The following is a 47,450-nucleotide window of genomic DNA, read 5'->3' as shown; positions in this document are numbered from 1 at the left end:
CGTGAAGGTAGCCTGGCCTTGGGCGCAACCAAAGCTGAAACACTCTGGCGTGTCGTACTACCTATGGCAAGCCCTGCAATGATGACCGGTGTTATTCTTGCGATTGCTCGTGCAGCGGGTGAAGTTGCGCCATTGATGCTGGTAGGTGTGGTTAAGCTAGCGCCTTCATTACCGCTAGATGGCAACTACCCTTATCTGCATTTGGACCAGAAGTTTATGCACTTAGGCTTCCATATCTACGATGTTGGCTTCCAGAGCCCTAACGTCGAAGCGGCACGACCACTTGTTTACGCAACCTCGCTATTATTGGTTATCGTTATTGCAATGCTAAACCTAAGCGCAGTCGCGATTCGTAACAAGCTACGTGAGAAGTACAAAGCATTAGAAGTTTAACTAGCGCCTGAAATGGTTTGAGTTTTAATAATTATTGAGTTAACTGGATAGACACCAGAAAGAGATATGACTATGCAAAATGATACAAATGATTCGACGACACAAGCAGGCGCACAAACCGAAACTAAGACGCACGCTATCGATATCAGTTCACTACAGCGTAAGTCTGCAGCTCTAAAGCTGGAAGACGAAAAAATTGCACTAACCGTTGACGATTTACGCTTATGCTACGGTGAAAAAGAGGCCCTTCACGGCGTAAATATGCAGATCCCACAGAACCGAGTAACGGCTTTTATCGGCCCATCGGGTTGTGGTAAATCGACATTATTGCGTTGCTTCAATCGCATGAACGATTTGGTTGATGGCTGTAGCATCACCGGTAAAATCATGCACGAAGGTAAAGATATCTACCAACGTAAAGTCGAAGTGGCTGAACTTCGTCGCCGCATTGGTATGGTATTCCAGAAGCCAAACCCTTTCCCAAAGAGCATCTATGAAAACGTCGCTTATGGCCTGCGTATTCAAGGAATCAACAAAAAGCGTATTCTAGATGAAACAGTAGAATGGTCTCTACGTTCTGCAGCACTTTGGGATGAAGTTAAAGATCGTCTTGATGATAGCGCATTGGGTCTATCCGGTGGTCAGCAACAACGTTTGGTGATCGCACGAACCGTTGCTGTTAAACCAGATGTATTACTGCTTGATGAACCCGCTTCAGCCTTGGACCCATTGTCTACGCTGAAAATTGAAGAACTGATTCACCAGCTAAAAGATGACTATACTATCGTTATCGTAACCCACAATATGCAGCAGGCTGCTCGTGTATCTGACTACACGGCGTTTATGTATATGGGCGACTTGATCGAATTTGGCAACACTGATGAGCTGTTTACCAACCCACGTAACAAGCAGACTGAAGACTATATAACCGGTCGTTACGGTTAGGTTTAGGACTATATCAACTCGCTACATGACACTATGCTGCATTAACGGATAAAAGAGGCAAATATGAGTATTACAACAAACGACGGCCACACTCAGCACATTTCCCAGCAATTCAATCAGGATTTATCTGAGTTGCGTAACCAGTTGCTAAATATGGGCGGTATCGTACAGCGTCAAGTATCTGATGCAGTAGAAGCTCTTATCACCAACAATAGCGAACTCGCCGATACGGTCCGTAACAAAGACCAAGAAGTTGACGCAATGGAGTTACTGATCGACGAAGACTGTACCCAGTTGATTGCACGACGTCAGCCGGCAGCGAGTGACCTTCGCTTAGTCATTTCTATCATCAAAATGGTTGCAGATATCGAACGCATTGGTGATGAAGCCAGTAAGATTGCCAAAATGGCAATCCGCCTGACTGAAGAGGGCAAAGCACCTCGCGGCTACGTCGAAATTCGCCACATCAGCGATCATGTTGGTCAAATGGTCAATGGTGCACTCGATGCCTTTGCACGTTTCGATATCGATATGGCACTGGATATTATGAAAGAAGACCATGCTGTCGATGCCGAGTACAAGTCAGCGGTTCGCTCACTGATGACCTTCATGATGGAAGACCCTCGCAGTATCTCCCAGATTCACAGCGTTATGTGGGTACTACGTGCCTTGGAACGTATCGGTGACCATGCGTGTAATCTGGCTGAGCACGTGATCTACATCGTAAAAGGTAAAGATGTGCGTCATATGCCGATTAAGCAAGCTGAGCAGCTTGTTGAGTCTTCCAAGTAGTTAGTTCAAAAGAGTGCCCTAGGCTTTGCCTTGGCACTCTCTGTTTTTGCAAGTAGCGCTCTACTCTACATTCTGTACTTGCTCGCGCATCTGCTCGATCAAAACTTTCAACTCTACCGCCGCTTTTGTGGTGTCTGTTACGATAGACTTAGATGACAAGGTATTGGCTTCTCGGTTTAACTCCTGCATAAGGAAATCAAGACGTCGCCCCACCGGCTCCTTTTTCTTCAGTACACTTCGTACTTCAACTACATGAGCATCTAAACGATCAAGCTCTTCAGCCACATCAGTTTTCTGCGCTAGCAAAACCATCTCTTGTTCAAGGCGTTCATTGTCCATTTGTACAGAAGCTTCTTCGAAGCGCTTCTTCACTAATTCGCTTTGCTTTTTAAGAATATCTGGCAACCAGGCGCGCACTTCTTTAACGATATTTTCAATAGCGACTAAACGCTCTTCAAACAGAGGCTCTAGCTGAGTGCCTTCACGTTGACGGTTTTCCAATAATATTTTTAAGCAGGCCTCAAAGGACTCATTGGCTTGTGCCAACAGTTGCTGGCGGTCACCTGACTCATTATCAATCACGCCAGGCCATTGAAGCACCGAGATCGCATCAACCGGTGCGACGTCATCAAATAACTCATTTACCGAACGGCAGGCTTCACTTAACTGAGCGAGCACTTCAGCATTCACCTTCAAGCCATCAGCTTTACGGTTACTGGGCTGCCACTTTAAGGAACAGTCTAGCTTGCCCCGAGATAAGTACTTACGCATCAAGGATCTGAGTTTAGGTTCCGCTTCACGAAACATATCCGGTATTTTTAAGTGAGGCTCGAGATAACGATGATTGACCGTTCTTAGCTCCCACGTTAATACACCTTGTTCACTTTCAAGTTCTAAACGTGCAAATCCTGTCATGCTTTTCAGCATTGGTACTTCCCCACTTAGCTCAGTTACGTATGTTCAAATTGATTTACGAATTCTACTCGCTAGGCACTTAGAAACCCACCTTTAAAGTGATAAACTTGCCGGCAAATTTTCCCGGTACCCCTTTATTTAATTCCCCAATAGGAAGAACTTTATGAGACCAAGCGAACGCCAACCAGATCAAGCACGCGAGATTAAAATCACCCGAAACTACACAAAACATGCTGAAGGCTCTGTCCTGGTTGAGTTTGGCGACACCAAAGTTATCTGTACTGCCTCAATAGACGAAAAGGTACCCCGCTTCCTAAAAGGTGAAGGACAAGGTTGGTTAACCGCTGAATATGGCATGCTGCCTCGCTCTACCGGTTCACGTATGATCCGTGAAGCAGCAAAGGGTAAACAAACAGGTCGTACCGTCGAAATTCAGCGTCTAATCGGTCGCTCATTACGCGCCGCTGTTGATATGAAAGCACTCGGCGAACGCACCATTCAAATCGATTGCGATGTTATCCAGGCAGATGGAGGTACTCGTACAGCGTCTATCTCTGGGGGCTGCGTGGCACTCATGGACGCTCTTCAAGGCTTGGTAGATGCAGGAAAACTGAAAGAAATCCCGCTAAAGCAAAAGATTGCGGCGATTTCTGTAGGCATCTACAAAGGTACACCCGTTCTCGACTTGGACTACCCGGAAGACTCAGAAGCAGAAACTGATATGAACGTGATCATGACTGACAAAGGCGGCTTTATCGAAATTCAGGGCACTGCTGAAGGTGAAGCGTTTGAAGAGTCCGAATTTAATGCCATGTTAGCACTAGCGAAGAAAGGCATTAACGAGATATTTGAGTTGCAGGAAGCAGCGCGAAACTCGTAAAGAAAGCCTAGAATAAAAAAAGGGATGGTAGCAACCATCCCTTTTTTATTTCTAATCACCGAAACTACATAATCACGTCGTAGTCGATAATAACAGGTGCGTGATCCGAGAAGCGCGTGTCCATATCAATAAAACCATCTTCGATAACATTACGCATCATCTGGGTCGTGATCTGATAATCTGTTCGCCAGCCTGCATTCTTTCGCCAACCCTTGGCCCACTCTGGCCACCAGGTATATTGATTTCTTTCAACATTCACATGGCGGAACGCATCAACATAACCAAAGTCATCGAAAACCGTATCGAACCAGTCTCGCTCATGCGCTTTAAAGCCACTCACGTCCATCTCATGGTATTTTTTGCTCGCATCTGTCACCAAATGCGCGGAATTGAAACTGCCCGCAAAAATGAACTGACGACGCTTACGGAGAGTTTTTTCCAGATGGCTTTGAAACGCGTCCTGGAATTTATCCTTTGCTTCCTGGTTCTCAGGTTTGCCTAATGCATTGGGTACAAGCATTGAAGCAACACTAACATTTTCAAAGTCAGCCTGAATAAAGCGCCCTTCACGATCTGCTGGCTCATAAGCAAAGCCATACATAATTGCCTTGGGGAAGTGGCGAGTATAAATACCCACGCCGCCATCTTCAGGGTTTTCAGCATCTATAAAATAAGCCTGATAACCTTCGGGGTGGAAGATTTCGTCATCGAAATCATAAACTTTGCCTTGCAGATCCTGGACACATACCACATCGGCATCGATCTCACGCATCCAATCAAAAAAACCATTTTCTGCAGCTCTCTTCAATCCATTTACGTTAATTGATACTACTCGCATAACTGCCTCATAATTAATTTGCGTGGTATGATACTTAATTCACATTTTTTGAAAAGAAAAACACTGTAATATCTTTCAATTTAGGCGCAATTAATGCGAGAAAATACAAATATGAAGCCCCACCAGCGCGAATTCATTGAATTTGCTATCCAAAAGAACGTTTTGAAGTTCGGCGAATTCACCCTTAAGTCTGGCCGTGTTAGCCCTTATTTTTTTAATGCGGGTCTTTTCGACGATGGTTTATCACTTGCCAAGCTTGGGTCATTTTATGCCCAAACACTGGTTGACTCGGATATTCCCTTCGATGTTCTATTTGGTCCTGCCTATAAAGGCATTCCTTTAGGCTCTGCTACAGCAGTCTGTCTTTCTTCATTGCATAACATTAACACGCCCTTTGCATTCAACCGTAAAGAAGCAAAAGCTCACGGTGAAGGTGGCACGCTCGTTGGCGCACCACTTAAAGGCAAGATAATGATTATCGACGATGTGATTACGGCAGGTACGGCAATTCGCGAAGTGATCAAAATCATTGAGGCCGCAGGTGCGGAGCCAGCAGGTGTTCTGATTGCACTTGACCGCCAGGAAAAGGGTCAGGGCGAGTTGTCTGCCATTCAAGAGGTCGAAAGAGACTTTAATATCCCAGTCGCCAGTATCGTCAACTTAACTCAAGTATTAGACTACATTCAGGATGATGCAAGTTTATCGCAGTACGCGGATGCCGTTTCTGCATATAGATCACAGTTTGGGATTGCTTGATTGATCATAACCTCTGTGCAGCGAAGTTCTCGGTGGTTCAAGTGTTTGATCTCTTAAAGAACTAAACCCAAAAAACCATTAACCACAGAGGGTACAGAGAGGCCTTCGGCCTACACAGAGAAGAGATAAAAACTAAAAATGTTTTTCTCCATGTCTTCTCTGTGCAGCGAAGCGCTCGGTGTTCTCTGTGGTTCAAGTGTTTGATCTCTTAAAGAACGAAACCCAGATAAGCACTCACCACAGAGGTCACGGAGCGGCCTGCGACCTAGACAAGTTTGTTTGCTGGCAGATGAGTATCTGTCTCTAAACCAGCAAAGACACCCCAACCAAAATGGTCACTACTTCAAAACAGCGCTTAACAATTTTATTTCCTTTGGCGATCGATAGATGCGCTCCAAGGTAGCCTCCAGCTAAAGCCCCCAAAACCAAAGGAAGTACCCACGACCACTTAACCTCGGTCTGTAAGGCCAGCGTAAGCGCCCCCACACCATTCCAAAACAATCCCACCAAAATCAAGGTATAGGCAACCGCTCGCTGGTACTCCAAGCCATACCAAAGCACCAGCCACAAGGTAACGAACAGGCCTGTTCCTGAGGTAATCGAGCCGTTCAAAACACCGATTAAAAACAGTACCAAGCCGCCAATCAGCCAATGAATACGCTTAAATACCTTGGTCGTCGTCGTCATCCCCAGCTCCGGTTTAAATACAGAGTACAAACCCAAAGCTATCGTTAAGACCCCTAAAGCTTGCTTGGCTAGTTCATCGGGAACAGAGAGAATCAATAAGGCACCGAGTATCACGCCTGGCAACCCGAAAAGCAGAATATGACTAGCAAAAGCCAAGCTCAACTGTTTCTCTCTAATATGGCGTAAAGTCGCCCCAACGCCTAAAGCAACGCTGGCGACTTTATGCGTAGCCAAGGCGACAGTAAAACCCAAACCAAGAAAGAGCAAAGCAGGAAACTGTAACAAGCCAGCGCCTCCACCAGCCATCGCACTCAAGCCGTTTGCAATAATCGATACGCAAAACAGCACAACTTGTTCAATTAGAAATTCCATATAAAAACTCTTTTATCAGTGCTCAACAGAGAAAATGCCACTCTTTGCATATTGCTGAACAAACACTCAATAAATTAAATTTCTTGCAACACAAAAGCATAAAAAAATCAGATATACTTTGGATATCCGAAAAATATTTAGATATTAGAATGATTCATACTTCACAACGACCTTATATCTTCAAGCATACTGGCAAGCGGCTAGCCGTGGTTGCCCTGCTACTGCTATGCAGTCTTTCTTTGGTGGCTACGCATGCATCTGCGGCGCAACTATACCGGTATAAAGACAATCAGGGAACCTATGTGCTCAATCAGACTATTCCTCCTGAATATGTCAAAAAAGGCTACGATATTTTGAATAGACAGGGCAGAGTTATCCAAGTTGTCGCGCCAGAACTAACAGCCGAGCAAATTGCTGCCCGAGACGCCGCCCTAGAACAAGAGCGCCTACAGAAAATTGAAGCTGAAAAACAAGCCCTCATCGACGGCGAACTTAAACAACTTTACAGTCATCCAAATGATGCCGTGCGAGTCCTGTCTCGCCGAGTTCAAGATATCAAAGGGCTTATTCTGGTAAAACGTACTAAGATTGATGCCAGTAAAAATGGCATTATTGAGGAAGAAGCACAAGCAGCCAATCGCCAACGACAGGGCTTGAAGGTTTTCGAGACGACCTTGAAAAAGCTCGAAAAGTATAAGTCCGATATCGATAACAATGAACACGACATTGTTGAATTGCATAACGAGTTAAAAAAAGTTAAAGATGAGTTCGACAAGAAAATTCGTCGCCTTGAAGTGATTACCGGTAAGACTGCCAGTGATTATGCCAAGCTTCTGCAAGATTTAAGTGACGACAATAAAGACAAACCCCAGACTCCCTCTGAAGAAGCACAAACAAACGATAACAATCCTTAGCCTAAACTATTACCCTAAAAGCGGACGTCTGCTTCATTAAGTATTTAATCTAACCTTAACAAAGCAAACGTGATCGTGTTATGAGTAATACTTAGGCTCAGTTCTGAGCCCCATCAACAAACTAACGCACATCGCAAGCAACACAAAGGTAAATGGCAACCCTGAAGAGATAGCACCTGCTTGCAGCGCTTGTATTGCTTCGGTCCCTCCTATCCATAACAAGGCAGCCGCGATTGCGCCTTCAATAGTTGCCCAGTAGATACGTTGGGGTACGGGCGCATCAATTTTGCCACCTGCTGTAATGCTATCAATGACCAAAGACCCTGAATCGGAAGAAGTAATAAAGAATACCAATACAAGGAGAATAGCGATCATCGATAGAAGCTGACTCATGGGCAGCTCATCGAACATCTGAAACATGGCAAGCGGGACATCCGTTAGACCATTTGCTCCAAGCTCACCGACACCGTTCACAACTTGATCGATGGCAATACCACCATAGACCGACATCCATATTACAGTCACTGCGGTTGGCACGAGTAGCACGGCACAGAGGAATTCGCGGATAGTTCTGCCTTTAGATATACGCGCAATATACATTCCGACAAAAGGCGACCATGATATCCACCAGGCCCAATAGAACACCGTCCAACCTTGAAACCAGGCTTCGTCATCTCGATTGTGCGGATTACTAAGCGGTATTATATTCTCAAGGTACGCACCAATCGTAGTGGGAACATTCCCCAGCGCTACAGCTAAGCCTACCATTGCAACAAAAATCAATAATACAAAGGCGATCACCATATTCACGTTACTTAGTAACTTCACACCACCTTCCAAGCCTCTAACGACCGAGATGATAGCTAAGGCAGTCACACCCACGATAACTAAAATCTGTAAGCCGATACCGCCATCAGTGCCAAACACGTGATTAATACCGCTCGCCGCTTGCTGCGCCCCTAGCCCTAAAGATGTGGCTAGACCAAAGAGTGTCGCAAGTACTGCAAGAATATCGATAATGTGGCCAGGCCATCCCCACGTACGCTCTCCTAGCAGCGGGTAAAAAACGGATCGAATAGAGAGTGGAAGCCCTTTGTTGTAGGTAAAAAAAGCTAAGGAAAGCGCAACGACGCCATAGATCGCCCAGGGGTGAATTCCCCAGTGATACATCGTCGCGCCCATGGCCATACTCGCCGCTTCGGGCGTGTTTGCTGCCACATTGAGAGGCGTTTTGTACCAGCCGGTATAATAGGAAACAGGTTCGGCTACTCCCCAGAACATCAGCCCGATGCCCATGCCTGCAGCAAACAACATCGCTAGCCATGTTAGCGTAGAATGCTCTGCTTTTGCCTCATTGCCTCCTAAGCGAACCTTGCCGAAAGGAGAAACAATAAGCGCCAGGCAGAACAACACAAAAATATTGCCTGCCCAAATAAACAAACCATCGAAAGCACCAATAATATCCCATTTAAGACCATCTAATGCAGCTTTTGCGGTCGCTGAATCAGTTAGCAGTGTGGCTACTAAAAATAACAATATCAGCCCGGAACTCACAGCAAATACCGGGTTATGAATATCAAAACCCCAGCGTTGAACATTGTGCTGCCCAACGCTGTAGTCAGTACTGTGAATGCCATATTTATCGTTAGGGTTAGGTACGCTCATCAGCAAAGCCCTTTCATTTATTGTTATCAATTGGGATAGAACTAGGTACTCAATATATATTATTCAATAGTATCCGCTTCTAATTCGTAGGCACCTTCCTTGTTGTGTACTTCCTTGCCATTAAGCGGAGGGTTGAAGACGCATGCCATCTTCATTTCTTTAAATGCTCTTAGGATATGCTTGTCATGCTTATCCAGAACATAGATCGTGCCTGCAGAGATCGGGTGCACTTTTCCATCTTCCAAATTCTCTATCTCACCCTCACCTGACATGCAGTAAACCGACTCCAAATGATTTTGATAGTGCATCTGAAAATCTGCGCCTTCATAGATAGTCGTGATGTGAAACGAAAACCCCATCTGGTCATCTTTTAATAGCATACGCGTACTTTCCCAATTGCCATCAGGAGAGACAATGCGTCTTGATGAATTTTCCGCTTCACTCAGTTTTCTTACGATCATTTTTTTACCTTGTTTCTCTTTATCCAGTTAAATAACGTGACGCCTAAAATAGCATGATGACTAAGCCATTAAATACTGACGATTAGCCTGCCATCTTCGCATCATCAAAATAGTCGCTATCTTCAGGGATTTGGTCTTCTTTAGCACAAACCTCTTTGATCGCTTGCTCAACAATATCAATACCCTTTTTGAGAGAGTCTTGACTGATTACGAGAGGACATAAAAATTTAACCACCTGATCATCAGCACCGCTTGTCTCAATGATAAGCCCCTGCTGAAAAGCATTGCGTGTAATGTTGCCAGCGATCTCACCGTTTACACAGTTAATCCCTTGAAACATGCCGCGTCCACAGGTCGTGAAATTTCCGTCGCCATACAAGTCGACAATCTTTTCCAGGCGCGATTTAATATATTCGCCTTTTTGCTTAATCTCATTAGAGAACTTGTCGTCAGACCAGTAATGATCAATGGCGGCTTTCGCGGTTACAAATGCAAAATTGTTGCCTCTAAACGTACCGTTATGCTCTCCTGGTTTCCATTGGTCCAGCTCTGGCTTAAATCAAACAACAGCAAAAGGTAAGCCGTATCCGCCAAGTGATTTCGATAAGGTCACCATATCGGGCTTAATGCCTGCTTCTTCAAAGCTAAAGAAGGTGCCAGTACGACCGCAACCCGCCTGTATATCATCGATGATAAGCAGTACATCATGCTTTCGGCAGACTTTTTCTAAGTTACGCAACCATTCAAAACTAGCCGCATTGATACCGCCTTCACCTTGCACAGTTTCAACAATCACTGCAGCGGGCTTGTCGATGCCACTGCTGGAATCTGAAAGCACTTTATCAAGATAAGCTGTGGTATCAATCTCGTCACCTAAGTAGCCGTCATAAGGCACGCGGCTTACGCCGCCTAAGCTGACACCCGCCGCGCCACGATGATGAGAGTTACCCGTCGCAGCCAGAGAGCCAAGGCTAACGCCATGAAAACCATTGGTGAAAGAAATAATGTTCTGACGGCCTTTAATATTACGCGCTAGCTTTAAAGCCGCTTCAACTGCGTTGGTACCAGTCGGACCAGTAAACTGCATAACATAATCGAGATCCCGAGGCTTTAGAATCTTCTCATTAAAAGCCTCTAGAAATTCACCTTTCGCCTTGGTATGCATATCCAGGCCATGCGTAATACCATCATTCTCAATGTAGTCCATTAAGAGAGGCTTAAATAGCGGATTGTTATGCCCGTAGTTAATTGTTCCCGCACCCGCCAGAAAGTCTAGATACTCATTTTCCTCCTCATCGTAGAGGTGTTCCATCTTAGCGCGATTAAAAACACGAGGGAAAGAACGAGCATAGCTCTGAACTTCAGATTCAATTTCATCAAATATTTTCATTAGCATCCTCCATAGGATGTTTGGTGCGAGTCTTATTTAGTGTGCGAGGTTAGGAACTAAATGGACCGATTCGGACCAGAAATTCCGTGTCATGCAAGCCAGCAAAATGCGTATCTTTGCTAAACATTTCAGATTTGGCTAAGGGAGCAGAAAAATCCTTTGCGAAGCTTTCAAATAAAGTCCATGAGGCTTTATTGTCAGCTGTAATGGTCGTTTCCAAGTGAGTGACCTGAGCGCATTCTTGCCGCGTCACAATATCTTTGAGCATTCGCTTAGCAAGACCTTGACCGCGAGCACGCTCATCAACGGCGACCTGCCAAATAAATAAAGTGTCTTGCCGGTCGGGAATGACATAGCCGGATATAAAGCCAAGTGTCTTGTCATCGTCTATCGCTATCACTGAGGTGCTAGCGAAATGACTGCACTGCAGCAAGTTGCAGTACGCTGAGTTAGTGTCCAGAGGTGGGCATCGGTCTATGAGCGCAAATACTGATCGGCCATCAGTATCTAGCGGTCTTCTAAGTGTGGTTTGATTCATAATTTATTATTTTAGATGTCTAAACATTTATTTTTAGACATCTATGTATAACTTGCCTGTATTTATGCTACTTTTTACTAGCTGTTACAATTTTATGCGCCTTAAAGCCTTATATTTTCACTAATATGAGCGATTTAATGCAAAAAGTATTTTGAGATCTAAATATAGTACACTAAATATAATAATACTAAAACCTGCGAAAGAATTTGGAAGGAATATGCCAGCTGATTCAGCCATACAATATGTAAGCTTCTCTCTTGCTGAAGAAACGTATGCATATGAGGTTAAGCTGGTCAGAGAGATAATTACCTATCGAGAACCAACCCCTGTTCCTGGGTCAAACCCCGAAATAGCAGGCATCTTAAATGTTCGCGGTGAAATCGTTCCGGTACTTTCTGCTGAGAAACATATACAGGTAAGCACTGCAGAAGCCCATCAAAGAATTCTCATTCTAGACTCAAGCCGTGGCGCCGCTGGAATAGCCGTCGAGCACGTGGGCGAAATCTTTCTAGTTGAGCCAAGCAAAATCAATATCGAAGCAGATTCCTCAAAAAATGTTGTAGGAACAGTCTTGCATAGGGATAATCTAGTTATCTTATTAGAGGGGCTTTGAGAGACCTCTGCTACTTAATACCAAGTTTATGAGGACTGTCCATTGGATCATATCGAAGAAGTTTTGGTTTCCCTTCGTCGCGTTATTCGGGCGACAGACCTCCACTCCAAACATTTAGCCAAAACAACCGGGCTAACAGCACCACAGATTCTCTTGCTGCAAACGATAAGAAATAAGGGCGAAGTGAGCATTGGTGAACTGGCACATGACATGAGCTTGAGCCAAGCTACCGTCACAACCATTCTTGACCGCTTGGAAAAGCGCGAATTTGTCTATCGAGAAAGGTCCAAGGAAGATAAGCGTAAGGTCCACGCCTACTTAACCGATGCGGGCTTAGAAGTTTTAAAGGATGCCCCCACCCCTCTCCAGGACCAATTTGCCAAACAATTTAATGACCTTCAGGAGTGGGAGCAAACGATGATTATTTCAAGTCTGCAACGCGTTGCCCAAATGATGGATGCACAGCATATTGATGCGTCTCCTGTCTTGGATGTCGGCGTGCTCGATAGGCAGGACATGGCTGGAAACTCGCCTGATGCCTATGAAGGAAAGTGATCACCTAAACGCATGTTTGGCTATGTCATGCCCTGCATTGTAATCTGTAGCGTCTATGAACTTACCGTCCAGCTACTTCGCCGACTTAACGGGAACGATTACCTACAATCATACCCGGTGCATATTTCTCAAGCCAATAACGAATTCGTCGAACCAAATTTTTCTGTGGCCCTTCAGATAAATTAAACGCATAGTCCACTTGCATATAGTTAATTGCGCCAGCCACGTTTGCCGATGCCAAGCGCGCTTTGACAGAACTTTCATCTTCCACCGAATTAACCATCTCCAAGACGGGTGGCTGGAAGTTTTGCCCTAAATGCTCTGCCAGATCGACTTGTAAAGGTTCATCAAACTCAGGGTCAACCAGTACCAGAGCAAAGCCTTTATTACTAAATGTCCCCTGCTTTTGCTTGAGATACTCAAAGGCAATGTTGGCTGAAGCGCGATAGGCTAACAAAACAATATTCTGATAGCCTTGCTGCTGTAAGTACGAAATACCAGCGTTCACGTGCGCAAGCGCTTTGTCTTGGTAGGGAATTGCTTTTAGCTGCTTTTCTTTATCGGCAAGGTCTATATCAACAGGTTTATCTGGATCAGAACTGTCTTCGGTAACTGCATCGTCTTTGTCTGCCGCTTGCTCACTTTTTTCCGCCTCACCATCTGACTTATCTTTTCCACTATCCTCGTTTTTGGCTGTCTTGTTGTTTAATGCTTCTGCCAAAGCAGGGCTTAGTTCAAGCTCATCAAATTTCTTTACTGGTAAAGCTCGCTCTGGGACTTTGTCTATGGAAGCGCCTGGTAATGAGAGCGCCAAGGTATACCAACCCGCCTCTGGAAGCCCACTGCGTACAGGCCTTATTACTTGAGGCCAGTCCGCATGCTGGCCGATACCAGGAACCAATAAAACAGCACCATGTTGTTGCGGCTTTTGAGAAGGTCTTTGTAAAGCCAGAACCTGAACACTTCCAGCAGAAGAACCACCTTCAGGTATGGGGTACTCAACATCCAGCCAAACTACTTCTTTTTGCCTCAATTCCGATATCAGGGCTTGCTGAGTCACCTTATCTAGATCTATATGTCCAACTCTAAGCGCCTCACTCTTGGTTTCACTTTCTTCTTTGCCTTCAGAGGCGTCAGGTGCATCTTCCGCCAGCACCATGCTAGAACTGAATATAAGAGTAACAAGAGCAAGGCAAAACCATTTCATATAAAAACTCATCTTAGTGACACTCGGAGGCACAAACCTATCATCAATAGGCTTAACACTTTACTTATCGGCAACTAAACTATTCGCACCAGCGCTTCTACGTTAGAATAGCGCAAATTATTAATTCCGAGGAAACCATGAGCCAATTTTTGATCGCCCCCTCTATTCTTTCTGCCGACTTTGCACGCCTAGGTGAAGAAGTCGAGAATGTTCTCGAAGCCGGTGCTGATATCGTTCACTTCGATGTGATGGATAATCATTATGTCCCTAACCTGACAATTGGCCCAATGGTTTGTGAGGCGCTTCGAAAGCACGGCGTGACAGCTCCAATTGATGCTCACCTAATGGTGAAGCCAGTCGATGATATGATCAAAAGCTTTATCGATGCTGGTGCGACCTATATCACCTTTCATCCAGAGGCTTCTGAGCATATTGATCGCTCATTACAACTCATCAAAGATGGTGGCTGCAAGGCGGGCTTAGTTTTTAACCCGGCTACCCCCTTACACTACCTTGACCATACCCTTGACCAGCTCGATATGGTTTTGCTCATGTCCGTTAACCCCGGATTTGGCGGCCAAAAGTTTATTCCTGGTACACTCGATAAACTTCGACAAGCACGCAAGTTGATTAATGATTCAGGTAAAGATATCCGATTGGAAATTGACGGTGGCGTCAATATCAACAATATAGCCGAGATAGCACAAGCTGGTGCCGACACTTTTGTTGCCGGCTCAGCCATATTCAATACCGATGACTATCAGGCAACCATCGCAGCAATGAGAGCCAAGTTAGCTGGCATTTCCTAGCCCAAACGTCATCCAAGGCGCTCAGCTTGTTGCAAAACCGAGCGCCTACTTCCCCTAACTTCGCATTTTAGCGCCCCGGCGTATTTGACCAAGTAAGAGTAACCCCAAGCCCAGCAGGCTTAAGCTGGCAGGTTCTGGTACCGATACCACATCAGGGTTTGAACCCGGCTCAGTGAATGTCGGAATATCTGGTACGACAGGACCAGAAACAATAGGCGCCTGATAAAGTTGATCGGTATTAAAAGCCCCTTGGGAAGCTTGCCCCAAGACCCAAGCAAACGCTTCAGAGCTTTCTCCTGTGCCACTTAACTGTATTGAGCTACCCAAAGCCGTAGACGGTGACTCTACAACGCCAACATCGATACTTGTGGCGCCCAAAGCTGAACCATTTGTTGCGACAAGGGAGCCTTCGTAGCTAATAAACTGTACTAAGTCGCCCAGATTATTTACCAAGGCAATACCATCATTGCCACCATTTTGCAGACCACCAGAGCCGGTAAAGGCTAACACACCATAGCCTGCCTGCTGATCGGAAAAACTACCAGATAAGTCCCATGACATATAACGTCGGCCATTATTGCCATTATAAAACTCGAGTTGCCAACCAAGTAAGTCTGTACCACTTAAGCCTGCTATTTCAACAAACTCATTTTGATCAGCCCCCTGATTATCATAGTGAAACTCATTGATATAAACAGGTAAAGCTTGAAGTGATGAGGAAGCCAATAACACAGATAGCGCCATCGTTGGGCGCTTAAGAAAGTTCTTCATTTTTAAGTCCTTTTAAAAAGTATAGAAATAGATTCTGCAAACATCCTGTTCGCATTGAGCTAAGTATTCCTAGCCCTCAATTAATATACCTGTCTTAGCAAAAAAATGTAGTCTTTTTTAGCTTAAGCAGCTGCCTTGGCTAAAATTGCTATATTTAAAGCTATGAGAGTCTCAAATAGCGAGCTAGCATGCACCCTGAGCTATTGATTCACTCACAGGCCTGAGGTAATCTGTAGGCCGTTTTATACCTATTAATTGATTAGAGTAGAGAGACTGTTCAGTGTCTACATCCGTTCATAATTTCGCAGCCCTTCGTGCGCTGCTTCCCTGCCGCTGGCGAAGCTAGCTAATTGAGCACGCGCTCGTTCAATATTTGCAGCTCCTGCGCTGTATACCGCTTCGTTTTAATTAATAGATTATGAATTTAGTTAGGAACACCCTATGACACCTGAGCATTTTTCACAACTAGCGGCTCAAGGCTACAATCGCATTCCTGTCACGCGTGAAGTCTTGGCTGACCTCGATACGCCCTTAAGTACTTATCTTAAACTCGCTAACGGCACCTATTCTTATTTACTAGAGTCTGTTCATGGTGGCGAGAAATGGGGCCGATACTCCATCATCGGTTTGCCTTGTACGCAAGTACTTAGAATTTCTGGCTCCACAGCCACACTCGAGCAAGATGGCGAAATCATCGAGCGACACGAGTGCAGTGACCCTTTAGCTTTTGTTGAGGAATTCCAAACGCGTTTCAAGGTGCCCGAAATAGAAGGCTTACCACGCTTCAATGGCGGTTTGGTTGGCTACTTTGGTTATGACACCGTTCGATACATTGAACCAAAGCTTGCTGACAGCTGTCCTGAAGATCCTTTGGGTACACCTGATATCTTGCTTATGGTGTCTGACCAGCTGGTTGTATTCGATAACCTAAGTGGCAAGTTGATACTTATTCATCATGCAGACCCTGCCACTGAAGATGCTTATCAAATAGCTCAGTCGGTACTGGATTTATTGGTTCATCGTTTACGGAATAATACCTGCGCGGAGCCGGCTCAAGAAGCCACACAAACTGACATAAAAGAAAGCGACTTTATATCTGGATTTTCTGAAGACAAGTTTAAAGACGCTGTCGATACCATTAAGGAATACGTACTCTCTGGTGACGTGATGCAAACGGTGATTTCACAGCGCATGTCGATTCCGTTTACTGCTGAGCCTTTGAATCTGTATCGCTCCTTACGCTGTTTGAATCCTTCTCCCTATATGTACTTTTTGAACTTGGGCGAGTTTCATATTGTCGGCTCATCACCTGAAATACTTGCGCGCGTAGAAGAGGGTGAAGTTACTGTTCGGCCGATTGCTGGTACTCGCAAGCGCGGCATGAATGAAGAAGAAGACTTAGCCTTAGAGAAAGACCTACTCGCAGATCCTAAAGAATGCGCCGAGCATTTGATGCTAATCGATTTAGGACGAAATGATGCTGGCCGCGTTAGTGAAATTGGCAGTGTAGAGCTCACCGATAAAATGGTGATAGAGCGCTACTCTCATGTTATGCACATTGTCTCGAACGTGACCGGCAAGCTAAAACCCGATACCAGTCCGATTGATGTATTACGCGCGACTTTCCCTGCCGGTACTCTAAGTGGTGCCCCGAAAATTCGTGCGATGGAAATCATCGATGAGCTTGAGCCGGTTAAGCGGGGCGTTTATGGCGGCGCTGTTGGTTACCTCTCATGGAATGGCAATATGGACACGGCGATTGCCATTCGCACCGCGGTCATAAAAGACCAGGTATTGCATATTCAAGCCGGTGCGGGAGTCGTTGCAGACTCGGTACCGCAAAGTGAGTGGGATGAAACCATGAATAAAGGGCGCGCTGTATTCAGAGCGGTGGCAATGGCAACTCAAGGCTTAGACGGGTAAGGAGAAAAACAATGCTATTAATGATTGATAACTACGACTCGTTTACCTACAACGTTGTTCAGTACTTGGGCGAACTCGGTGCCGATGTTCATGTTTACCGTAACGATGAAATTACCATCGAAGAAATTGAAGCGCTAAAACCTAGTAAAATTGTGATTTCACCTGGCCCCTGTACGCCAAACGAAGCCGGTGTATCACTGGCTGCCATTGAGCACTTTAAAGGCAAGCTTCCAATTCTTGGTATTTGTTTGGGTCACCAAAGTATTGGCCAGGCTTTTGGCGGAAATATCATTCGTGCCGGGCAGGTGATGCACGGTAAGACTTCAGCCATGCATCATAACGATAGGGGCGTATTTAAGGGATTGACTAACCCTTTCACCGCAACCCGTTACCACTCACTGGTTATTTGTAAAGATACGCTACCTGATTGCCTGGAAATCACGGCATGGACTGAAAACGAAGACGGTAGTGTCGAAGAGATCATGGGTGTTCGCCACAAGGAACTTGATATTGAAGGGGTTCAATTCCACCCTGAGTCAATTCTAAGTGAACACGGTCATGACTTACTTAAGAATTTCTTAGACCGATAAGATAAAACGATAAGCGAATAAAAATAGGTATACGCATGGATATTACTCAAGCTCTGGCAAAAGTCGTTGAAAACACCGACCTAGCAACCGATGAAATGCAGTCTGTCATGCAACAGATTATGACAGGCCAAGCGACAGAAGCTCAAATTGGCGGTTTCCTAGTTGCTTTGCGCATGAAAGGCGAAAGCATTGATGAAATTACCGGCGCTGCTCAGGTGATGCGAGAGCTCTCTACTAAAGTAGATATCAGCGGCGAACACTTGGTAGATACCTGTGGCACCGGCGGCGATGGTGCTAACTTGTTTAACGTCTCGACAGCCAGTGCATTTGTGGTAGCTGCAGCGGGTGGCAAGGTAGCAAAGCATGGTAACCGTAGCGTTTCTAGCAGCACTGGCAGTGCTGATGTACTCGAAGCTGCAGGCATTAATTTGTCTTTAAGCCCCGAGCAAGTACAGCGTTGTATTGAGGAAATTGGTGTTGGTTTTATGTTTGCACCAGCTCACCATAGCGCTATGAAGCATGCTATTGGCCCCCGGAAGCAGATGGCTATTCGTACCATCTTCAATATGCTTGGCCCCATGACTAACCCTGCTAACGTTGGTAAGCAAGTGATCGGCGTATTCAATAGTGCTTTGTGTAAGCCTATGGCTGAAGTATTAAAACGTCTGGGTAGCGAGCATGTACTCATCGTCCACGCGAGTGACGGCCTCGATGAGATCACTATTTCCGGCGACAGCCATGTCGCTGAACTCAAGGATGGCGTAGTCAGTGAATACACCATCAAACCAGAAGACTTTGACCTGGCGCGAGCTTCACTTGATGGCTTGGGTGTCGATAGTGCAGAACAAAGCCTAAACTTGATAAAAGCAGCTTTAGGAAAGGAACAAAGCGAGGCTGCGCAAAAAGCACGCTCAATTATTACTTTAAATGCCGGTGCAGCGATCTATGCTTCTGACCTGGCTAGTAGTTTGGCTGAAGGCGTTGAGCTGGCATCCGATGCCATTGGTTCTGGCGTAGCTTTAGCTAAATTAAATGACTTGGCGAGCTTTACGCGCGTATTTGCAGAATAACTTTATATACCGGATTCATTATGTCAGACGTTTCTTTTGGCCCAGATTCAGCCAGCGATAAAACTCCAACCATTCTGCGAAAGATTGTCGCACGCAAGTGGCAGGAAATTGAGGAAAGACAAAGCACGCTAAAGCTAGCCGACTGCAAGGCACAAGCCTTCGATCGGGATGAGACCCGCGGCTTTGTGCGGGCGATAGAATCCAAGAACGCGAACAATTTGCCTGCCATTATTGCCGAGATCAAGAAGGCATCACCAAGCAAAGGAATTATTCGAGAGGACTTTGTACCTGCCGCCATTGCCGAAAGTTATGAGAAGGCCGGTGCAGCCTGTTTATCGGTACTTACTGACCGTGATTTTTTCCAAGGCCATGAGGACTATTTGCAACAAGCTCGTGCTGCGAGCGCCTTGCCGATTATCCGTAAGGATTTTATGGTCGCGCCTTATCAGATCTACGAAAGCCGCGTTGTGAATGCTGATTGCGTGCTACTGATTGCCGCTTGCCTAACAAAAGATCAAATGCAGGAGTTAAGTGGCATCGCCCATGAAATCGGCCTGGATGTTTTGGTCGAAGTTCATAATGAAGCAGAGCTTAAAGATGCCTTAACGCTGGAAACTCGCTTAATCGGCATTAATAATCGGGACCTTCACTCTTTCGAAGTATCACTCGATAACACCTTTAACTTATTGAAGCAGATTCCCGAAGATAGGATTGTGGTCACAGAAAGCGGCATACATGCTCGAGAAGACGTGATCGCTATGCAAGAACGTGATGTGAACGCCTTCTTAGTCGGTGAAGCATTTATGCGGGCGGCAGACCCGGGTAAGGAGTTAGAGCGTTTGTTTTTTTAGGTATTTATAGGCAGTCATACTGTGACTGCCTATCAAATGATACTGAAACCATATCATAGCCATGACGAGATAGGTCTTTTATTAACTGCCTATCTGCCAAGACAGTATTACAAATCTGGTGAATACTGCCTTGAAGATCATTACTGGCAAGTCGCAAATCAAAATCCATCACTAAGTAGCGCATGCTGCCATACTCATCAGCATGCACCTGATTAACACTTTCATAGTTGATAAAGCGATACGAGCTATCGGCATTGAAGTGTGATTCCAGACGAGAAGAAAGTTCATCAGCTTCAGCAAGTGCCGCCAATGAAAACATCATGGCAAATAATACCAAGCCTTGTAGTATTGACTGTAGGCTCTTATTAGACTTTCTTTCTTCCAGGTTCCAGATCATATTTCACCACGCTCTTCGTTTAGGTAGCTCTAGTTTAACGAAGAGGGTGCTTAAATATTAGTCTGTCAGCAATGGTTTTACCCTTGTTTACACTTGCTCAGACTTTAAGCTTCTCGGTGAAAGGAGGCCAACCCAAAGGTTTACCAGCGATTAAATGCAGGTGTACGTGGTAGACGCTTTGTCCACCATATTCATTGCAATTCATCACAACACGGTAACCATCTTCTGCGAAGCCCATATCGGCGGCAATATTCTTGGCAACAAAGAACAAATGTCCAAATGTTTCCTTATCACCTTCATCCATATCGTTAATCGTCGCGATTGGTTTTTTAGGGATGATAAGCAAGTGTACGGGAGCGGTTGGCTGAATATCCTTGAATGCCAGGCAGATGTCATCTTCATAGACGATATCTGCAGGAATCTGACGATCAATAATTTTGGTAAATAGCGTTTCTGTCATTGTTTTTTCCTCGTTTGCTTCCTTTAGGCTTGAGCAAGTTTAGGCAAGTTACCTATTGCGCCCACCGCATACTGCATCACTTTATTTTTCGCAGGCCCGGAATTATTTGCTAGACCCAGGCCTATATTTCTTACCACCCTTAGCGGCAGCAACTCATTACTAAAGCCATGATAGAACATATCCATAATGCTCATCATTTTCTGGTTCTCTGGTCGTCTACTTTTTTGATAACGCTGCAGGACTTCAAGGCTAGCAATATCTTCGCCCGCTAAGTGTGCTTGCCCCAGAATTTCGATTAGCATCGCAGCATCCATAAAGCCCAGATTAACGCCCTGCCCGGCTAAAGGATTGATAGTATGTGCTGCATCCCCCGCCAATGCCACACCCTGGCGGACATAGTTAATGGCATGGGACTTAAATAAAGGGAAGCTAGCGTGCTCTACAATGCGTGTAATGGTAGGAAGCTCTGAAGGATAAGCAGCTTTGATCGTCGCTAACAGCTCCTCGTTACCCATCTGCGATAATTTGCCGACACTTTCAGGCAAGTCGTACCAGACGAGTGAGCCAAAGTGTTCCTTACCACTATCGGCCAAGGGCAAAAATGCCAAGGGTCCATGAGAGGTGAATGACTGCCAGGTAATATCTTCCTGACTGCCTTCATACGCAGCAGTGCAGACAAAAGCATGCTGCGCATATTTGTCTTTATATTGACCGAGGCTGGCTTGTTCTCGCACACGTGACTGTGCGCCATCGGCACCAATCACTACGCGCCCGCTAATGTCTCCTGCTTTTGATAGTGTCAGGGTTTTCAGCTCACCATCCAATTCCATCTCTTCAATTTTGTCTGGACAATAGACGCTAACATTTTCCAGGCCGTTCATTGCTTCATGCAAAGCGAGATGAACAATATCATTCTCAATAATATTGCCAAGATGACTCTGGCCAATCTGACTGCAATCAAACTCGGTTCTTGCCCATGTCGAGATGTCAGGCAATAAGGCAGATAGCCCCTTTTTAGCAGGCATCTCATTTACTGCTAAACGTCGATAAGGACATAAGCGTTTGCCTTCGATATATTGCCATGCACCCAGGTTTTTTAATATCTGTTCACTCGCATAGCTGATCGCCGATACCCGAATGTGAGGTGCTTCGCCTTCTACGTACGCAGGGGGTAATAGCGGGTCAATGACCGCAACTTTAAAGTTCGATCGAGCCAATCCACAGGCAATGGCAGCGCCGACCATACCGGCACCGACAATCACTACATCATATTGCTTGCTCATGCTTTTCCTCTCAGCAAATCTTTTGCAGTATTATGCAAGAACTTCCCAACAATCACACCTTTGAGCTTATAATATCGCCTGTAATACCCAGTGAAGGACAATAAAAAGATGCGTCTTAATCAATTATCAAATAATGTGTTTTTTAACTTCAAGCAATACGGTTTGACTTTGTTCATCTTGCTCAGCTTAAGTTTCTCTTTTTCACTTCAAGCCGCTGGCTTTCCGCAACGTCTGATAGAAGGAAATTCACAACCCTCTCTCGCGCCGATCATTAAGGAGTCAGCGCCAGCCGTGGTTAATATTGCGACCTATACCATTCAGCGTAAATATAACCCTTTACTACAGTCACCATTTTTTCGACATTTCTTCTCTTTTCCTGATGAAATTGAAGAGTCACGCCAAGTTCAAAGTGCTGGCTCCGGTGTAATAGTTGATGCAAAAGAAGGCTATATTCTTACCAATCATCATGTCATTGCTGACTCTAACGATATCGAAGTAAAACTTCAGGACGGGCGTCAATTCAAAGCCACCTTAGTAGGTTCCGACAAGAAGGTTGATATCGCTTTGCTGAAGATCGATGCAGAAAAGTTGTCATCTTTGAAAATCGCCGACTCTAACTCCCTAGCCGTTGGCGACTTTGTAATTGCCATTGGTAACCCCTTTGGTATTGGGCAAACGGTGACTACTGGAATTGTCAGCGCACTTGGGCGGAATGGTCTTGGCATCCAGGGGTACGAAGATTTTATTCAAACCGATGCCTCCATTAACCCCGGCAATTCAGGCGGCGCATTAATTGACCTCAATGGCAACTTAGTTGGCATCAACTCCGCCATTATCGCTCCAGCCGGAGGAAACGTTGGCATTGGCTTTGCCATTCCAACTGAAGTCAGCCAATCAGTTATGTCACAACTTATCCAGTTTGGTGAAGTAAAACGCGGCGGTATCGGTGCCCGTTTCCAAGACTTAAGCCCTGAGTTAGCTGAAGCCTTCTCGTTCGGAACACATCAGCTTAATACCTATCAGGGGGCTATTGTCAGTAGTATCGAGGATGGCAGCGCAGCAGATGATGCAGGTCTAAAGCAGGGCGACATTATTACTAAGGCAAATGGTCGGGCCATCAGGAATGCCAATGATATCCAAAACAGAATTGGACTTTCTGCAATTGGCAGAACCCTTGATCTTGAGATTATTCGCAATGGCAATAACAAAGCGCTCGAAATTGAGATCGAAGCCATACCTGTCCCGGAAATAGCTGGTGACAAAGTCTCTTCTTATTTGAGCGGAAGCCTGTTAATGGATCTCATTCCAAGTGATCAAGAAGAAGCTATTGGCATTCAGGTTAAAGAACTGAGCAATAATTCGATCGCTAAACGAGTAGGCTTTGAGCAAGGGGATATAATCTTCGCGGTCAACCGAAGCAGGATTAGAAATATTGCAGAGCTTAAGTCTTATTTGAGGCAGCGAAATGTGCAGGCATTTCGCATCCGACGAGGATACGAAGACCTGATTCTCTATGTTCGCTAGCAATTAAAAGAATAAATCCCCGAGCCGCAGTTCAGGCCGCCTGCTGTAAGGCCCGGAGATTGTAAACGGTAAACAATAGAAGGCTAGGTTTTCTACCCGGCCTTCTTCTTTAACAACCAGCTTGGCTTCTTCATACCAATCTTTGCGAAGCCCTCATTTAGCGTCATCGGATGCGCTAGTTCCATATAATCAGAGAGCTTCATTTTAATCACTTCGTGGTGATTTCCTGCTCTAAAGGCAATATCACCGGTTTCATCGAACCCTTCATACATATAGATGGGGACATCATATAAATTGCCGAATGGTGGCATAGCACCCACTTCGCATGATGGGAAACGGTCTTTAAATTCATCTTCTGTTGCCAGGGCGACCAGCTCGGTTCCCATGGCTCTCATAAATTGATCCCAGCGTATTCGACATGATGCGGGTAGCACCACCATCGACATACAACCGTCCAAATTGACCATAACGGTTTTCGCCATTTGGTCACCTTTAAGTTTAATACGTTCAGCGATCTCTTTTGCGGTATATGCTACCGAATGTTCTATTGATACGTATTGAACGTCATTCGAATCTAGATATTGCTTTAGCTGTTCAACTGGCATTTCCAGTACCTCTATAACTGCCTAACACTCGTTATTTTTGTCTTTAGTAGATCGAGACAATCGTAATTATTGCTTTGTCTCAGTCACTTCGTATTTCTGAAGCGCTATGCACAGGCAGATAGAGACCAGCAAAATTCGTTGATACTAAATTCTTTCTTAACTTCATCTTAGTCACGAACAAAGATAAGTTGAAGTAACAAAAAGTATCTTTTTATTAGCGTCGTTTATAGATGAGTTTTTTTCCAGTTTTTCAGCAGTATTATCACACTTGTTTTCATTCTTTCGCAGGTTAGGAAATACGTTTATTAATAAAAAAGGCGCTCAAAAGAGCGCCTTTTATCAGCAAAACAAATAACGTCTTAAATAACCGGCGCTAGTGCGTAGGTTATTGAACTGTATGCATATGTACGTCTTGTTGAGGGAACGGAATACTAATTCCTTGCTCATCAAACGCTTTCTTAACTGCTTCGAACATTGTGAAGTGAACTGCCCAGTAGTCCGCCGTCTTAGTCCAAACCCTAACGGTAAAGTTGACTGAACTATCCGCTAATTCAGAGATCGCAATCAAATGCTCAGGATCTTTTAATACACGAGAATCTGAAGTGATCAAGCCTTCAATAATCGCTTTCGCTTTATCAATATCATCGCTATAACCAATACCAAAAACGAAATCAACACGGCGAGTATCCAGCTGGTTGATATTAACCATACTGCTATTTGATAGGGCACCGTTTGGAATAATAACGACGCGATTATCTGCCGTTGTTAGAATTGTGTTAAAGATCTGAATTTCCTTAACGACACCAATATGGCCTTGAGCATCAATTAAGTCGCCTACTTTGAAAGGCTTGAATAGCAAGATCAAAACACCGCCAGCGAAGTTTGACAAACTGCCCTGCAATGCCAAACCAACGGCCAAGCCAGCAGCACCGAGTACTGCAACGAAAGAAGTAGTTTCAATACCAACCATTGATGCAACAGCAATCAATAGCATCATCTTGAAGATGACTGACGCCAGGCTACTGACAAACGAACCAAGCGTTGGATCCGCTTTAGACGTAAAATGCTTTTCAACCTTGCTAACAATTCGATTTATCACCCAAAGACCAATTATCAAGGTAACAATAGCCAGAACAACTTTTGGCCCGTAAAGAATTGCAGCTTCTACAGCTATATCAGCATAGCCTTCTAGCTTATCTGTAGTTTCAGTTATATTTTCCATAGTCTTCCTTTTTTACCCTAGTTTAAAAGTAACTTTATTGTATTATCTATGATGCATCGAAATGCTGTTGTTATTATTCCTCGCAGCATAAAGTAGCTACACCAAGCTGGTCAACTTAACACTGTCAATCATCATTAAAATGTCATGAATACTGTCGATACACTCAACGCTAACTTAAATAAAACTCTCGCTAAAGGTCGTGTCAAGGCGACTAAACCTCCCGCCTGCCCTGCAATCGGCCTTTATCTGTTTGACCCAGCTGTATTACAGGGCCCACTTAGCCATGACGAAGCACAGGCTGTTGTGGCCGAACCTGCCTACTGGTCTTTTTGTTGGGCAAGTGGACAGGTTTTGGCTCAGTTCATTCTGGAGAACCCGGAATATGTGCGTGGTAAGACAGTGCTAGATTTTGGTAGCGGCTCGGGTGTTGTTGCAGTCGCTGCTGCCAAGGCTGGTGCCAAAAAAGTCATAGCTTGTGATATCGACTCAGACGCTCTTGAAGCTTGTCGTGCAAATGCCGAACTCAACTCTCTGAGCTTTGACTACTCTGAAGACTTTATGGCTTTTGATGAAGAGCTCGACCTGATCACCGCGGCGGATGTACTATATGACAAAGATAATCACGACTTGCTAGATTTGTTTACCACTAAATGTCCTCAAGTACTTCTTGCTGACTCCCGCGTAAAAGTACTGCCCTCTTCCGCTTACGATTTGCTTGAAGTAAAAGAAGCCCGTACTTGTCCAGACCTAAATGAGTTTGAAGAATTTAACAAGGTGCGTATTTACCACTCAAACACTTGCTCTTAATAGTTGGCGCAATAAGGATCAGGTGAATCACTGTGCCTAACAAGTCTACAAACCAATCATTTAGCTCGAAACTACGGTGGGGCAAGTAAGCCTGAACAAGCTCAATACCCAGACCAAAGCAAGCCAAGCAAAATAGTATTGCCCTTAAACCTAGCCTTGGATAGGCAATTTGAACCAATAAAGAAAGTACAAAAAATGCTACTAGGTGGAGCACCTTGTCACTCACATTAACTTGCTCCAGCCCCGTAAGGGGTGAAAACGCGGCAATACAAGAGAACAGCAAAGCAAGGTACAAAACGATTTTGTTCAGCCAGGTAAACTGGATTATCTGACTAAAAAGGTGTAGCACTTGAGAACTCCATAAAAGTTTTAGTCTTTGGCTGGTAGATACTTAAGTCTGTGGCATGTAGGCATAAACGGCTACTAGCCTTTAATGCCGACTCGTGAGCATAAAGCCCATCGCCCAATATTGGATGGCCGGTATATAGCATATGAACACGTAGTTGATGAGAGCGACCTGTTATCGGCGTGAGGATGACTCTCGATGCCTGTTCTGAGCGAGTCGTACATTGATAGAAGGTCTGAGCAGCTTTACCTTCATGTGAAATCATCTGTCGAGGCCGATTGGGCCAGTCGGTCTTCAATGGCTGATTAACTTCGCCACTTTCATCTTCCATAAAGCCATAAACCAAGGCTTCATAGCGCTTTTTGACTTCTCTGTCATGAAACTGCCTACTAAGCTCCCTGTGGGAATCCGCATCAAGCGCCAAGACCATCAAGCCCGAGGTTGCGCAATCCAAACGATGAACCACCCTGATAGTGGGAAATTGGTCTTGTAAGCGGCTCAGCAAGCAATCAGCTTTGTCGGGGCCTCTGCCCGGAACTGATAGCAAACCGGAGGGCTTATTAACCACCACAAGCTGTTCATCTGAATAAACAATCTCGATTTGAAAATCTGGACGCATTGGCTACAACTACCTAGTGACATTACTTTGATTTCATCAGAGCACTGCTGAAACTCCAAGCGAGCTATTATACACTGCCTACAACCCTATTAAGCCCTATAAATTTCTTAGACGATATTCTGATCAGGAGCGAATCTTCACATGAAGGGAAATATGTTTACCGGCTTTGGCTATCTGGCTCAAGGTTTCAAGATCATTTGCCAGCCCGGCTTTCGCCTATTTTTACTGGTTCCTTTAACCGTAAATATCATCTTGTTTACGCTGCTCATCATGTGGGCATATAGCCTAGTAGACGGTTGGATGGCGACCTTATTGTCTTGGGTCCCAGAATGGCTAGGATTCATGGAGTGGTTATTCTGGGGAATCTACTTCTTAGCCATCTTAATGACGCTGTTTTATGGCTTTATTGCCGCCGCGAATTTAATCGGCGCTCCTTTTTATGGCTACCTGGCAGAACTCACTGAAAAGCACTTAAGCGGCCAAGATAAAGGTGAAGACTTCTCATGGAGCGAGCTACTGGCAATGGTTCCCAGAACCATCATGCGAGAACTCCAAAAGCTTGTTTATTATATCCCGCGGGTGCTAGTGCTATTGGTTTTAGGCTTAATCCCCGGCTTGAATGTGATTATTGCTGTTATCTGGATTATTTTCTCAGCCTGGATGATGGCCATTCAATATATCGACTACCCGGCAGATAATAATAAGATGAGCTTCCCCGATATGAAAAACTACCTGGCTAGCCATCGTCTGACATCACTAGGTTTTGGGCTGGTAACGTTTGGGGCAACGCTTCTGCCTATCGTGAATTTTCTGGCACTGCCCGCTGCGGTGTGTGGCGCGGTCGCATTTTGGGTAAACGAAGAAAGATCTTTAGGCAATATCAATATGAACTTTGAAGCAGAGGCGCAGAAAAAGCTATCCAAGTAAATGCAGATAGCTCATCAAGATGCATTTGCTAGCGCTTTCTGTTCATTAGCCGAGCTACTGGAAACCATTATCGATGCCGGGAAGTGACAAATAAACTCACTGCCTATGCCTTCTTCACTATGGATTTCCAGCTCGGCATTATGATTGATCAATACATGCTTCACGATCGCTAAGCCCAAGCCTGAGCCGCCACTTGAGTGGTCTCTGCTGGGGTCCGTTCGATAGAAGCGTTCCGTCAAGTGAGGGATGTGAACGGAATCAAAACCTTCACCGGTATCACGCACACAAAAGTGAGCACCTTCTTCATCCAGCCACCAGCTGATGTCGATATCACCACCGGTGGGCGTATACTTAACTGCATTAAACGCAAGGTTTGAGAAGGCGCTATAAAGCTGACGAGAGTCACCGGTAAATAAACAGGGTTTGGTGCTTTCAAAGTCCAAACGAATATTCTGATTTTTGTCAGCGCTAAAGGCTCGTGCGTCGCGGTAGACTTCTTGTAGTACCGGTTCGATATCGATCGCTTGAGTATTACTAGGCAGGCCTTCAGTTTCATACTTGGCGAGTAACAAGAGGTCACTAATCAGGCTTTCCATCCGTTTCGTTTGCTCTTGCATTGAATTTAAGGCTCTTCGCCACTTCTTAGGTGTATCTTCAGCATCCTGGAAGGTTTCGATATAACCTCTAATAACCGTCAATGGCGTTCTCATATCATGAGAAACATTGCTAACGAAGTCACGCCGCATCTGTTCAAGTCGCTGCACACGCGTCACATCTTGCGCGAAAACCAAGCGGTCATCTTTGCCAAACAAAGTGATATGTACTTGCAAAGTTGCACTTTTATTTAAAGGTGAACGTAGCTCTAAAGGTTCGTCGTAATTCTTGCTTTCAAAATATCGCTTAAAGGAAGGGTCTCTAAGCAAATTTGTTATCAGCTGACCTCTATCTGACTCTCGTTTAAAGCCAAGTACTGTACTTGCAGAGTCATTCCACCAGTCCATCGCACCTTCAGAGTTAGTCATGACGACAGCCTCTTTTAGTGCATTGGTAGATAATTGGACACGAGCAATCATTGACCGCAAGTTTTCTTGAGTAATGCGATTTTGATATTGAATTTGATATAGACCGTCAAACAGATCGCCCCATAAACCATGGCTTTCGGGAATTGCTTGGTCTTCTTGTACACTGTAAAGCCAACGATGCAGCTTAACAGCCTGGCTGATTGTCCAGGCTAAGTAGGCAAAGCAGCCAATCGCGAGAACCCACGCTAATTCCCCAATCAGCAGGCCAAGTACCAGCAAGCCAATCACAGCCCAAAAAAGGGAGTATAAGTGACCGATGATTCGTTTGTGCATAACCTTATGCTCCAGCACAGGAAGACAGATTCATTCTCTGATTCAATAGTTTGCCATTAAAACGCAAACGGTACAGAGAGTGTGCACCCTTCGTCAATGATCGAAGTCATGTGCATGAAAAATCGAGCTCCTTGCCACCTTTCTTATTTTATAACAAAGTTACCAATGCTCAAGCGCTATGCAGCACCTTGAGCAGAAAAACGATAGCCAGTACCTCGAACAGTTTGAACCAGGTATTCATGCCTTTCACCTAATGCCTTGCGAAGGCGCCGAATATGAACATCAACGGTTCGATCTTCAACATAGACATTGCCACCCCAAACTTGATCAAGTAGCTGGGAACGGCTATAAACGCGGTCTTGATGCGTCATAAAGAACTGCAGTAGCTTAAACTCAGTTGGCCCCATGCTCAGCAAATTATTGTGAGCGGTAACGCGATGACAAACTGGGTCAAGTACCAATCCATCTATTTCGATTTCACTTTCGACACCCGCAGGCGTCGCACGACGAAGTACAGCTTTAAGACGAGCAACCAATTCACGAGGAGAAAAAGGCTTAGTAATATAGTCGTCGGCACCGACTTCCAAACCCTGTACTTTATTATCCTCTTCGGTTTTAGCTGTCAGCATAATAATAGGGATATCACTGGTCGCTTCATTGCGTTTCAAGCGTCTTGCCAATTCAATTCCGCTAGTGCCTGGCAACATCCAATCAAGTAAAATCATATCGGGACGTTGATCCACAATAGCAATAAATGCATCCTGCGCATTTGAAGCTTCGATACAATTGTAATCAGCCATTTCTAAAGCAACAGCAATCATTTCTCTGATTGATGCTTCATCATCAACAATTAATACGGTTTTTTCTGACATAGTACTTACTCCAAAAATCAAACTGTATTAAAACGGCAAGCTGTTACAGTTTTATGACACTACACTGTAAGCCTATGCTGAGAACCTAATGAGCGCTCCTTTTTGCGAAGTTTTACAATTCACCTGACATAAAAGTCTAGAAACAGTCCCAGGAATAAAACCATACCCACCCAGTTATTGTTCAAAAACGCCTTAAAGCACTCATCTCTGTCACGATGGCGAATCAAGTGCTGCTGATATACAAATAGTACCGACGCAACGACAATACTCAGAAAGTAAAACTGCCCCATTTCAAGCTGTTCACCTAACAAGCTCAGCGTCAATATCACCAAAACCTGCAAAAATGCGATAATCGCCCGATCAGCCGAACCAAATAAGATGGCCGTGGATTTAACGCCGATTTTGATATCATCATCCCTATCGACCATGGCATACATCGTATCATAAGCAACGGTCCACAAGACTGTTGCCATATAGATCAACCAGATATGCGCAGGCAGTTCATTCACTTGCGCGGCATAAGCCATAGGAACGGACCAGGCAAATGCAGCACCTAAGACCACCTGTGGTAAATAAGTATAGCGCTTCATGAAGGGATAAGCAGAAGCAAGTGCGAGTGCACCAAATGAAAGGTAAATTGTCAGTTCATTGGTAAACAAAACCAGGATGAAAGACAACAGACATAAAACGGCGAAAAAGATCAAAGCCTGTTTTGCACTCACCCGCCCCGTCACCAGAGGGCGAGCTTCAGTGCGCTTTACATGACCGTCTATTTTTCTATCCGCAAAGTCATTGATTACGCAGCCTGCCGAGCGCATGAAAACAGAGCCGGCGATAAAAATAGCTAACACATCCATAGCTGGTATGCCCTCGGCAGCAAACCATAATGCCCAAAGCGTTGGCCACAAAACCAGATAAATACCTATAGGCTTATCCAACCTCGCAAGCCTTACGTAGTCCATTGCAACACTTGCAAACGCGGGTTTACTCTGAGTATTCATATGCCTATTTCTCTCGTTTGCTTGCCTCAAATACCCGAGGCATAAATAGTTCGCTCACCAGCAATGGTTTCTGACGAAGAAAAAATACCGAGCGCCGCCCAAATACGGGTTCTTTAAACTGTTTCACCAAGGAGACACTTTCAAGCTTACTACGCGTCATAACTCTGGATTTAAACAGAAATGCGCCTAAAGGCTTATCTCCCAAATACTGAAGCTGTCTTTCATAACCACTTAGCGTTGTTTTCGGAATAATACTGCGCGCTATCACCCATACTTCTCCGAAACAAAGCAGCTCAACTTCCCTGACCAGCGCTTTCTGACGCTCTCTCACTTTTAGTATCCGCCTCTCCTCAAGACTTGGTACAGCCCAGCCTTGATAAGTGACACGCACACTAAAGTTATTATTTGATGCTTCGATAAGCCTCTTGGTAAGTGAACCTTGATCAAAGACCCAGGAACCATATTGTTTAGGCACTTTCCAGTCGGGTATCCGCCGAGCGGCTGGCTTTAGCATCACATGCCCTTAACTGCGTAAATACCCGGCGCATTCCGCCAATAGCCTTGATAATCCATACCAAAACCAAAAACAAAACGATCCTCAACATTTAAACAAGTATAGTCAGCGAGCAGATCCTTGGTCGCCTTTCTGTCATGTTGCTTATCCAATAAAACCGTCGTCAGAACACGCGCTGCACCTTGCTGCCGACAATAATCCTGTACATGTAAGAGGGTATGCCCTTCATCAAGGATATCATCAACCAGAAGAACGGTTCGGCCCGACAGTGCTTTTACCGGCTTAGCCAGCCAGTCCAAGCGGCTGCCAGAGGTTTCATTCCCATATCGGGTAGCGTGTAAATAATCCAGCTCTAGTGGAAAATTCAAATGAGCGAGTAAGTGACCACAGTACACCAAACCGCCATTCATAATTGAAATAACCAGAGGGTTGTCGGTCGCTAAGTCTTGCTCAATATCTTTGGCTGTCTTTTCAATTGCATCACTTAGCTCAGACATATCGATTAGGCAGTCGGCCTCATTAAAGACTTTCTGGGCTTCGACGGTTTTGGTATTGGACATAGATCTTCCTGATAAAATGGCTGTGCAGATTATATCTGTGAGCCTGCCTGGCCGCAAAGTTACTATCGCTGAAATAGTGAAAGATTTGTGCTGATCGAGCTGATTCGGTAAATTAGCCCGCTAAGTGAATGAGGCAACATTTATTCTCTAAACTAGAATCTTCTCTTCGCATAAGCAAGCGGGCGCTAGTGTAAACCAGAGAGGCATGTTTGTATGCATTCGAAAGGCAAGTAACATTTTGATAATACAGGTATAAAGAATGAAGAAGTGGCAATGCGTAGTCTGCGGATTAATTTATGATGAGAGCGAAGGCTGGCCTGATGATGGCATCGAAGCGGGCACCTCATGGGAAGATGTACCCGAAGACTGGCTTTGCCCTGACTGTGGTGTAGGCAAAGAAGACTTTGAAATGGTAGAGATTTAACATGAATACTTCACCTATCGTTGTCATTGGTAGTGGCTTGGCCGGATATAATCTTGTTAAGGAGGTTCGCAAGCTGGACCAGGAAAGCGAGATTATTGTGATCACTCAGGATGACGCACACTCTTATTCCAAGCCTATGCTCTCGACAGCACTTGCCAAAGGCAAGCAGGCTGATGAGCTATCAATGGCCGACCCGGGAAAGTTCGCGGCACAGCACAATATTTCAATCAGAAATCATACGAGTGTTGACCGAATCGATACTTCTGCCAAAGCAATCCTGATAGGTGAAGAACGCTTAGACTACAGCAAGCTAGTGCTTGCTTGTGGTGCTCAGGTCAATAAGCTCAGTTTTCCCGGAAGTGAGCTTGAGAAAGTCGTTTCAATCAATGACCTAATGGACTACCGCCGTTTTCGTTCTTTGTTAGGCGAAAACTGCTCAGAAAGCCAGAACCATGTACTGATCATGGGTGCCGGCTTAATCGGCTGTGAATACGCGAATGACTTATTGGCAAGCGGTTATAAGGTAACTATCGTTGACCCTTCAAAATCAGCCTTAAACAGTTTGATTCCTGAAGAGGCCGGACAAGCGCTTATCGAAGGCCTTAGTGATGCAGGTTGTCAGTTTGAAATGCAAGCTCATGTAAGCGAAATCACTGAACAAGGAAATGGTTTGCTTGCTCGTTTAAGTAATGGCCAAGAACTTGAGTGTGCCTTGGTTATTTCTGCCGTCGGCCTGAAAGCCAATATACAAATTGCTCAAGACTCGGGGATTGAATGCCAGCAAGGGATTGTCACCAACGCCTTGCTACAAACTAGTGCAGAAGATGTCTACGCCTTAGGTGACTGCGCAGAGATCGAAGGGCAGGTCAGACTCTACGTGCTGCCACTAATGACCTGCGCACGCACCTTAGCGAAGACTCTGACCGGCACACCGAGCCAGGTAAGCTTCGGCATCATGCCGATAGCAACTAAAACACCCGCCTGCCCCGTCGTCGTTTGCCCACCTGCCAGTGCTTCAGGCCAATGGCGCTTCGAACAAGATGGCCTGAATATTTGTGGTCGTCATTATAACGAGCAAGACTGTTTGGATGGTTTTGTACTAACTGGGCAACGCTGTGTTGAAAAACAAGCGCTAGTTAAAGAGCTCAGTAGTCTTTAAGCTAAAGACTCCCTGAATTAGGCGCTTTGTTTAAAACTCAACAAAGCGCGATTAATAAAGTGAGTCATGATCATGCAAGACGTACTACAACAACTCATCGATGTCCTTCAACTTAAGCAACTCAACAACTTAGTCTTTGAAGGTTGCAGCGAAGATTTGGGCTTCAAAAATGTATTCGGTGGACAGGTCTGTGGTCAAGCACTGATGGCGGCTTATCAAACAGTCGATCAACTCAGCGCTCACTCAATGCATGGCTACTTTTTACGCCCAGGGGATCATTCTCTACCAATTCAGTACGAAGTGCAGATTATTCGAGACGGTAGTTCTTTCGCAACACGGCGAGTCATTGCCCGGCAAGACGACAAAGAGATTTTTACCCTCAACGCTTCGTTTCAAAAAGATGAAGCGGGTTCAGAACACCAGTTTGATATGCCCGAAAGCAAGTCGCCAGAAGAACTGGCTTCCGAGCTGGAAATACGTCGTCGCTTTAAGCACCTGATACCTGAAAAACTTAGGGAGCAGTTCACCCGCGATAAACCAATCGAAATCAGACCAGTTAAGCCAATTGACTATACCAACCCGGATATTCGTCCACCCTATAAGCAAAATTGGTTTAGAGCGGTGGCATCAGTCCCCAATGATCTATCATTACACCATTGCCTTCTGGCCTATGCCTCGGACTTCGGCCTGCTTGGTACTAGTATGCTGCCGCACGGTTTGAGTTTTATGCAAAAAGGCATGCAAGTTGCGAGTCTTGATCATTCGATATGGTTCCATCGCCCTTTCAAGGTTGATGAATGGTTACTTTACGATATGGATAGCCCTAGTGCGTCAGGCGGAAGAGGCTTTAATCGAGGGAATATTTTTAACCAACAAGGTGAGTTAGTTGCTTCAGTATGCCAGGAAGCATTGATTAGAAAACGTAGTTAAAACTGCAAATGCGTGACGCCTTGCTAGGATACGTCACGCGTATCGCTTTCAGACTTATCAAGCCACTGAAGTAGCCTCTCCATCGGCAAAGGTGGGGTTAGTAAATAACCTTGAACAGAATCGCACTTTAGCTCTCTTAAGCGCTCCATCGTCTCTTCATTTTCGACACCTTCTGCCACCACCTGATAACCCAGTTTTTGGCACATGTTAATGGTTGCTTCAGCAATGAGCTCATTGCCCTCATCCCCACATATTCCCGATATCAAGGATTTATCGATTTTAATCTCTGTCGCCGGTAATGACTTTAAATACGCCAAAGAGGAGTAGCCAGCGCCAAAGTCATCAACCGATAAACGTAAGCGTAAAGCACACACTTTATTTAAGACCTCAATCGCATCCAAAGGATTCGCCATCATCGAGGTCTCAGTTAACTCAAAATAAATGCGCTGAGGATCGCTGTTGTTATCAGCCATTTGAGCGCTCAGAAAATCAATCAAATCTCCCTCTCGCAGGTTCAACACCGATAGATTGATTGACATATTCAAGTCCCAACCAAGCTCTTTGAGACTATTCTGGGCTTTAAGTGCATTGCTCACCACCCAGCGTGTTAATGCTTTAATAATGCCTGTTTGTTCGGCAATCTCAATAAACTCATCAGGCCTAACCAAGCCATAACGCTCATGGTTCCACCTTACCAAGGCCTCCATACCTACAACTCGATTCTCTTTAAGAGAGTATTTAGGCTGAAAGTACAAAGCCAGATGATCATTCTTGATCGCTTCCTTCAATTCAGAAACCATCATCAAGCGGCGCGCATTGTATTGATCATATTCAGGGCGATAGTAAGAAAGGTGTCGCTCAAGTGCTTCCGATGAGTCTGCAGCTACTTGGGCATGGCGCAATAAAGTTTCGGTGTTCAAACCGTGCTCAGGACAAACAGCCACACCAATTACCGGACGCAGTTCCAGACGCATCTCCTTAAACTCAATTGGTTGCATTGCCTGCTTTAGAATTTCATTTACCTGCTCTGTGTGGCTTTCCGCAAGCTCTGCCTCAACGAGCATCACAAATGAGCCTGGCTCCAAAGAACAAATTAATGCTTCCTCGGAAGGCCCCTGAAGTTTGACGATACCTGGCATATTAACCGACAATGCAGCGAAATTCTGAGCCACCTCGACCTGCATTAAATCAGTATTATGGTGACCCAAGGTACGACTGATCTCCATATAACGAAGGATTTCGATCACACAAATAGCGATCCGTTTATTCCCACGAGACTCAATAACCAAATTAGCCTGCTGCTCAAAGCAGGAGCGGTTTGGCAAGTGGGTCGTGGGATCAGATAAAGACTTGTTTAATAGCTTCTGTTCGGTTTCTCTGCGCTCAAGTTGCTCCAGTAATCGTGCTTCTTGCGCAGCTATTCGCTGCCTATGCTCTTGATAGAAACGTGAGGCTAAGGCTGCGTTTAGTATAAATAGCTCTAGTGCTGAACCGATCTGCATACCGTACTCGGTAACGAAGCTCACCGGCATCAGGCCCTGTTTACTGAGCGCAGATATCGTCACACCAAACATGAAAGTACTCCATGCTGTGGCATAGATCCACGCCATCCTATTCCCCATAAAGCCCAATATTGGCCCCATTATGAGTAAAACAAAGCTGCCAGGAATGGCCCCCATCACCGACAATTGCAAGGAGGTCTGCGCATCAAATACCAAGATGCCAGCAAGGCCAATCAAGGCAATACCAATGATCGCATTGATTAAATACCCCAAAGTCTTACTGTATTGCTCAGGCTTGAGAAATTCTCGTGAGAATAGCGCTGAAAAAAGTAAACAGCTGGACGGCAATAACAATAAAAGCGTGTGATGAAACTCGGGGTTATCTGAATAAATAAAGGGGAAAAGCTTCGCTCTCATAATACCAAAGAACAGCATGTACAAGAATGCTGCGACTGAATAGTATAAATACAGCTTTTCCCTGAGCGCGACAAAGATTAATAAGTTAAAGAAGACAATAACTGATACAACGCCAAAGTAGGTCGCATGTAATGCGTCTTCTTTTCCTAGCTGCACAAAGGTGCTCGTTGCATCAGAAATTTTCATCGGAACCAACTGAGAACCTGCCGTGTCGACTCTTAGATAAATCTGGTGGGTTTCACCCGCAGCTATTTTGACAGGAAAGAGAAAATTAGGGTGATCTATCAGGCGCTGCGAATAGGGCTTTCTATCTCCGGTGTGAACTTCACTGACTAAGTTGTCACCTGCAAAATGATAAAAATCCACATAATCCAACAAAGGGTAACTGATCTCTAGAATCTGCTCCTTTTGCGCCTGGCTTGGGTTACTTAATTCAAAACGATACCAGTACGGATAACGCTGATAACCAAAGTTAGCCGAGTCTTCACTAAGACCTTTCCATTCACCTTCTCTTACAAGGCTTTTTATTGCCTCTATGCCGCTGTTACCTGAGTGATCTACTAGGTATTCACTTCGAATAATACGGGGCGCACCATCGTCTGGCATCACATTCGTAATACCCCAAGCAGGCCCGATAAAGCTTCCACTTAGACACAGCAAGAATATCAGTAGCGGCCTAAGCAAAATGTTTTTTAAGAACGTCATATATAAGGTTGGCTAATTTTAGTGTAAACAATTTCTCTGTTTCTTAAGCGTAGCAGGACAATTGATTTTTTCCTCTGCTCACTTGATATACATTTATGAGTAGATTCCCCCTTATTCACAAACTATTTCAAACAAATACATGCTATGACTTCAACTAAGCTCTATACTGAAGCTATGCTGCCTATAAAAAATATACTTGTAGAAAATAAGGAGTTATCGATGAGTAGTGCAGAAGCGAGCAAACAAGCCAAAATAATTAGTGAACTACGCGTCTTTATTCGAAAGTGTCTAAGTGACCCTAGTGTTTCAACAAAATGCATGGAGATCGCACGCGAGCTGAAAAATGAACCTGATGCTTCCGCTAAAATAGCAGAGAAGATCAGCGCCTCAACAATTGTTAGAATTCCTGAACAATTGAGTGATGCTGATAAGATCTTCTTGGAAGTCATTCACGAAGTCTTAGATGACGAAGCTGCGTTATATTAAGCTGAAGCAGTAATCTAGATTTAGCCTTGAGTGATTAAATCTATGCACCAATAGTCTGTGTTTATCTCAGACTATTGGCTATCCTCGGAGAGCTGACACAAACTACGCAATAACTTCATTGCTCGTTGAACCTCCATAGAAGCGTTCACGATTTCTTTCTGCTCTGCCAGAATATCTCTTAATGTATCAGTGGTCGTCAGTGGATTTGCTAATACCACTCGAAAGACGACACATGCTTGTCGATTATACTTCGGGGGTTCCAAACGCGTTCTTGAAACAAACGATAGGCCTTTCTCACGCTGAGTTTTTTGTACAAACTTAGTGATACGATCCAGAACTGCATTGATCTTTTCCATCAAAATATCGTCTGCAACTGCTAACACCGACGTTGCAAACTCCGGGCAATAACGATAAGTAATAATATTTAACTCAGGATAGGTAATCACCTCGAAGTCCTGATCGTTGTCGATCATGGCAGCAAAAGCTTTGGCTTTATTGATACCTTCGTTGATCAATATCTCGTATCCATCTTTGGCAATAATCTTCAGGCCAGAGTGAATCAGCATCGCCATTCCCGGGCGTGAACCTTCGAGAGTTGTACTTCCCAAATCCTTCGAGCCACGACGGACAACATACTGAGCATGATGTTCAATGGCCTTCAGTTTCTTTGGGTCCTTAAACACCACCAAGCCACTACCCATCGGAACATATAACTGCTTGTGTGCATCCAGGGTGACAGAATCTGCTTTTTCGATGCCTTTTAATAAAGAGCGATAGTCATTTGAAAATAATGTCGGGCCACCCCAGGCTGCATCGACATGAAAGTGAGCCTTAAACTCGCGCGCGATTTCAGCCACTTCTTCAAGAGGGTCGATATTGCCTGTCTCTGTTGTACCGGCAATGCCAATCACGCTAATTATGCAGATATTTTCTTTCTTCAAGCGAGTGCAGGTATCTCGTAAGGCTTCCAGATCTATACGGTTATGCTCATCAGTCTCTACAGAAACCAGGTAATCTCGACCTATGCCGATAATATCTGCTGTTTTGCTAAAAGAGTAATGCCCTCTTTTTGAGACCACGATTGCAGCACCATCATAACCATAGTACTTAATCGCTCGAAATAAGCCTTCATGGGCAACGCCCTTGAAGTTTCCTTCGGGTGGAAAGGCTAAATTTCGAGCCGCCCAAAGAGCTGTGATATTGGCAATGGTGCCGCCTGAGCACATTGCCCCCAATGCATGCCCTGCATCGTGCATCCACTTGCTATAAAAATCACTGTCTTCAGCGTATACCAGGCGGTGCAACATCCCGAGCACCTGTCTCTCTAGGGGCGTAAACGCTTTCGAGGTTTCGGTTTTTACCAGGTTCTGGTTGAGCGCAATCATGATCTTGGAAAGCGGCAACATGAAATAAGGTAAAGCAGAGGTCATATGACCAACGAAGCTAGGCGATGAGGTGTGAACAGACTGCGCAACTATTTTATCTAGAAGAAATTGAGTATGTTCGGATACAAAAATGGGCTTTTCAGGAATCCTGGGATCAGAAAAGTCTTTTTCCATTTCTTGCAAATCATGTTCGACCGCGACGATATGGTCCTGCATAAATCCTGCAAGATTATTAGAAACGTCTTTATCAATACGGCTAAGAGTAGAGTCTGGTGCTTCGGGTACTGTAAATACTCGATACATACTCTCTATGCTTGCCTGAGCAAACTTCTGCTTATGGTATAACTTGTCCAACATAGCTCACAACGTAGATTCAATACCCAAAATTTGAACGGGCGCTAGTATAGTCGGTCGTACAAAGGATAACCAGCCAAGGTCTCTTGCAATGGACCAATATCGTTTAAAAAACCTTATTGACTGGGAAGAATTGCCAAATCACCACTCTTTTGAAGCGATGCCAGCAACTGCTCCTTTAGATTTTTCACACTTTGATATTCAAGCTGAGCCGTAATTTCCTGCTCGACTTGATAAAAAGGCTTGGCAATATGCTCCTGGTTAGCATGATAAAAGTCACTCACGCGTTGACTATCAACTTCATATTCAGACTTTGGAAAAAGTGTTTTGCCTGCCTGCTCAGCACTCACCTTATGATCTTTCGCATACTGATAAATATGCATCTGCAAAGCGGCCATTTCGAGAGTTCTGCGCCTCTCGCGCTCTAACTTGCTAATACGTTCCTTAAACTCTGGCGACAGGTCTTCGAGATTTTTATCAATGCCTTTATAAACCAATAAAGGGGCGCGCTCTTCGACTTCTTTCTGCGCAGCATTCTGAGCCAAGAGGTTGGCTAGAACCATGCCAAATGAAAAGGCAAAGAACATCATAATGAACTGCGTTCTCCCCGGTTTCTGACTTTCTTTCAAAACGCTTCCTCTCTTACTCTATGACAGGTCAAGACACTGATACATGCAAAGACTTGTTTTAGTTCAAGCATAGACACATACTTCTGAAATTACAGGTTTACTTAAATTTTTGTCCTTGCCGGTCATTTAAATTCTTTATCGCCCTATTTACTAAGAAGCCACTATGCTTGAAAAGCTATTCTCCAATATTTTTGACGCTGCCCAGCAGTCTTTCTGTCGCTACCCCGTAGTGCTTAGTGGCGACAAGAATTGGTGTTTAGATACGGTTCAAAGCAACTCGCTTTTCGGCGATATAAATGAGGCTATTTATATCAGCGCCTCCGAACCTATTAAAGGCTTTAAGTCTGTTTCTGCACATAAAGTTAAAAGCCTCTTGGGTGGTGATTGTAATCTGTTGCTTTGGGATGGCTTCGATGGCTTAAGCCCGGACGGACTTGGTGGAGCATCTGGACTTGTTCGCGGAGGAGGCTTATTTATCATCATGGTGCCCCCTCTCGCTGACTTGGCTAAAGCACCTGACCCAGACTATCGCCGCATGTGCAGTGACGAGTCAGAGTTATCTAAAACAAACACCTTTTTTCTCCAGCGTTTGATTAGCTTTTTTAACAGTCAGGATTGTCTGCTATTTTGCCAAGAGAATCAGTCTCAGCTTCCTGCTGTTCCTGCGGCTGCGACGACTCAGGTACAGGCCCTACCCACACCTGACCAGCGCGAAGCAATTGAGCTAATCACTCATGTTGTCGAAGGGCACCGTAGACGGCCACTGATCGTCACCGCCGATAGGGGACGAGGCAAAACCAGCGCGCTTGGCATTGCCGCGGCGAAGTTGGCCCTCAAATATAAAAAATCTATTTTGATTACAGCCCCCTCAAAACGAGCTTGTGCCAATGCATTCTTCCACTTTTCAAAATACATTACAGATGAGTGTGGCAACCACGATAGTTATTCTCACTGTCTGAAGTTTATATCGCCTGATGAGCTCTTACTTACCAAGCCCGAGTGCCAGTTACTGCTAATCGATGAAGCTGCCGGAATTCCAGCGTCTACATTGAGTGAACTACTAAAGCACTATTCTAGAATCGTATTTTCAAGCACCATCCATGGCTACGAAGGCAATGGTCAAGGCTTTGCAATTCGTTTTAAGAAACAACTCGACCTACTAACACCCAAGTGGAAAAGCATTCATCTAAGCCAGCCAGTTCGTTGGGCCGAGAATGACCCCTTAGAAAATTGGATGAGTCGGCTATTATTTTTATCCTTGAATGACGATTCATTTAGCCAAAAACGTAGTGTAAAAAACAAACATACAGAGATGAACGTGCTCTGGCCTTCACAGCAGCAACTAGCCTCCGAGCCTAAACTCCTTGAGCAGGTTATTTCATTGCTAGTGAATGCTCACTATCAAACTTCCCCTGACGATATAAGACTTATACTTGATCATCCCGGTGTGTTGCTAGCTTGTGGTTTCAAAGATCATATAGAAAGTGAGCAACAAGGTGAGTTGATCTCAGCAATGCTGATAATACGAGAAGGGGGGATTTTAGAAAGCACTCTGCAACAAGAGATCCTCGCAGGAAAGCGACGCTTACGTGGCCACTTAGTTCCGCAGACTCTTGCTACCCTCTCTGGCGATATCAAAAACCTGGAACAACACTCATTGCGTATAATGCGTATTGCAGTACGCGCTGAATACGAGAATCAAGGGCTCGGTAGCCAACTAATTGAAGAAGCTTTACAAGTCGCGAAAACTAAACACCTTGATTGTCTTACTACAGCATTTGGACTGACAACCGAGTTGCTTTCTTTCTGGTCAAAGAATCAGTTTTCGCTTCTCAAACTTGGTCTTCAACGTGATAATGCTAGTGGCTGTTATGCCGCGATTATGCAAAGGCCGATATCTTTGTCTGCACAGGAAAATTTGGCTCTATTAGAAAGTATCTATGCCAGAAATTTGCTCAGTGGTATCAGTAGACAATATCAACACCACACTAGCGATACGCTGTATGATGCGCTAACAGAAGCGAAAATTCCAGCAGTAGAGCTAAGGCTAGACAGCAGGCAGCTTGCTCAACTTCAACGCTTTGCTAGCCATAAGTTGGCCATCGAAGAATGTATGAGCGAGTTGATCAGTTTGACCTTATCTTGCTTCAAACAAAAAAATAAAAAAAGTTCAATCAAGCGCCCGCTACAAGTACTGATTCGACGGGTTTTACAAGCTCGTTCAATTTCTGATTGTGTGGAGGAGTTTAATTTTAGTGGGAAAAAAGACCTGGATAAGCATCTTAGAGAGGCCGTTCAAGTACTTTTAGAGCAGCTAAGCAGCCCTAAAATACTTTGAAATCAGGAAGGCTCAGCGCTTAAATACTAAAGCTCGAACCACAACCACAGGTTGTTTCTGCATTCGGATTGGTCACAGAAAACTGAGCACCTTTTAGGCCTTCAGTATAATCAACTGTCGCTCCGACGAGGTATTGATAACTCATGGCGTCGACAACCAGGTCTACACCCTGCTTGCTAACAACCGTATCATCTTCTGAAAGGTCTTCATCAAAAGTGAAGCCATATTGAAAACCCGAGCAACCACCGCCAGTCACATAAACGCGTAGCTTAAGAGCAGGATTTTCTTCCTCCTCAACCAGCTGTTTAACTTTACTCGCCGCCGCGTCGGTAAAAAATAGCGGGCTTGGCACATGAGTTTCTACAATGCTCATTGGTTCTCCGGCATTTGATTCTAATATTAGAATACTAAAACAATGTCATACTTCTATACAGAGCATTATCCAATTAACCTAGTAAAACAGTCAACTATTTCATTTAGCCATTATTAGAATCTGAACCCGACACGGCTTTTAGCGCAACTTGCTCAGCGGCTTTAGTCTCTGTGCTTTCACCTGAGTCATGATTCTTAATTGATACAGGCTCTTTATGGTGAACCAGGTTACCATTAACCTCAGCACCCATCGCCATTTCGATCAGATGATAATAAACATTCCCTTTTATTGACGCATTCTTGGCCAGCTCAATATGCTTCGAAGCATAAACATCGCCATGGACTGTACCGTTAACAATGATATGAGGTGCAATCACATCACCGTCTATTTCACCAATATCGCTAATACGAACAATCGCTTCACTGTCTTCTTCAGCGCGGATGGTGCCACGAATTAAACCATCGATATGTAAACCGCCAGAGAATTGAAGATCACCCTCTATCTGGGTTTTACTTGATACCAGAGTATCAAAATGAATATTCGGACTATTATGACGCCCTTTCCCTTTTTGTTTACTCTTGCCCCACATAATGATTCTCCCAAAAGTCTCTAAATTTTTTGATCAACTAACTGCTGCCAATCGAAGCTCTGTTCAATACGAGACGCTTTCTTTCCCTTCGACTGAGCAACCACTTGGATACCTGTCGGCACAAAACCTTTCGGTAGCAGCAGATCTCCGGCTATATCCTGAAAATACTTGAATTTAAACTTGATACCCAAAGCCGTTTGCTGCTCTGATATATCTCTTAAGGCTAGAACAGTTTCTTCTTCGCCCTGCATACCTATCACGTTAATCGCAACATTCCCGGATACGTAGCTCTTGTTATCAGCCACTTGCGCTAAGACAATTTTGTAGTCAAAACGCCTATCCGTTGCACCTAGCTGAATCTCGGCTTTCTGTACTTGTAAGCCTCGCGAGTTATCTGAAGGCGCCATAATATTTTGATAAAATGACAAGTCCTTTTCTAACTGCGACACGCGAGCCTTGTAATCCCTGATCGTCTCCTGAATTTCCTGCTTTGCCAGGTCATCAATCGTCCGACCGCTTTCAAGGTTTGCGACTTGCTGCCGTAAAGCGACTTCTTCCTCTTTTAAAGCAGCATACTCTTGTGCAACTTTTGCTAATTCTTGAACGACCTTTTCGTGTGCCTGTTTTATTTGGTAATCGCCCAAAAGAAAACTTAGGACGCCCATGACCAAAATGCCAATTGCAAAAATCACCCGCCGTTTTAATTTAATACCTGGCTTGTGCTTAACTACAATCAGACGATCTTCAGCTTTCCGTTTTACCATTCTAGTACAATCTCACCTAGGTGTTAGGGCATCAATGCCACTTGCTGTAAGCCCATCATCTCATCAAAACCAAACATAAGATTCATGTTCTGAATCGCCTGGCCAGAAGAGCCTTTTACCAGGTTATCAATAACCGACAATACAATAATTGTATTACTGCCAGGTTGCTGGTGCAGTGCAATTCGGCACATATTCGACCCCTTAACGGAACGGGTTTCTGGCAAAGAGCCTAGCGGCATCACATCGACAAAAGGCTCATCCTTATAGCGCTCTTCATAGATAGCTTGAGCCTGCTCCAGACTTAATTCAGCATCAGGCTTAGGTTGTATATACAAAGTCGCTTCGATCCCTCTAATCATGGGCACGAGATGAGGAACAAAGGTCACATTAACAGGCGATCCGTTTGCTTCACTCAAAATTTGCTGGATCTCGGGTAAATGGCGATGCCCGGAAACACCGTAAGCTTTAAAGCTATCAGCGCATTCCGATAACAGCATACCAACTTTAGCTGCACGCCCAGCACCACTGGTGCCTGTTTTAGCATCTGCAATGAGACGATCCGCCTGGACTAAGCCTTGCTCAACTAAAGGTAAAAAGCCCAACTGAATAACCGTAGGAAAACACCCAGGGCAAGCAACTAATTTGGCATCTTTAATTTGTTCACGATAGATTTCAGGCAGGCCATATGCAGCCTGAGGAATTAATTCAGGGCAGGCATGCTTCTGGTCATACCAACTTTCCCATACATCTACATCTTTCAAACGAAAGTCACCTGAAAGATCAATGGTACGCAAGCCGGAATCTATAAATTCAGACATCATTGACTGAGCCACACCGTGTGGCGTTGCAAAGAAGATAAGATCACAGCCAGCTAGTTCGTCTACGCTAGGATCGGTAAAAGGCAAGTCGATGTAGCCACGAACATGAGGAAACATATCTGCAACAGGGCGGCCTTTCTCAGTACGCGAGGTAACAACAGTAATTTCAACCTTCGGATGAAGCACCAATAATCTTAATAACTCCGAACCGGTATAGCCAGTCGCGCCTACAATACCTACCTTTATCACTTTATATCCCCAAATTTCGAATCTTAAAAAACGGCCGATTATATCACGAGATCAACGGCAAGGTTGTAAGCAATTATAGCCAGCCCTATGCCAAGCAAGGCAATTTTATTACAATTTATGGCTTGTATAACAATATAGCTGTGACACAAAACGCTCTATAATCGTTTTACGCACTCATCCTCTCGATAATAATCGCCGCCTACGGACATAACTGACTCAAGCATGCTACTTACTATTCGTACAATACTCGTTCTCACTTACTTCTTTAGCGTTGCTTTGCTCGGCAGTTGCATCTGTCTTTTTAGGCCCTTCAACCCTGATAACACAAGAATATGCGGGCGACTATTCAGCTGGGGAGCTTTGAAGTTATTGGGCGTAAAAATGACGATAGAGAATAAAGAACTATTGGATAATATGCCCCCCAGCGTTGTTATCGCCAATCACCAAAGCAACCTCGACCTCTTTGTTCACGGCGGTGTCATTCCTAAGCGCTGTGTAAGCGTCGGTAAAAAGAGCCTTAAGTATCTGCCTTTATTTGGCCAGGTTTATTGGCTCGCCGGCAATATCATGATCGACCGTTCCAAAAGTCGTGAATCTATCAATACCATGGCTGAAACAACCGAAGCGCTTAAACACAATAATACTTCGATTTGGGTCTTTGCCGAAGGCACACGTAACGGCGGTAATGATCTGCTACCCTTTAAAAAAGGCGCCTTCCATATGGCTCAACAAGCCTCTGCTCCCATTGTTCCTATTTGCGCCAGTGCCTACCCCAAACATATCAATCTCAATAAATGGCATGCAGGTGAAGTCATTGTCCGAATTCTACCTCCTATCGACACGCATATGGCTGAAGACAAAGATTTGGGCACTTTACTTGAAGACGCACACAGCCAGATGAAAGCGACTATTGATGAGCTAAACCAGAAAGTGAAAAATCGTTCGGATAGAAAATAAATCACTTGCCAGCATTTATGGCAACACATTCAGGCTCTAGCTCTTAGAATATTATCTACTTTGCTATAAACTAGCACTGTACTGAATATTAGATTTTAAGACCATAAAGCCGGACTATGCCGCTAAAAACACACTTCGAAAACTATAAGCGCGTTTTCAGACAGCAGCTCTCTGGTGTCGATGCTTTGCCACAGCTAGCAATTCTTGGCCTGATTGCCGGGTCCTTAACTGCTGGTGTCATCCTGCTTTTCCGCTTCATGATCGAAGTCCCTCTTGCTTATTTTCTTCCTGAAGGTGATCCGGAAAATTTTGAAGGCTTAAGTACCTTTATGCGGGTGGTGATGCCGCTTAGCGGCGCCCTGTTAATCGGCACCATCTGGTATCGTTTGAAGATTAGCCAGCGTAAGGTCGGCGTCGCACTAGTGATGGAGCGTCTCAATTATCATCAGGGTTATATCTCGTTTAAAAGTATGATGACCCAATTTGTCGGTGGCGTGTTAACCATTTTGAGCGGCCAGTCTGCCGGACGAGAAGGACCTGCCGTACATTTGGGTGCAGCAGCTTCTAGCTTACTAGGTCGCTATCTAAACCTACCCAACAACAGTATTCGGACCTTAATTAGTTGCGGCACAGCTGCCGCCATTTCTGCTTCCTTCAACACCCCCATTGCCGGAGTCATTTTCGCTATGGAAGTCGTGATGATGGAATATAGCATTGCCGGTTTTACGCCAGTCATCCTGGCTTCGGTTGCAGCAGCGATTATTTCTCAGGTTTTCTATGGCGCAGACCCTGCCTTCCTCGTGCCCCAGCTGTATATGAACTCTCTGATGGAAATTCCCTATATCATTATCTGTGGCATAGGTATTGGTATTGTTTCAGCCTGCTTTGTTGGCTTGATCAAGCTCACCTTGCGTAATAGCACTAGCAATATTTTCTATCGGATC

The 47,450-nt window shown here is 44.8% G+C and carries 50 protein-coding genes and 1 pseudogene; 23 read left to right on the top strand and 28 right to left on the bottom strand.

What is annotated here, in order from left to right:
• The 3 genes from A3729_RS07040 to phoU form a co-directional block, all read left to right on the top strand.
• Positions 1-393: PstA family ABC transporter permease (locus A3729_RS07040; RefSeq protein WP_156497752.1), on the top strand; the 393-nt coding region annotated here is incomplete at its 5' end.
• 72 nt (positions 394-465) lie between these two features.
• Entirely contained in the window at positions 466-1,338 is an 873-nt protein-coding gene (pstB, locus tag A3729_RS07035; protein WP_068514420.1) for a phosphate ABC transporter ATP-binding protein PstB, read from the top strand.
• A gap of 69 nt (positions 1,339-1,407) precedes the next feature.
• Positions 1,408-2,130 carry a phosphate signaling complex protein PhoU gene (gene phoU, locus A3729_RS07030; protein WP_304438889.1) on the top strand — a complete coding sequence of 241 codons (723 nt, stop codon included), beginning with the start codon at positions 1,408-1,410 and terminating at the stop codon, positions 2,128-2,130.
• A gap of 60 nt (positions 2,131-2,190) precedes the next feature.
• Here phoU and A3729_RS07025 read toward each other — a convergent pair whose 3' ends face one another.
• Entirely contained in the window at positions 2,191-3,057 is an 867-nt protein-coding gene (locus A3729_RS07025) for a YicC/YloC family endoribonuclease (protein WP_068514428.1), read from the bottom strand.
• A gap of 151 nt (positions 3,058-3,208) precedes the next feature.
• Between A3729_RS07025 and rph the strand changes: the two genes are divergently transcribed.
• Positions 3,209-3,925 (top strand): ribonuclease PH, encoded by a 717-nt coding sequence (gene rph / locus A3729_RS07020; RefSeq protein ID WP_068514431.1) that lies wholly within the window; start codon positions 3,209-3,211, stop codon positions 3,923-3,925.
• Positions 3,926-3,989: 64 nt separating this feature from the next.
• Here the strand turns inward: rph and A3729_RS07015 are convergent, their stop codons facing one another.
• Positions 3,990-4,763 carry an exodeoxyribonuclease III gene (locus A3729_RS07015; RefSeq protein WP_068514433.1) on the bottom strand — a complete coding sequence of 258 codons (774 nt, stop codon included), beginning with the start codon at positions 4,761-4,763 and terminating at the stop codon, positions 3,990-3,992.
• A 111-nt stretch (positions 4,764-4,874) separates the two neighbouring features.
• On the opposite strand from A3729_RS07015, the gene pyrE reads away from it, so the two are divergent.
• Positions 4,875-5,519: an orotate phosphoribosyltransferase gene (gene pyrE, locus A3729_RS07010; RefSeq protein ID WP_068514477.1), complete on the top strand. Its 645-nt coding sequence runs from the start codon at positions 4,875-4,877 to the stop codon at positions 5,517-5,519.
• A 303-nt stretch (positions 5,520-5,822) separates the two neighbouring features.
• Here the strand turns inward: pyrE and A3729_RS07005 are convergent, their stop codons facing one another.
• Complete coding sequence (locus A3729_RS07005) at positions 5,823-6,578, bottom strand: sulfite exporter TauE/SafE family protein (RefSeq protein WP_068514435.1); 756 nt, start codon at positions 6,576-6,578, stop codon at positions 5,823-5,825.
• A 149-nt stretch (positions 6,579-6,727) separates the two neighbouring features.
• Here A3729_RS07005 and A3729_RS07000 point away from each other — a divergent pair, with 149 nt between their 5' ends.
• Positions 6,728-7,492, top strand: a complete 765-nt coding sequence (locus A3729_RS07000; protein ID WP_068633501.1) for a hypothetical protein — start codon at positions 6,728-6,730, stop codon at positions 7,490-7,492.
• Positions 7,493-7,570: 78 nt separating this feature from the next.
• Here A3729_RS07000 and A3729_RS06995 read toward each other — a convergent pair whose 3' ends face one another.
• From A3729_RS06995 to ectA, 4 genes and pseudogenes are all read right to left on the bottom strand, one after another.
• Positions 7,571-9,157: a BCCT family transporter gene (locus A3729_RS06995; RefSeq protein WP_068633499.1), complete on the bottom strand. Its 1,587-nt coding sequence runs from the start codon at positions 9,155-9,157 to the stop codon at positions 7,571-7,573.
• A 59-nt stretch (positions 9,158-9,216) separates the two neighbouring features.
• Positions 9,217-9,618 (bottom strand): ectoine synthase, encoded by a 402-nt coding sequence (locus A3729_RS06990; protein WP_068514443.1) that lies wholly within the window; start codon positions 9,616-9,618, stop codon positions 9,217-9,219.
• Positions 9,619-9,700: 82 nt separating this feature from the next.
• Positions 9,701-11,008, bottom strand: a pseudogene (ectB, locus tag A3729_RS06985) (diaminobutyrate--2-oxoglutarate transaminase).
• A gap of 49 nt (positions 11,009-11,057) precedes the next feature.
• Positions 11,058-11,546, bottom strand: coding sequence for a diaminobutyrate acetyltransferase (gene ectA, locus A3729_RS06980; protein ID WP_068514445.1), 489 nt, complete (start codon positions 11,544-11,546; stop codon positions 11,058-11,060).
• Positions 11,547-11,763: 217 nt separating this feature from the next.
• Between ectA and A3729_RS06975 the strand changes: the two genes are divergently transcribed.
• Positions 11,764-12,159, top strand: a complete 396-nt coding sequence (locus A3729_RS06975) for a chemotaxis protein CheW (protein ID WP_068514448.1) — start codon at positions 11,764-11,766, stop codon at positions 12,157-12,159.
• Positions 12,160-12,201: 42 nt separating this feature from the next.
• On the top strand, positions 12,202-12,714 hold the full coding sequence (locus tag A3729_RS06970) for a MarR family winged helix-turn-helix transcriptional regulator (protein ID WP_068512375.1): 513 nt from the start codon (positions 12,202-12,204) through the stop codon (positions 12,712-12,714).
• Between the two features lie 85 nt (positions 12,715-12,799).
• Here A3729_RS06970 and A3729_RS06965 read toward each other — a convergent pair whose 3' ends face one another.
• On the bottom strand, positions 12,800-13,921 hold the full coding sequence (locus A3729_RS06965) for a DUF3530 family protein (protein ID WP_068554205.1): 1,122 nt from the start codon (positions 13,919-13,921) through the stop codon (positions 12,800-12,802).
• Positions 13,922-14,058: 137 nt separating this feature from the next.
• On the opposite strand from A3729_RS06965, the gene rpe reads away from it, so the two are divergent.
• Entirely contained in the window at positions 14,059-14,730 is a 672-nt protein-coding gene (gene rpe, locus A3729_RS06960; protein ID WP_068513466.1) for a ribulose-phosphate 3-epimerase, read from the top strand.
• Between the two features lie 54 nt (positions 14,731-14,784).
• Here the strand turns inward: rpe and A3729_RS06955 are convergent, their stop codons facing one another.
• A complete protein-coding gene (locus A3729_RS06955; RefSeq protein ID WP_068514453.1) occupies positions 14,785-15,501 on the bottom strand; it encodes a PEP-CTERM sorting domain-containing protein in 717 nt (238 codons plus the stop codon).
• A 441-nt stretch (positions 15,502-15,942) separates the two neighbouring features.
• Here A3729_RS06955 and trpE point away from each other — a divergent pair, with 441 nt between their 5' ends.
• From trpE to trpC, 4 genes are read left to right on the top strand one after another with little or no spacing between them, the layout of a single operon-like run.
• Entirely contained in the window at positions 15,943-17,424 is a 1,482-nt protein-coding gene (gene trpE, locus A3729_RS06950; RefSeq protein WP_068514455.1) for an anthranilate synthase component I, read from the top strand.
• Between the two features lie 11 nt (positions 17,425-17,435).
• Entirely contained in the window at positions 17,436-18,014 is a 579-nt protein-coding gene (locus A3729_RS06945) for an aminodeoxychorismate/anthranilate synthase component II (protein ID WP_068554207.1), read from the top strand.
• A 35-nt stretch (positions 18,015-18,049) separates the two neighbouring features.
• The gene (gene trpD, locus A3729_RS06940) at positions 18,050-19,084 is read left to right on the top strand and encodes an anthranilate phosphoribosyltransferase (protein WP_068554209.1); all 1,035 of its coding nucleotides are present in this window, start codon (positions 18,050-18,052) and stop codon (positions 19,082-19,084) included.
• A gap of 20 nt (positions 19,085-19,104) precedes the next feature.
• On the top strand, positions 19,105-19,935 hold the full coding sequence (gene trpC, locus A3729_RS06935; protein WP_068514462.1) for an indole-3-glycerol phosphate synthase TrpC: 831 nt from the start codon (positions 19,105-19,107) through the stop codon (positions 19,933-19,935).
• A gap of 4 nt (positions 19,936-19,939) precedes the next feature.
• On the opposite strand, the gene A3729_RS06930 is transcribed toward trpC, so the two are convergent.
• The 3 genes from A3729_RS06930 to A3729_RS06920 form a co-directional block, all read right to left on the bottom strand.
• On the bottom strand, positions 19,940-20,332 hold the full coding sequence (locus A3729_RS06930) for a hypothetical protein (RefSeq protein WP_156490586.1): 393 nt from the start codon (positions 20,330-20,332) through the stop codon (positions 19,940-19,942).
• A gap of 97 nt (positions 20,333-20,429) precedes the next feature.
• The gene (locus tag A3729_RS06925; RefSeq protein WP_068514465.1) at positions 20,430-20,792 is read right to left on the bottom strand and encodes a histidine triad nucleotide-binding protein; all 363 of its coding nucleotides are present in this window, start codon (positions 20,790-20,792) and stop codon (positions 20,430-20,432) included.
• A gap of 23 nt (positions 20,793-20,815) precedes the next feature.
• Positions 20,816-22,075, bottom strand: a complete 1,260-nt coding sequence (locus A3729_RS06920) for an FAD-dependent monooxygenase (RefSeq protein ID WP_068513876.1) — start codon at positions 22,073-22,075, stop codon at positions 20,816-20,818.
• A 108-nt stretch (positions 22,076-22,183) separates the two neighbouring features.
• On the opposite strand from A3729_RS06920, the gene A3729_RS06915 reads away from it, so the two are divergent.
• Complete coding sequence (locus tag A3729_RS06915; protein WP_068514468.1) at positions 22,184-23,599, top strand: Do family serine endopeptidase; 1,416 nt, start codon at positions 22,184-22,186, stop codon at positions 23,597-23,599.
• A 92-nt stretch (positions 23,600-23,691) separates the two neighbouring features.
• Here A3729_RS06915 and A3729_RS06910 read toward each other — a convergent pair whose 3' ends face one another.
• Together A3729_RS06910 and A3729_RS06905 are read right to left on the bottom strand one after the other, a co-directional pair.
• Entirely contained in the window at positions 23,692-24,204 is a 513-nt protein-coding gene (locus A3729_RS06910) for an aminoacyl-tRNA deacylase (protein ID WP_068554211.1), read from the bottom strand.
• Between the two features lie 385 nt (positions 24,205-24,589).
• Positions 24,590-25,426 (bottom strand): mechanosensitive ion channel family protein, encoded by an 837-nt coding sequence (locus A3729_RS06905; protein ID WP_068514472.1) that lies wholly within the window; start codon positions 25,424-25,426, stop codon positions 24,590-24,592.
• 144 nt (positions 25,427-25,570) lie between these two features.
• On the opposite strand from A3729_RS06905, the gene A3729_RS06900 reads away from it, so the two are divergent.
• The gene (locus A3729_RS06900) at positions 25,571-26,233 is read left to right on the top strand and encodes a methyltransferase (protein WP_068552540.1); all 663 of its coding nucleotides are present in this window, start codon (positions 25,571-25,573) and stop codon (positions 26,231-26,233) included.
• Here the strand turns inward: A3729_RS06900 and A3729_RS34490 are convergent.
• Both A3729_RS34490 and A3729_RS06890 read right to left on the bottom strand, forming a co-directional pair.
• Positions 26,193-26,582, bottom strand: a complete 390-nt coding sequence (locus tag A3729_RS34490) for a VanZ family protein (protein WP_068510067.1) — start codon at positions 26,580-26,582, stop codon at positions 26,193-26,195. The genes A3729_RS06900 and A3729_RS34490 overlap by 41 nt on opposite strands.
• Entirely contained in the window at positions 26,566-27,198 is a 633-nt protein-coding gene (locus A3729_RS06890; protein WP_068510064.1) for an RluA family pseudouridine synthase, read from the bottom strand. The genes A3729_RS34490 and A3729_RS06890 overlap by 17 nt, the downstream gene beginning before the upstream one ends.
• A gap of 141 nt (positions 27,199-27,339) precedes the next feature.
• Here A3729_RS06890 and cysZ point away from each other — a divergent pair, with 141 nt between their 5' ends.
• Positions 27,340-28,125: a sulfate transporter CysZ gene (cysZ, locus tag A3729_RS06885; RefSeq protein ID WP_068510062.1), complete on the top strand. Its 786-nt coding sequence runs from the start codon at positions 27,340-27,342 to the stop codon at positions 28,123-28,125.
• A 14-nt stretch (positions 28,126-28,139) separates the two neighbouring features.
• On the opposite strand, the gene phoR is transcribed toward cysZ, so the two are convergent.
• The 5 genes from phoR to A3729_RS06860 all read right to left on the bottom strand — a co-directional run bounded on the left by phoR (position 28,140) and on the right by A3729_RS06860 (position 32,427).
• Positions 28,140-29,480 carry a phosphate regulon sensor histidine kinase PhoR gene (gene phoR, locus A3729_RS06880; RefSeq protein WP_068510060.1) on the bottom strand — a complete coding sequence of 447 codons (1,341 nt, stop codon included), beginning with the start codon at positions 29,478-29,480 and terminating at the stop codon, positions 28,140-28,142.
• A 176-nt stretch (positions 29,481-29,656) separates the two neighbouring features.
• Positions 29,657-30,352 carry a phosphate regulon transcriptional regulator PhoB gene (gene phoB, locus A3729_RS06875; RefSeq protein WP_068510058.1) on the bottom strand — a complete coding sequence of 232 codons (696 nt, stop codon included), beginning with the start codon at positions 30,350-30,352 and terminating at the stop codon, positions 29,657-29,659.
• Between the two features lie 119 nt (positions 30,353-30,471).
• Complete coding sequence (gene ubiA, locus A3729_RS06870) at positions 30,472-31,353, bottom strand: 4-hydroxybenzoate octaprenyltransferase (protein ID WP_068510056.1); 882 nt, start codon at positions 31,351-31,353, stop codon at positions 30,472-30,474.
• Positions 31,354-31,357: 4 nt separating this feature from the next.
• Positions 31,358-31,867, bottom strand: coding sequence for a chorismate lyase (locus A3729_RS06865; RefSeq protein WP_068552536.1), 510 nt, complete (start codon positions 31,865-31,867; stop codon positions 31,358-31,360).
• Complete coding sequence (locus tag A3729_RS06860; protein WP_068552532.1) at positions 31,867-32,427, bottom strand: hypoxanthine-guanine phosphoribosyltransferase; 561 nt, start codon at positions 32,425-32,427, stop codon at positions 31,867-31,869. Before A3729_RS06860 ends, A3729_RS06865 begins: the two co-directional genes overlap by 1 nt.
• A gap of 259 nt (positions 32,428-32,686) precedes the next feature.
• Between A3729_RS06860 and A3729_RS06855 the strand changes: the two genes are divergently transcribed.
• The 3 genes from A3729_RS06855 to A3729_RS06845 all read left to right on the top strand — a co-directional run bounded on the left by A3729_RS06855 (position 32,687) and on the right by A3729_RS06845 (position 34,940).
• On the top strand, positions 32,687-32,851 hold the full coding sequence (locus tag A3729_RS06855) for a rubredoxin (RefSeq protein WP_068510051.1): 165 nt from the start codon (positions 32,687-32,689) through the stop codon (positions 32,849-32,851).
• Position 32,852: 1 nt separating this feature from the next.
• Complete coding sequence (locus A3729_RS06850) at positions 32,853-34,010, top strand: FAD-dependent oxidoreductase (protein WP_068510049.1); 1,158 nt, start codon at positions 32,853-32,855, stop codon at positions 34,008-34,010.
• A gap of 72 nt (positions 34,011-34,082) precedes the next feature.
• Complete coding sequence (locus A3729_RS06845) at positions 34,083-34,940, top strand: acyl-CoA thioesterase II (RefSeq protein WP_068510077.1); 858 nt, start codon at positions 34,083-34,085, stop codon at positions 34,938-34,940.
• Between the two features lie 23 nt (positions 34,941-34,963).
• Here the strand turns inward: A3729_RS06845 and A3729_RS06840 are convergent, their stop codons facing one another.
• On the bottom strand, positions 34,964-37,564 hold the full coding sequence (locus tag A3729_RS06840) for an EAL domain-containing protein (RefSeq protein ID WP_068510047.1): 2,601 nt from the start codon (positions 37,562-37,564) through the stop codon (positions 34,964-34,966).
• A gap of 219 nt (positions 37,565-37,783) precedes the next feature.
• Between A3729_RS06840 and A3729_RS06835 the strand changes: the two genes are divergently transcribed.
• Entirely contained in the window at positions 37,784-38,050 is a 267-nt protein-coding gene (locus A3729_RS06835) for a hypothetical protein (RefSeq protein ID WP_068510046.1), read from the top strand.
• Between the two features lie 71 nt (positions 38,051-38,121).
• On the opposite strand, the gene panP is transcribed toward A3729_RS06835, so the two are convergent.
• Together panP and A3729_RS06825 are read right to left on the bottom strand one after the other, a co-directional pair.
• Positions 38,122-39,792 (bottom strand): pyridoxal-dependent aspartate 1-decarboxylase PanP, encoded by a 1,671-nt coding sequence (gene panP, locus A3729_RS06830; protein WP_068510044.1) that lies wholly within the window; start codon positions 39,790-39,792, stop codon positions 38,122-38,124.
• Positions 39,793-39,905: 113 nt separating this feature from the next.
• Positions 39,906-40,418: a hypothetical protein gene (locus tag A3729_RS06825; RefSeq protein ID WP_068510042.1), complete on the bottom strand. Its 513-nt coding sequence runs from the start codon at positions 40,416-40,418 to the stop codon at positions 39,906-39,908.
• A 163-nt stretch (positions 40,419-40,581) separates the two neighbouring features.
• Here A3729_RS06825 and A3729_RS06820 point away from each other — a divergent pair, with 163 nt between their 5' ends.
• On the top strand, positions 40,582-42,756 hold the full coding sequence (locus A3729_RS06820) for a tRNA(Met) cytidine acetyltransferase TmcA (protein WP_068633497.1): 2,175 nt from the start codon (positions 40,582-40,584) through the stop codon (positions 42,754-42,756).
• A 19-nt stretch (positions 42,757-42,775) separates the two neighbouring features.
• Here the strand turns inward: A3729_RS06820 and erpA are convergent, their stop codons facing one another.
• From erpA to argC, 4 genes are all read right to left on the bottom strand, one after another.
• Positions 42,776-43,129 carry an iron-sulfur cluster insertion protein ErpA gene (erpA, locus tag A3729_RS06815; RefSeq protein WP_068510038.1) on the bottom strand — a complete coding sequence of 118 codons (354 nt, stop codon included), beginning with the start codon at positions 43,127-43,129 and terminating at the stop codon, positions 42,776-42,778.
• Positions 43,130-43,232: 103 nt separating this feature from the next.
• Complete coding sequence (locus A3729_RS06810) at positions 43,233-43,718, bottom strand: polymer-forming cytoskeletal protein (protein WP_068510036.1); 486 nt, start codon at positions 43,716-43,718, stop codon at positions 43,233-43,235.
• 20 nt (positions 43,719-43,738) lie between these two features.
• On the bottom strand, positions 43,739-44,482 hold the full coding sequence (locus A3729_RS06805) for a DUF6776 family protein (protein WP_068510034.1): 744 nt from the start codon (positions 44,480-44,482) through the stop codon (positions 43,739-43,741).
• A gap of 23 nt (positions 44,483-44,505) precedes the next feature.
• Positions 44,506-45,549 carry an N-acetyl-gamma-glutamyl-phosphate reductase gene (gene argC / locus A3729_RS06800; protein ID WP_068510033.1) on the bottom strand — a complete coding sequence of 348 codons (1,044 nt, stop codon included), beginning with the start codon at positions 45,547-45,549 and terminating at the stop codon, positions 44,506-44,508.
• 381 nt (positions 45,550-45,930) lie between these two features.
• Here argC and A3729_RS06795 point away from each other — a divergent pair, with 381 nt between their 5' ends.
• Together A3729_RS06795 and A3729_RS06790 are read left to right on the top strand one after the other, a co-directional pair.
• Positions 45,931-46,506, top strand: a complete 576-nt coding sequence (locus tag A3729_RS06795; RefSeq protein WP_197470098.1) for a 1-acyl-sn-glycerol-3-phosphate acyltransferase — start codon at positions 45,931-45,933, stop codon at positions 46,504-46,506.
• Between the two features lie 116 nt (positions 46,507-46,622).
• On the top strand, positions 46,623-47,450 hold an 828-nt coding region (locus tag A3729_RS06790; RefSeq protein WP_197475642.1), incomplete at its 3' end, for a chloride channel protein.

The organism is Oleiphilus sp. HI0043, from assembly GCF_001634935.1.
Note: the sequence above shows the minus strand (reverse complement) of the source record. Positions and strands in the feature narration are given on the sequence as shown.

What these genes read in the sequence shown, in the direction of transcription:
- rpe (WP_068513466.1), top strand. Translation starts at nt 14,059, where the DNA reads ATGAGCCAATTTTTGATCGCCCCCTCTATTCTTTCTGCCGACTTTGCA.
- A3729_RS06925 (WP_068514465.1), bottom strand. Translation starts at nt 20,792, where the DNA reads ATGACAGAAACGCTATTTACCAAAATTATTGATCGTCAGATTCCTGCA.
- A3729_RS06910 (WP_068554211.1), bottom strand. Translation starts at nt 24,204, where the DNA reads ATGCCAGTTGAACAGCTAAAGCAATATCTAGATTCGAATGACGTTCAA.
- trpD (WP_068554209.1), top strand. Translation starts at nt 18,050, where the DNA reads ATGGATATTACTCAAGCTCTGGCAAAAGTCGTTGAAAACACCGACCTA.
- trpC (WP_068514462.1), top strand. Translation starts at nt 19,105, where the DNA reads ATGTCAGACGTTTCTTTTGGCCCAGATTCAGCCAGCGATAAAACTCCA.
- A3729_RS06920 (WP_068513876.1), bottom strand. Translation starts at nt 22,075, where the DNA reads ATGAGCAAGCAATATGATGTAGTGATTGTCGGTGCCGGTATGGTCGGC.
- A3729_RS06795 (WP_197470098.1), top strand. Translation starts at nt 45,931, where the DNA reads ATGACGATAGAGAATAAAGAACTATTGGATAATATGCCCCCCAGCGTT.
- A3729_RS06965 (WP_068554205.1), bottom strand. Translation starts at nt 13,921, where the DNA reads ATGAAATGGTTTTGCCTTGCTCTTGTTACTCTTATATTCAGTTCTAGC.
- trpE (WP_068514455.1), top strand. Translation starts at nt 15,943, where the DNA reads ATGACACCTGAGCATTTTTCACAACTAGCGGCTCAAGGCTACAATCGC.
- A3729_RS06850 (WP_068510049.1), top strand. Translation starts at nt 32,853, where the DNA reads ATGAATACTTCACCTATCGTTGTCATTGGTAGTGGCTTGGCCGGATAT.
- A3729_RS07025 (WP_068514428.1), bottom strand. Translation starts at nt 3,057, where the DNA reads ATGCTGAAAAGCATGACAGGATTTGCACGTTTAGAACTTGAAAGTGAA.
- A3729_RS06890 (WP_068510064.1), bottom strand. Translation starts at nt 27,198, where the DNA reads ATGCGTCCAGATTTTCAAATCGAGATTGTTTATTCAGATGAACAGCTT.
- A3729_RS07000 (WP_068633501.1), top strand. Translation starts at nt 6,728, where the DNA reads ATGATTCATACTTCACAACGACCTTATATCTTCAAGCATACTGGCAAG.
- A3729_RS06805 (WP_068510034.1), bottom strand. Translation starts at nt 44,482, where the DNA reads ATGGTAAAACGGAAAGCTGAAGATCGTCTGATTGTAGTTAAGCACAAG.
- pstB (WP_068514420.1), top strand. Translation starts at nt 466, where the DNA reads ATGCAAAATGATACAAATGATTCGACGACACAAGCAGGCGCACAAACC.
- A3729_RS06990 (WP_068514443.1), bottom strand. Translation starts at nt 9,618, where the DNA reads ATGATCGTAAGAAAACTGAGTGAAGCGGAAAATTCATCAAGACGCATT.
- A3729_RS06995 (WP_068633499.1), bottom strand. Translation starts at nt 9,157, where the DNA reads ATGAGCGTACCTAACCCTAACGATAAATATGGCATTCACAGTACTGAC.
- A3729_RS06945 (WP_068554207.1), top strand. Translation starts at nt 17,436, where the DNA reads ATGCTATTAATGATTGATAACTACGACTCGTTTACCTACAACGTTGTT.
- ubiA (WP_068510056.1), bottom strand. Translation starts at nt 31,353, where the DNA reads ATGAATACTCAGAGTAAACCCGCGTTTGCAAGTGTTGCAATGGACTAC.
- A3729_RS06835 (WP_068510046.1), top strand. Translation starts at nt 37,784, where the DNA reads ATGAGTAGTGCAGAAGCGAGCAAACAAGCCAAAATAATTAGTGAACTA.
- A3729_RS06915 (WP_068514468.1), top strand. Translation starts at nt 22,184, where the DNA reads ATGCGTCTTAATCAATTATCAAATAATGTGTTTTTTAACTTCAAGCAA.
- A3729_RS07015 (WP_068514433.1), bottom strand. Translation starts at nt 4,763, where the DNA reads ATGCGAGTAGTATCAATTAACGTAAATGGATTGAAGAGAGCTGCAGAA.
- A3729_RS06855 (WP_068510051.1), top strand. Translation starts at nt 32,687, where the DNA reads ATGAAGAAGTGGCAATGCGTAGTCTGCGGATTAATTTATGATGAGAGC.
- A3729_RS06820 (WP_068633497.1), top strand. Translation starts at nt 40,582, where the DNA reads ATGCTTGAAAAGCTATTCTCCAATATTTTTGACGCTGCCCAGCAGTCT.
- A3729_RS06865 (WP_068552536.1), bottom strand. Translation starts at nt 31,867, where the DNA reads ATGCTAAAGCCAGCCGCTCGGCGGATACCCGACTGGAAAGTGCCTAAA.
- A3729_RS06810 (WP_068510036.1), bottom strand. Translation starts at nt 43,718, where the DNA reads ATGTGGGGCAAGAGTAAACAAAAAGGGAAAGGGCGTCATAATAGTCCG.
- panP (WP_068510044.1), bottom strand. Translation starts at nt 39,792, where the DNA reads ATGTTGGACAAGTTATACCATAAGCAGAAGTTTGCTCAGGCAAGCATA.
- cysZ (WP_068510062.1), top strand. Translation starts at nt 27,340, where the DNA reads ATGAAGGGAAATATGTTTACCGGCTTTGGCTATCTGGCTCAAGGTTTC.
- rph (WP_068514431.1), top strand. Translation starts at nt 3,209, where the DNA reads ATGAGACCAAGCGAACGCCAACCAGATCAAGCACGCGAGATTAAAATC.
- ectA (WP_068514445.1), bottom strand. Translation starts at nt 11,546, where the DNA reads ATGAATCAAACCACACTTAGAAGACCGCTAGATACTGATGGCCGATCA.
- A3729_RS06900 (WP_068552540.1), top strand. Translation starts at nt 25,571, where the DNA reads ATGAATACTGTCGATACACTCAACGCTAACTTAAATAAAACTCTCGCT.
- phoB (WP_068510058.1), bottom strand. Translation starts at nt 30,352, where the DNA reads ATGTCAGAAAAAACCGTATTAATTGTTGATGATGAAGCATCAATCAGA.
- erpA (WP_068510038.1), bottom strand. Translation starts at nt 43,129, where the DNA reads ATGAGCATTGTAGAAACTCATGTGCCAAGCCCGCTATTTTTTACCGAC.
- phoR (WP_068510060.1), bottom strand. Translation starts at nt 29,480, where the DNA reads ATGCACAAACGAATCATCGGTCACTTATACTCCCTTTTTTGGGCTGTG.
- A3729_RS06975 (WP_068514448.1), top strand. Translation starts at nt 11,764, where the DNA reads ATGCCAGCTGATTCAGCCATACAATATGTAAGCTTCTCTCTTGCTGAA.
- A3729_RS06905 (WP_068514472.1), bottom strand. Translation starts at nt 25,426, where the DNA reads ATGGAAAATATAACTGAAACTACAGATAAGCTAGAAGGCTATGCTGAT.
- A3729_RS06840 (WP_068510047.1), bottom strand. Translation starts at nt 37,564, where the DNA reads ATGACGTTCTTAAAAAACATTTTGCTTAGGCCGCTACTGATATTCTTG.
- A3729_RS06860 (WP_068552532.1), bottom strand. Translation starts at nt 32,427, where the DNA reads ATGTCCAATACCAAAACCGTCGAAGCCCAGAAAGTCTTTAATGAGGCC.
- pyrE (WP_068514477.1), top strand. Translation starts at nt 4,875, where the DNA reads ATGAAGCCCCACCAGCGCGAATTCATTGAATTTGCTATCCAAAAGAAC.
- A3729_RS06930 (WP_156490586.1), bottom strand. Translation starts at nt 20,332, where the DNA reads ATGATCTGGAACCTGGAAGAAAGAAAGTCTAATAAGAGCCTACAGTCA.
- A3729_RS06955 (WP_068514453.1), bottom strand. Translation starts at nt 15,501, where the DNA reads ATGAAGAACTTTCTTAAGCGCCCAACGATGGCGCTATCTGTGTTATTG.
- A3729_RS06845 (WP_068510077.1), top strand. Translation starts at nt 34,083, where the DNA reads ATGCAAGACGTACTACAACAACTCATCGATGTCCTTCAACTTAAGCAA.
- A3729_RS07005 (WP_068514435.1), bottom strand. Translation starts at nt 6,578, where the DNA reads ATGGAATTTCTAATTGAACAAGTTGTGCTGTTTTGCGTATCGATTATT.